The organism is Stutzerimonas stutzeri (assembly GCF_024448695.1).
GTDB lineage: Bacteria > Pseudomonadota > Gammaproteobacteria > Pseudomonadales > Pseudomonadaceae > Stutzerimonas > Stutzerimonas stutzeri_T.
Genome location: NZ_JAMOHY010000020.1, coordinates 1 through 55,554, shown reverse-complemented (window position 1 = coordinate 55,554; position 55,554 = coordinate 1). Strand labels below are relative to the sequence as shown.

50 protein-coding genes and 2 pseudogenes are annotated in these 55,554 nt (G+C 60.7%); 22 read left to right on the top strand and 30 right to left on the bottom strand.

What is annotated here, in order from left to right:
- Positions 1-191 precede the first annotated feature (191 nt).
- Together lptG and lptF are read right to left on the bottom strand one after the other, a co-directional pair.
- Entirely contained in the window at positions 192-1,253 is a 1,062-nt protein-coding gene (lptG, locus tag NAV32_RS13870; protein ID WP_256053381.1) for an LPS export ABC transporter permease LptG, read from the bottom strand.
- The gene (lptF, locus tag NAV32_RS13865; RefSeq protein ID WP_256053380.1) at positions 1,246-2,367 is read right to left on the bottom strand and encodes an LPS export ABC transporter permease LptF; all 1,122 of its coding nucleotides are present in this window, start codon (positions 2,365-2,367) and stop codon (positions 1,246-1,248) included. Before lptF ends, lptG begins: the two co-directional genes overlap by 8 nt.
- 185 nt (positions 2,368-2,552) lie before the next feature.
- On the opposite strand from lptF, the gene NAV32_RS13860 reads away from it, so the two are divergent.
- The 9 genes from NAV32_RS13860 to rlmF all read left to right on the top strand — a co-directional run bounded on the left by NAV32_RS13860 (position 2,553) and on the right by rlmF (position 14,146).
- Positions 2,553-4,040, top strand: coding sequence for a leucyl aminopeptidase (locus NAV32_RS13860; RefSeq protein ID WP_256053379.1), 1,488 nt, complete (start codon positions 2,553-2,555; stop codon positions 4,038-4,040).
- 30 nt (positions 4,041-4,070) lie between these two features.
- Positions 4,071-4,490, top strand: a complete 420-nt coding sequence (locus NAV32_RS13855) for a DNA polymerase III subunit chi (protein WP_256053378.1) — start codon at positions 4,071-4,073, stop codon at positions 4,488-4,490.
- Between the two features lie 68 nt (positions 4,491-4,558).
- Positions 4,559-4,930, top strand: coding sequence for a DNA polymerase III subunit chi (locus NAV32_RS13850; RefSeq protein ID WP_256053377.1), 372 nt, complete (start codon positions 4,559-4,561; stop codon positions 4,928-4,930).
- 113 nt (positions 4,931-5,043) lie between these two features.
- Positions 5,044-7,878: a valine--tRNA ligase gene (locus tag NAV32_RS13845; protein ID WP_256053376.1), complete on the top strand. Its 2,835-nt coding sequence runs from the start codon at positions 5,044-5,046 to the stop codon at positions 7,876-7,878.
- 375 nt (positions 7,879-8,253) lie between these two features.
- Entirely contained in the window at positions 8,254-9,636 is a 1,383-nt protein-coding gene (nhaD, locus tag NAV32_RS13840; protein WP_256053375.1) for a sodium:proton antiporter NhaD, read from the top strand.
- Between the two features lie 63 nt (positions 9,637-9,699).
- A complete protein-coding gene (locus NAV32_RS13835; protein WP_256053374.1) occupies positions 9,700-9,996 on the top strand; it encodes a winged helix-turn-helix domain-containing protein in 297 nt (98 codons plus the stop codon).
- A gap of 15 nt (positions 9,997-10,011) precedes the next feature.
- A complete protein-coding gene (locus tag NAV32_RS13830; RefSeq protein WP_256053373.1) occupies positions 10,012-11,841 on the top strand; it encodes an SLC13 family permease in 1,830 nt (609 codons plus the stop codon).
- Positions 11,842-11,933: 92 nt separating this feature from the next.
- Positions 11,934-13,103 carry a YbfB/YjiJ family MFS transporter gene (locus tag NAV32_RS13825; RefSeq protein ID WP_256053372.1) on the top strand — a complete coding sequence of 390 codons (1,170 nt, stop codon included), beginning with the start codon at positions 11,934-11,936 and terminating at the stop codon, positions 13,101-13,103.
- Positions 13,104-13,147: 44 nt separating this feature from the next.
- Entirely contained in the window at positions 13,148-14,146 is a 999-nt protein-coding gene (gene rlmF / locus NAV32_RS13820) for a 23S rRNA (adenine(1618)-N(6))-methyltransferase RlmF (RefSeq protein ID WP_256053371.1), read from the top strand.
- An 11-nt stretch (positions 14,147-14,157) separates the two neighbouring features.
- Here rlmF and NAV32_RS13815 read toward each other — a convergent pair whose 3' ends face one another.
- From NAV32_RS13815 to NAV32_RS13770, 10 genes are all read right to left on the bottom strand, one after another.
- Positions 14,158-14,349 (bottom strand): hypothetical protein, encoded by a 192-nt coding sequence (locus tag NAV32_RS13815; RefSeq protein ID WP_256053370.1) that lies wholly within the window; start codon positions 14,347-14,349, stop codon positions 14,158-14,160.
- 147 nt (positions 14,350-14,496) lie between these two features.
- Positions 14,497-14,622, bottom strand: coding sequence for a hypothetical protein (locus NAV32_RS13810; protein ID WP_256053384.1), 126 nt, complete (start codon positions 14,620-14,622; stop codon positions 14,497-14,499).
- Positions 14,619-15,824: an MFS transporter gene (locus tag NAV32_RS13805; protein WP_256053369.1), complete on the bottom strand. Its 1,206-nt coding sequence runs from the start codon at positions 15,822-15,824 to the stop codon at positions 14,619-14,621. Before NAV32_RS13805 ends, NAV32_RS13810 begins: the two co-directional genes overlap by 4 nt.
- Positions 15,825-15,932: 108 nt before the next feature.
- Positions 15,933-16,823 carry a prenyltransferase gene (locus tag NAV32_RS13800; RefSeq protein WP_256053368.1) on the bottom strand — a complete coding sequence of 297 codons (891 nt, stop codon included), beginning with the start codon at positions 16,821-16,823 and terminating at the stop codon, positions 15,933-15,935.
- A 363-nt stretch (positions 16,824-17,186) separates the two neighbouring features.
- Positions 17,187-17,477: a type II toxin-antitoxin system RelE/ParE family toxin gene (locus tag NAV32_RS13795; RefSeq protein ID WP_256053367.1), complete on the bottom strand. Its 291-nt coding sequence runs from the start codon at positions 17,475-17,477 to the stop codon at positions 17,187-17,189.
- Positions 17,474-17,746 carry a CopG family ribbon-helix-helix protein gene (locus NAV32_RS13790; protein WP_256053366.1) on the bottom strand — a complete coding sequence of 91 codons (273 nt, stop codon included), beginning with the start codon at positions 17,744-17,746 and terminating at the stop codon, positions 17,474-17,476. The genes NAV32_RS13795 and NAV32_RS13790 overlap by 4 nt, the downstream gene beginning before the upstream one ends.
- A gap of 187 nt (positions 17,747-17,933) precedes the next feature.
- A complete protein-coding gene (locus NAV32_RS13785) occupies positions 17,934-18,347 on the bottom strand; it encodes a hypothetical protein (protein WP_256053365.1) in 414 nt (137 codons plus the stop codon).
- A gap of 347 nt (positions 18,348-18,694) precedes the next feature.
- Positions 18,695-19,381 carry a hypothetical protein gene (locus NAV32_RS13780; RefSeq protein ID WP_256053364.1) on the bottom strand — a complete coding sequence of 229 codons (687 nt, stop codon included), beginning with the start codon at positions 19,379-19,381 and terminating at the stop codon, positions 18,695-18,697.
- Positions 19,382-19,483: 102 nt separating this feature from the next.
- Positions 19,484-19,978: a hypothetical protein gene (locus tag NAV32_RS13775; protein ID WP_256053363.1), complete on the bottom strand. Its 495-nt coding sequence runs from the start codon at positions 19,976-19,978 to the stop codon at positions 19,484-19,486.
- Between the two features lie 83 nt (positions 19,979-20,061).
- The gene (locus NAV32_RS13770; RefSeq protein ID WP_256053362.1) at positions 20,062-20,337 is read right to left on the bottom strand and encodes a hypothetical protein; all 276 of its coding nucleotides are present in this window, start codon (positions 20,335-20,337) and stop codon (positions 20,062-20,064) included.
- 570 nt (positions 20,338-20,907) lie between these two features.
- Here NAV32_RS13770 and NAV32_RS13765 point away from each other — a divergent pair.
- A pseudogene (locus NAV32_RS13765) lies at positions 20,908-21,194 on the top strand (nucleoid-associated protein); the annotation flags it as partial.
- Positions 21,195-21,250: 56 nt separating this feature from the next.
- On the opposite strand, the gene NAV32_RS13760 reads toward NAV32_RS13765, so the two are convergent.
- On the bottom strand, positions 21,251-22,111 hold the full coding sequence (locus tag NAV32_RS13760; protein WP_256053361.1) for a sensor domain-containing diguanylate cyclase: 861 nt from the start codon (positions 22,109-22,111) through the stop codon (positions 21,251-21,253).
- Between the two features lie 261 nt (positions 22,112-22,372).
- Here NAV32_RS13760 and yejK point away from each other — a divergent pair, with 261 nt between their 5' ends.
- Together yejK and NAV32_RS13750 are read left to right on the top strand one after the other, a co-directional pair.
- Positions 22,373-23,380 (top strand): nucleoid-associated protein YejK, encoded by a 1,008-nt coding sequence (gene yejK, locus NAV32_RS13755; RefSeq protein ID WP_256053360.1) that lies wholly within the window; start codon positions 22,373-22,375, stop codon positions 23,378-23,380.
- A gap of 184 nt (positions 23,381-23,564) precedes the next feature.
- Complete coding sequence (locus tag NAV32_RS13750; RefSeq protein WP_256053359.1) at positions 23,565-24,362, top strand: undecaprenyl-diphosphate phosphatase; 798 nt, start codon at positions 23,565-23,567, stop codon at positions 24,360-24,362.
- 55 nt (positions 24,363-24,417) lie between these two features.
- Here NAV32_RS13750 and NAV32_RS13745 read toward each other — a convergent pair whose 3' ends face one another.
- A complete protein-coding gene (locus tag NAV32_RS13745; protein WP_256053358.1) occupies positions 24,418-25,356 on the bottom strand; it encodes a glutathione S-transferase family protein in 939 nt (312 codons plus the stop codon).
- A gap of 59 nt (positions 25,357-25,415) precedes the next feature.
- Entirely contained in the window at positions 25,416-25,715 is a 300-nt protein-coding gene (locus tag NAV32_RS13740) for a GIY-YIG nuclease family protein (RefSeq protein ID WP_256053357.1), read from the bottom strand.
- 158 nt (positions 25,716-25,873) lie between these two features.
- Between NAV32_RS13740 and mltF the strand changes: the two genes are divergently transcribed.
- Complete coding sequence (mltF, locus tag NAV32_RS13735) at positions 25,874-27,334, top strand: membrane-bound lytic murein transglycosylase MltF (RefSeq protein ID WP_256053356.1); 1,461 nt, start codon at positions 25,874-25,876, stop codon at positions 27,332-27,334.
- A gap of 312 nt (positions 27,335-27,646) precedes the next feature.
- Here mltF and ybaK read toward each other — a convergent pair whose 3' ends face one another.
- The 4 genes and pseudogenes from ybaK to bglX all read right to left on the bottom strand — a co-directional run bounded on the left by ybaK (position 27,647) and on the right by bglX (position 34,532).
- The gene (gene ybaK / locus NAV32_RS13730; protein WP_256053355.1) at positions 27,647-28,117 is read right to left on the bottom strand and encodes a Cys-tRNA(Pro) deacylase; all 471 of its coding nucleotides are present in this window, start codon (positions 28,115-28,117) and stop codon (positions 27,647-27,649) included.
- A gap of 47 nt (positions 28,118-28,164) precedes the next feature.
- Positions 28,165-30,549, bottom strand: a pseudogene (mdoH, locus tag NAV32_RS13725) (glucans biosynthesis glucosyltransferase MdoH); the annotation flags it as partial.
- Positions 30,533-32,032 carry a glucan biosynthesis protein G gene (locus NAV32_RS13720; RefSeq protein ID WP_256053382.1) on the bottom strand — a complete coding sequence of 500 codons (1,500 nt, stop codon included), beginning with the start codon at positions 32,030-32,032 and terminating at the stop codon, positions 30,533-30,535. The pseudogene mdoH and the gene NAV32_RS13720, both read right to left, overlap by 17 nt.
- Before the next feature lie 208 nt (positions 32,033-32,240).
- Positions 32,241-34,532: a beta-glucosidase BglX gene (gene bglX / locus NAV32_RS13715; protein WP_256053354.1), complete on the bottom strand. Its 2,292-nt coding sequence runs from the start codon at positions 34,530-34,532 to the stop codon at positions 32,241-32,243.
- Here bglX and NAV32_RS13710 point away from each other — a divergent pair.
- Entirely contained in the window at positions 34,444-34,704 is a 261-nt protein-coding gene (locus tag NAV32_RS13710) for a hypothetical protein (RefSeq protein WP_256053383.1), read from the top strand. The genes bglX and NAV32_RS13710 overlap by 89 nt on opposite strands.
- A 42-nt stretch (positions 34,705-34,746) precedes the next feature.
- On the opposite strand, the gene NAV32_RS13705 is transcribed toward NAV32_RS13710, so the two are convergent.
- Positions 34,747-35,286: a DUF3087 domain-containing protein gene (locus NAV32_RS13705; protein WP_256053353.1), complete on the bottom strand. Its 540-nt coding sequence runs from the start codon at positions 35,284-35,286 to the stop codon at positions 34,747-34,749.
- 64 nt (positions 35,287-35,350) lie between these two features.
- Entirely contained in the window at positions 35,351-36,166 is an 816-nt protein-coding gene (gene tcdA / locus NAV32_RS13700) for a tRNA cyclic N6-threonylcarbamoyladenosine(37) synthase TcdA (RefSeq protein ID WP_256053352.1), read from the bottom strand.
- Between the two features lie 148 nt (positions 36,167-36,314).
- On the opposite strand from tcdA, the gene dapE reads away from it, so the two are divergent.
- From dapE to NAV32_RS13685, 3 genes are read left to right on the top strand one after another with little or no spacing between them, the layout of a single operon-like run.
- Complete coding sequence (dapE, locus tag NAV32_RS13695; RefSeq protein ID WP_256053351.1) at positions 36,315-37,463, top strand: succinyl-diaminopimelate desuccinylase; 1,149 nt, start codon at positions 36,315-36,317, stop codon at positions 37,461-37,463.
- Positions 37,457-38,263 carry a putative RNA methyltransferase gene (locus NAV32_RS13690; protein ID WP_256053350.1) on the top strand — a complete coding sequence of 269 codons (807 nt, stop codon included), beginning with the start codon at positions 37,457-37,459 and terminating at the stop codon, positions 38,261-38,263. Before dapE ends, NAV32_RS13690 begins: the two co-directional genes overlap by 7 nt.
- 24 nt (positions 38,264-38,287) lie before the next feature.
- Positions 38,288-38,659 carry a hypothetical protein gene (locus tag NAV32_RS13685; protein WP_256053349.1) on the top strand — a complete coding sequence of 124 codons (372 nt, stop codon included), beginning with the start codon at positions 38,288-38,290 and terminating at the stop codon, positions 38,657-38,659.
- A 216-nt stretch (positions 38,660-38,875) separates the two neighbouring features.
- Here NAV32_RS13685 and NAV32_RS13680 read toward each other — a convergent pair whose 3' ends face one another.
- The 6 genes from NAV32_RS13680 to NAV32_RS13655 all read right to left on the bottom strand — a co-directional run bounded on the left by NAV32_RS13680 (position 38,876) and on the right by NAV32_RS13655 (position 45,464).
- The gene (locus NAV32_RS13680) at positions 38,876-40,717 is read right to left on the bottom strand and encodes a GldG family protein (RefSeq protein ID WP_256053348.1); all 1,842 of its coding nucleotides are present in this window, start codon (positions 40,715-40,717) and stop codon (positions 38,876-38,878) included.
- 10 nt (positions 40,718-40,727) lie between these two features.
- On the bottom strand, positions 40,728-41,459 hold the full coding sequence (locus NAV32_RS13675; RefSeq protein ID WP_256053347.1) for an ABC transporter permease subunit: 732 nt from the start codon (positions 41,457-41,459) through the stop codon (positions 40,728-40,730).
- Entirely contained in the window at positions 41,456-42,379 is a 924-nt protein-coding gene (locus NAV32_RS13670; protein WP_256053346.1) for an ABC transporter ATP-binding protein, read from the bottom strand. Before NAV32_RS13670 ends, NAV32_RS13675 begins: the two co-directional genes overlap by 4 nt.
- Positions 42,380-42,848: 469 nt before the next feature.
- Positions 42,849-43,442 carry a DUF5610 domain-containing protein gene (locus NAV32_RS13665; protein WP_256053345.1) on the bottom strand — a complete coding sequence of 198 codons (594 nt, stop codon included), beginning with the start codon at positions 43,440-43,442 and terminating at the stop codon, positions 42,849-42,851.
- Positions 43,443-43,743: 301 nt separating this feature from the next.
- Positions 43,744-45,039, bottom strand: a complete 1,296-nt coding sequence (locus tag NAV32_RS13660; RefSeq protein ID WP_256053344.1) for a PQQ-dependent sugar dehydrogenase — start codon at positions 45,037-45,039, stop codon at positions 43,744-43,746.
- On the bottom strand, positions 45,036-45,464 hold the full coding sequence (locus NAV32_RS13655) for a DUF2231 domain-containing protein (protein WP_256053343.1): 429 nt from the start codon (positions 45,462-45,464) through the stop codon (positions 45,036-45,038). Before NAV32_RS13655 ends, NAV32_RS13660 begins: the two co-directional genes overlap by 4 nt.
- Before the next feature lie 479 nt (positions 45,465-45,943).
- Here NAV32_RS13655 and NAV32_RS13650 point away from each other — a divergent pair, with 479 nt between their 5' ends.
- Entirely contained in the window at positions 45,944-46,075 is a 132-nt protein-coding gene (locus tag NAV32_RS13650; protein WP_256053342.1) for a hypothetical protein, read from the top strand.
- A gap of 181 nt (positions 46,076-46,256) precedes the next feature.
- On the opposite strand, the gene NAV32_RS13645 is transcribed toward NAV32_RS13650, so the two are convergent.
- The 3 genes from NAV32_RS13645 to NAV32_RS13635 are packed head-to-tail and all read right to left on the bottom strand — an operon-like array spanning position 46,257 to position 50,791.
- Positions 46,257-47,411: an L-lactate dehydrogenase gene (locus NAV32_RS13645; RefSeq protein WP_256053341.1), complete on the bottom strand. Its 1,155-nt coding sequence runs from the start codon at positions 47,409-47,411 to the stop codon at positions 46,257-46,259.
- A 12-nt stretch (positions 47,412-47,423) separates the two neighbouring features.
- Positions 47,424-49,154 (bottom strand): thiamine pyrophosphate-binding protein, encoded by a 1,731-nt coding sequence (locus NAV32_RS13640; RefSeq protein WP_256053340.1) that lies wholly within the window; start codon positions 49,152-49,154, stop codon positions 47,424-47,426.
- The gene (locus NAV32_RS13635) at positions 49,151-50,791 is read right to left on the bottom strand and encodes an FAD-binding dehydrogenase (protein WP_256053339.1); all 1,641 of its coding nucleotides are present in this window, start codon (positions 50,789-50,791) and stop codon (positions 49,151-49,153) included. The genes NAV32_RS13640 and NAV32_RS13635 overlap by 4 nt, the downstream gene beginning before the upstream one ends.
- Before the next feature lie 230 nt (positions 50,792-51,021).
- On the opposite strand from NAV32_RS13635, the gene NAV32_RS13630 reads away from it, so the two are divergent.
- The 4 genes from NAV32_RS13630 to NAV32_RS13615 all read left to right on the top strand — a co-directional run bounded on the left by NAV32_RS13630 (position 51,022) and on the right by NAV32_RS13615 (position 55,459).
- Positions 51,022-52,044, top strand: coding sequence for an AraC family transcriptional regulator (locus NAV32_RS13630; protein ID WP_256053338.1), 1,023 nt, complete (start codon positions 51,022-51,024; stop codon positions 52,042-52,044).
- 31 nt (positions 52,045-52,075) lie between these two features.
- Positions 52,076-52,762: a DUF4197 domain-containing protein gene (locus NAV32_RS13625; protein ID WP_256053337.1), complete on the top strand. Its 687-nt coding sequence runs from the start codon at positions 52,076-52,078 to the stop codon at positions 52,760-52,762.
- Positions 52,763-52,776: 14 nt separating this feature from the next.
- On the top strand, positions 52,777-53,394 hold the full coding sequence (gene trhA, locus NAV32_RS13620; protein WP_256053336.1) for a PAQR family membrane homeostasis protein TrhA: 618 nt from the start codon (positions 52,777-52,779) through the stop codon (positions 53,392-53,394).
- 148 nt (positions 53,395-53,542) lie between these two features.
- Positions 53,543-55,459, top strand: coding sequence for a DNA topoisomerase III (locus NAV32_RS13615; RefSeq protein ID WP_256053335.1), 1,917 nt, complete (start codon positions 53,543-53,545; stop codon positions 55,457-55,459).
- Positions 55,460-55,554: the final 95 nt, after the last annotated feature.

Genomic DNA, 55,554 nt, shown 5'->3' with positions numbered 1-55,554 from the left:
TCTTTACATCCACTACACCCCGCCTGGTGGATCGATAAAGTGCAATCCCCGAACAGCCGCCAGCTTCGTAGGGTGGACATCGTTTTTTATGTCCACCGCACCCTGCTCGCTGGGTCGATGAAGCATGACCCACCCTACGAACTACGACCTGCCTTAGCGTCCAGCCTCAAGCGCTTTTATCGGTTTTATCACTACCCCGCCCTTCTCAGCAAAAACAGCCCCGCCAGCGCACAGATACCTGCCGGCACCAGCACCGCCAGCAGCGGCGAGAAGCCGAACACCTGGCTGGCTGGCCCGAGCAGATCCTGCATGATGCGGAAGACGAAGCCGACGATGACGCCGGTAAAGACTCGCTGCCCCAGGGTAACCGAGCGCAGCGGGCCGAAGATGAACGAGATGGCGAGCAGCACCAGCGCCACTGTCACCACAGGCTGCAGAACCTTGGTCCAGAACGCCAGCCAGTAGCGCCCGTTATTGAGACCCTGCTCGCCAAGATAATGGATATAGCGCCACAGCCCAGTGATCGATAGTGCGTCCGGCTCCATCACCACTGTCCCCAGCAGCTGCGGCGTCAGCTGTACATCCCAACGCTCTTCAGCCGTCTTGATCACCTCGGTATGGTCGCCACGAAAATGCGTCGTGGCGATACCGCTGAGCTGCCAGTGATCGTCCTGATAATGTGCGCGCCGGGCGAAGCTAGCCGACAGCAGTTGGCGCTGCTCGTCGAAGTTGTAGCGCGTCACACCCAACAGCACACCACCCGGCTGCACCGCGTTGACATGCACGAACTCCTCACCCTGCCGATGCCACAGACCGCGCTTGCTGCTCTGCGCCTCACCCGCACCCTGCGCTGTGGCGCGGCTGGCCTGGGCAACATTCTCGCTCCAGGGAGCCAGATATTCGCCAATCAGTACGCCGACCAGCATCAACACCAGCATCGGCTTCATCACCGCCAGGACAATACGCCCCAGGGAAACACCCGCGGCCCGCATGATCGTCAGTTCGCTGTTACTGGCCAGCATCCCCAAGCCGATAAGACAACCAATCAGCGCCGCCATTGGCAACATTTCATAGACACGCGACGGCGTCGTGTAGAGCACGTAAAGCGCGGCATCCAGCGTGCCGTAGGCGCCTTTCACATCACCCAGCTCGTCGATAAAGGCGAACAGCAGCGCAAGCCCGACAATAACGCCAAGGACGCTTAGAATGGCCAACAGGACATGGCTGCCGATATAGCGGTCGAGCTTACGCATGGGCCACCCCCGCCCCTGCACGACGCTTATCAAAGGCAAGCCTCAGCGGTTCCCAGTAGAGCATCAGCATCCCGATCAGAAAGAAAATCCCGTGAACCCACCAGAGCCCCAGCGCCGGCGGAATTCGCCCCTTGTCCAGCGCGCCTCGCGCGGCGACCAACAAAGCCAGATAAGTCATGTACAGCAGAACGGCTGGCAGCAGCTTGAGGAAGCGCCCCTGTCGCGGATTCACCTTTGACAGCGGCACCGCCAGCAGGGTGACGATGAACACCAGCAGTGGCAGCGAAAAGCGCCACTGCAGCTCGGACTGCAGACGGATGTCGTCACTGCCGAACAACTCCCGCGTAGGCAGCGCTTCGCGCTCGCTCAACTCGATGCTGACTTCCGGCTTGGGCAGCAGGACGCCATAGGTGTCGTACTGGATCGCCCGGTAGTTGGCCTGCCCAGGGTTGCCGTCGTAGCGATAACCGTTTTCCAGAATCAGATAACGACTACCGTCTGCCTGAACCTCCTGACGCCCGCTTTCGGCCACCAGCACCGACAAGCCGCGCTCCTCTCCCGTGGCACTGGACAGGTTGGTTTCGGAAATGAAGACACCGGCCAGCTGTGCGCGATCCTCCGTCAGTTCCCGGGTATAGGTGACACGCGTGCCGTTGCGCAGCGTCTGAAAGCGTCCGGGAACCAGAGTATCGAATTCGGTCAGCGAGTCCTGTTCATTGAGGATGCGGTCAACCTCGGCAACACCCTGCGGCGCAAGCCCCAGGCTCAGCCAGCCGACCAGCGCGGCGACCAGCGCGGCAGGTGCCAGACTGTAAGCCAGCAGGCGGCGCTGACTCATGCCCGTCGCGGACAACACGGTCATTTCGCTGTCCAGATACAGCCTACCGTAGGCCAGCAGGATGCCGAGAAAAAGCCCCAACGGCAGGATCAGTTGCAGGAAGCCGGGCAGGCGGAACCCCATGATCATCAGCAACACACCAGGATCGAGCAGCCCTTGTGCGGCCTGGGCCAGATATTTGATGAAGCGACCACTCATGATGATCACCAGCAGCACCGCACTCACGGCGCTCAGGGTGATCAGCAACTCACGGGACAGGTAACGAAAGACGATCAAACCAGACACTCCAGGGTTGTCAGGCTCCGGCGGCTACGCTCACACTAGCCGCCACGCAGCCGGCCCGCCCGCAACAGCCGCTGAAATCGATATACGGATTTTCAGACGACGCGCCAGACGAACCACCGAAAACAAGCCCGGCATTATCCTGCAAACCCGACTCTTTGTCTTGGGGACTCGACACCATGCAATTTGTTGTAAAAACCGCCAAAGCGCCCGCAACCAAAACTGCCACCCTGGTCCTCCCGGTTGGCGAAGACCTCATCCTTGGCAAGATCGCGCAAGACGTTGATGACGCCAGTTCCGGCGCCATCACCGCCATCCTCAAGCGCGGTGATGTGCAGGGCAAGCCGGGGCAAACCCTGCTGCTCCAGCAATTGCCCGGCATCAAGGCCGAGCGGGTATTGCTGGTGGGCACTGGCAAAGCCGATGAGCTCGATGCGCGCCAGTGGCGTAAGGTTGTTAACGCCATATCCAGCGTTCTGAAGAACCTTGGCGGCAGCGATGCAACGCTCGCCCTGCAGGATGTGCAGCTCAAGGATCGCGATAGCTACGCGCGCACCCGTCTGCTGGTGGAAACCCTCGCTGGCGGCCAGTACAGCTTCGATCAGTTCAAAAGCAAGAAGGCCGATGCCCGCCCGCTGAACCGGATCACGCTGCTCAGTGACAAAGCCGAGCAGGCGCAGACCGAACAGGCCGCCAGTCATGCCCAGGCCATTAACTCCGGCATGAACTTCGCCCGCGATCTGGGCAATCTGCCGCCGAACATCTGCCACCCAAGCTATGTAGCCGAGCAGGCCAAAAAACTGGCCAAGGCATTCAAGGGCGTGAAGGTCGAGGTGCTGGACGAAAAGAAACTGCGCGAACTGGGCGCAGGCTCCTTCCTCGCCGTGTCGCAGGGCAGTGACCAACCCGGCTGCATGGTCGTGATGCAGTACAACGGCGGCAAGAAAGGTGAGCAACCCTATGCGCTGGTGGGCAAGGGCATCACCTTCGACACCGGCGGCATCAGCCTCAAGCCCGGTCAGGGCATGGACGAAATGAAGTACGACATGTGCGGCGCGGCCAGCGTGCTCGGCACCTTCCGCACCGCCCTGGAGCTGCAACTGCCGCTCAATCTGGTGGCCGTGCTGGCATGCGCGGAAAACATGCCCAGCGGCGGCGCCACCCGCCCCGGCGACATCGTCACCACCATGAGTGGGCAGACCGTCGAAATCCTCAATACCGATGCCGAGGGTCGCCTGGTGCTGTGCGATGCACTGACCTATGTCGAGCGCTTCAAGCCGCGCGCGGTGATCGACGTGGCGACCCTCACCGGCGCCTGCATCGTCGCCCTGGGCAGCCAGACCTCCGGCCTGCTGAGCAACGACGACGCACTGGCCCGTCAGTTGCTGGATGCCGGTCGCAACGCCGACGACCGCGCCTGGCAATTGCCGCTGTTCGATGACTATCAGGAACAACTGGACAGTCCTTTTGCCGATATCGCCAACATCGGCGGCCCCAAGGCCGGCACCATTACCGCCGCCTGTTTCCTCTCGCGCTTCACCAAGGACTACTCCTGGGCACACCTGGACATCGCCGGCACCGCCTGGGTCAGCGGCGGCAAGGAAAAGGGCGCAACCGGACGACCGGTGCCGCTGCTCACCCAGTACCTGCTGGATCGGATCGAGTGAGATGAGCCGGACAGTTGACGGTACGCCTGCATGACGCGCATCGAGTTCTACGTTCTGCCGGACAGCACGGCGACCGGTCGTGCCAGAGCAGCCTGCCAACTGGCCGCAAAGGGCTGGCAGCACGGCCTGCCCGTGTTCATTCGCTGCCAGGATGAAGCGCAATGTGCCGAGATGGATGAACTGCTCTGGCACTTTCGCGCCGAGCGCTTCATCCCTCATGAATGCTATGAGCAGGACCCAAAAGCCCCGGTCGTGATCGGCCTGGAACAACCGCCAGCAATCGATCAGGGCCTGCTGATCAATCTCGCCCGAACGCTGTCACCGCATATCGATCACTTCGGTCGGATCATCGAGATCGTCAACCAGCAGCCGGAGCTGTTGAACGCCTGTCGCGAAAACTTTCGTCTGTATCGCCAGCAGGGCTATGATCCGAAGCGCGTCGAACTGTGAACCCTGTCGCAACTTGATAACCCGCCGCCAACCGCCAGGATGCGCTACTGCCCGGAACCCTCTTGATAATGACGTCAACACCCCCACCCAGACCTGCGCATCTGCTCGACGAACTGGAATCCATACGCGCCCTGCTCGGTGATGAGCATGATCCGCTGGTTGACCCTCTGGACCCTGGCAGCATCCCTGTGCTGTCGGAAATCGTCGAATCTGCCGCACCCGCTCAACAACCTGCCCAGTCACCGGATGAGCCACGTGAGCCCGCTGTACGCACGGCTTTTCGCACCCTCGCCGAACGTCACCTGGACCACGAACTGCGTACCGCGGCGCAGCTTATCCTGCAGGAAGTGATCGACGATTTCGTGCCACAGATCGAGGCCGAACTCAAACGCCGCCTGGAAAGTCGCGCCGAGCAATTGATTCGCTCGCCTCGCCCCTGAACACGCACTCAAGGCCACAGGCCAGCAATTAACGGCAGCAGATTCGGCCGCTTCGGCACTTTGCCTTTATACTCCACGGTTTTTCCGACCAGCCGTTCTAAGGGTCCCGCCGAATGGACAAGACCTACCAGCCGCACGCCATCGAGACTTCCTGGTACCAGACTTGGGAAGCCAACAATCACTTTGCGCCCCAGGGTTCAGGTGAGCCCTACACCATCATGATTCCGCCGCCGAACGTCACCGGCAGCCTGCACATGGGCCATGGCTTCAACAACGCCATCATGGATGCGCTGATCCGTTTCCGCCGCATGCAGGGCCGCAACACCCTGTGGCAGCCAGGCACCGACCACGCGGGTATCGCCACGCAGATGGTGGTCGAGCGCCAACTGGGCGCGCAAAACATCAGCCGCCACGACCTAGGCCGTGAGAAGTTCCTGGAGAAGGTCTGGGAATGGAAGCATGAGTCCGGCGGCAACATCACCCGCCAAATCCGTCGCCTGGGTTCGTCGGTAGACTGGTCGCGCGAGCGTTTCACCATGGATGAGGGCCTGTCCGAAGCGGTCAAGGAAGCGTTTGTGCGCCTGCACGAGGATGGTCTGATCTATCGCGGCAAGCGCCTGGTCAACTGGGACACCAAACTGCACACCGCCATTTCCGACCTGGAGGTGGAAAACCACGACGAGAAGGGTCACCTCTGGCACATGCGCTATCCACTGGCTGACGGCGCACGCACTGCCGATGGCAAGGATCATCTGGTGGTTGCCACCACCCGCCCGGAAACCATGCTCGGCGACGCTGCCGTTGCCGTGCATCCCGAGGACGAGCGCTACAAGGACCTGATCGGTCGCCACATCCTGCTGCCGCTGGTCAATCGTCTGATTCCCATCGTCGCCGATGATTATGTCGATCTCGAATTCGGCACCGGCTGCGTGAAGATCACCCCGGCCCACGACTTCAACGACTACGAAGTCGGCAAGCGTCACCATCTGCCACTGATCAACATCTTCGACGAAAACGCCTGTGTTCTCGCTCGCGCTCAGGTGTTCAACCTCGACGGCACGCCAAACGACCGGGTCGACGCGACCCTGCCAGACGGCTACGCACGCATGGACCGCTTCGATGCTCGCAAAGCCATCGTCGCCGAGTTCGAGGCCATGAGCCTGCTGGAAAAAATCGACGATCACGCCCTGAAAGTACCTCGCGGCGACCGCTCCGGCACCATCATCGAACCCTGGCTGACCGATCAGTGGTACGTCTCCACCAAGCCGCTGGCTGACAAAGCCATCGCGGCAGTGGAAAGCGGCGAGATCCAGTTCGTGCCCAAGCAGTACGAGAACATGTACTTCAGCTGGATGCGTGACATCCAGGACTGGTGCATCAGCCGCCAACTCTGGTGGGGACACCGCATTCCGGCCTGGTATGACGAAGCCGGCTACGTCTACGTTGGTCGCGACGAAATGGAAGTGCGCCGCAAGCACAACCTCGGCGCCGAAATAGAGCTGCGCCAGGATGAGGACGTGCTGGATACCTGGTTCAGCTCCGGCCTGTGGACCTTCTCCACCCTTGGCTGGCCAGAACAGACCGAGTACCTCAAGACCTTCCATCCGACTGACGTGCTGGTCACCGGTTTCGACATTATTTTCTTCTGGGTTGCCCGGATGATCATGCTGTCCACCCACCTGACCGGACAGATTCCGTTCAAGACCGTCTACGTGCACGGCCTGGTACGCGATGGCCAGGGGCAGAAAATGTCCAAGTCCAAGGGCAACGTGCTCGACCCACTGGACATCGTCGACGGCATCACCCTGGACGAGCTGCTGACCAAGCGCACCAGCGGCATGATGCAGCCCAAGCTGGCCGAGAAAATCGCCAAGCAAACGAAAGCGGAGTTCCCCGAAGGCATCGCCAGCTACGGCACCGACGCCCTGCGTTTCACCTTCTGCTCGCTGGCTTCCACCGGTCGCGACATCAAGTTCGACATGGGGCGCGTCGAGGGCTATCGCAACTTCTGCAACAAGCTGTGGAACGCCGCCAACTTCGTCTTCGAGAACACCGAGGGCAAGGACACCGGCGTCAATGGCGAGCCTGCGGAACTGTCCTCTGTGGATCGCTGGATCATCTCCTCGCTGCAACGCACCGAAGCCGAAGTGACCCGCCAGCTGGAAAACTTCCGTTTCGATCTGGCAGCGCAAGCCTTGTACGAGTTTGTCTGGGACGAGTACTGCGCCTGGTACCTGGAGCTGGTCAAGCCACTGCTGTGGGACGAGACTGCATCCGCCGAACGCCAGCGCGGCACCCGCCGTACCCTGGTGCGCGTGCTGGAGACGGCGCTGCGCCTGGCGCACCCGTTCATGCCGTTCATCACCGAAGAAATCTGGCAACGCGTTGCGCCGCTGGCCGGCAAGTCCGGACCTACGTTGATGCTGCAACCCTGGCCGGAATTCGATCCGTCGCGTTTCGATGAAGCGGCCGAAGGCGACATCGAGTGGGTCAAGGCCTTCATGCTCGGCATCCGCCAGATTCGCGGCGAAATGAACATTTCCATGGCCAAGCGCATCGACGTAGTGCTGGGCAATGCCTCGGCATCCGACCTGCGCCGCCTTGCGGAAAACGAGCCGCTACTGAAGAAACTGGCCAAGCTGGATAACGTTCGCAGCCTCACCGCTGGCGAAGAAGCGCCGCTGTCGGCCATTGCCCTGGTCGGTGACATGCAGGTACTGGTACCCATGGCCGGACTGATCGACAAGGATGCCGAACTGGCGCGTCTGGACAAGGAGATCGCCCGCCTCGATGGCGAAGTCAAACGCATTGGCGGCAAACTCGGCAACGCCGGCTTCGTCGACAAGGCGCCTGCCGACGTCATCGACAAGGAGCGTGCGAAACTGGCCGAAGCCGAACAGGCCAGAGCCCGCCTGCTGGAGCAACGCGAGCGCATTGCAACGCTCTGAACAGAGCGCTTCAACAGAAAAGGCCAGCCCGAAAGGTGCTGGCCTTTTTGCTTAAAGAGACCCTCTTGATTGATGACAAGTTATTACCGGAATCACTGATACACTATGCCGCACATGAAACACCCTTTTACAAACTGGCAGGCCGTTAAAGCCAAGACGAATCGCTCGAAGACGTGAAATGAGCCCTCAGCAGCGAAGCGCGGTGCCCTGATGCATCACGCCGAACGCGCAACCGTTTATCAGCAGCAGGCAACAGCCTCGCACGCGGTTCCCGACTTGTTTCACCTCCGATAGCCGATCATCACTCTGCCAGCCGCTGAGGCTGCGTCGCACGTCCGCATGCCCGGCAAGGTTCCTCAAGATGGAGTCCCTCCGATGTATGCACTCATGGCTGTAGTGTTCGTCTTGGGCTATCTATGCATAGCCTTTGAACATCCCCTGAAAATAGACAAGGCCGCCGCAGCGATTCTGACTGCGGTGCTGACCTGGACCATTCTGGTGCTGGGCGCTGACCAGATTCTTCCGCTGCTGCAACCCGGCACGCATGACCCGGCAGATTCCTCCGCCGTAGTGGTCGAAGCACTGCGCCATCACCTGGGCGAAGTGTCGGAGATCCTCTTCTTCCTGCTTGGTGCGATGACCATCGTCGAGCTGATCGACTCCCACGAAGGCTTCAAGGTCATCACCGACCGCATCCAGACACGCAAGCGTGTCCATCTGTTGTGGATCATCGGCTTTCTGACCTTCTTCCTCTCCGCCGCGCTGGACAACCTGACCACCACCATCGTCATGGTCTCTCTGCTGCGCAAGCTGATCCGCGGTCGTCCCGAGCGCTGGCTGTATGTCGGCGTGGTGGTCATCGCGGCCAACGCCGGTGGCGCCTGGTCGCCGATCGGTGACGTGACCACCACCATGCTCTGGATCGGCAATCAGATCACCGCGTCCGGGGTAATCGTCAACCTGTTCATTCCAAGCCTGGTCTGCCTGCTGGTGCCACTGACCATCCTCAGCTTCACCCTGCGCGGTGAGGCTCCGCGCCCGCGCGCTCGGGCTCACCTGGCTGAGAAGCACCCACCGGCCACCAGCACCTTCGAACGCAATCTGGTACTGGGCCTTGGCCTGGGCGCCCTGTTGTTCGTCCCGGTGTTCAAGACGGTGACCCACCTGCCCCCGTACATGGGCATCCTCTTCGGCCTTGGTGTTCTCTGGGTGGCGACCGAGTTCATCCATCGCAACAAGAATGACGAGGACAAGCACCCACTTTCAGTGGTCGGCGTTCTGCGCAGGGTCGACACCCCAAGCGTGCTGTTCTTCCTCGGCATCCTCCTGGCGGTTTCTGCACTGGCCACCGCTGGCCATCTGACCCAGGTGGCCACGGCGCTGCGCGAATCGCTGGGCCATATCTACGCGATCAACTACGCCATCGGCCTGTTGTCTGCTGTGGTCGATAACGTGCCGCTGGTAGCGGGTGCGATGAAGATGTATCCGTTGGTCAGCGAGAAGATGTTGGCCGCAACGGCCGCTGAAGAGTTCGGCTGGATGTCCCAGTTCGTCGTCGACGGCAACTTCTGGGAAATGCTTGCTTACTGCGCCGGCACCGGCGGCAGCACGCTGATCATCGGCTCGGCTGCGGGTGTCGCTGCCATGGGCATGGAAAAGATCAGCTTCACCTGGTACATCAAGCGCGTCAGCCTGCTGGCCTTCCTCGGTTACACTGCCGGCGCAGCGACCTACGTCGGCATGCTCGCCCTGCGCTGAGCCAATCGCCCTGTCAGGTCGTTGTTGCCCAAAGGCACCAGACGACCTGACCAGGGACCCCGCATGACCGTCAGCAAGACCAAAACCAGCTTCTACCGCCGACTCTACGTCGCCTGGCTGATCGACAGCGGCAACGCCACCAGCGTTCCCGCACTGATGGCCGCAACCGGCATGCCCCGGCGCACCGCCCAGGACACCCTGGCCGCACTTGCCGATCTGGATATCGACTGCCGCTTCGTCCAGGATGACGGCGAACGCCACAACGCCGGTCACTATCGCATCCATGACTGGGGCGCCATCGACCGCCAATGGATCGCGCAACACCTGCCGCGCCTGAAGACCGTCCTCGGCTACCCCTGATTTGCTGCCATCACCATGAATGTCGAACTGCTGTTGGTTCTCGCCCTGCTGGCTACCTGTGTCGGACTGTTCGTAGTCAACAAGCCGCGGATGGACGTGGTCGCTGTGCTGGCGATGGTTGCCCTGCCGCTCACAGGCGTCATCAGCATCAACGAAGCACTGGCCGGTTTCAGCGACCCCAGTGTAGTGCTGATCGCCGCGCTGTTCGTGATTGGCAACGGTCTGGTACGGACCGGCATCGCCTTCCGCCTCGGCAACTGGCTGGTACGCTCGGCAGGCAGCAGTGAAACCCGCCTGCTGATTCTGCTGATGCTCGCCGTGGCGGGCCTGGGCTCGGTGATGAGTTCCACCGGCGTGGTGGCGATCTTCATTCCCGTGGTACTGAGCATTGCCGCGCGCATGAAAGTTTCGCCGCGCCGGCTGATGATGCCCCTGGCCTTCGCCGGCCTGATCAGCGGCATGCTCACCCTGGTGGCGACACCGCCGAACATGGTGGTGCACAGCGAACTGCGGCGCGCCGGCCTGGACGGTTTTGCCTTCTTCGATTTCGCCCCCATCGGCCTGGCGGTTCTGGCGCTGGGCATCGGCTATATGCTGCTGGCCCGCCGCTGGCTGGGCAGCGATGTCGCGATAACCGCACCCGCCGAGCCACGCGATACCCTGAACATCCTCGCCCAGCGCTATCGACTGCCCGAGCGCGAGCGGCGCTTGCGCGTGCTGCCCGGCTCGATCCTGGCCAATCAGGCGCTGGATGAATTGAAACTGCGCAGCCAGTACGGCATCAACGTGATCGCCATCGAACGGCAGCACAAGTTTCGCCGACTGTTGCTGATCGCCACCGGCAATACCGAGCTGTTCGTCGGTGATGTGCTGCTGGTGGATCTGGCCAGCCCGGCCATCGGCCTGCTGGGCGCCTATCAGGAGCTCGGTGTGGAGTCGCTGCAGCTGGGCGACTCCTATTACGGCGACTATGCCAACGAACTGGGGCTGGCCGAAGTGGCGCTGCCACCTGACTCACGCCTGCCGGGCAAGACCATCCAGGCGCTGGGTTTTCGCAGCACCTACAAGCTCAATGTGGTGGGAGTGCGCCGTGACCACGAGGCGCTGCAGGGATTGCTGGTGGACGAGAAGCTGAAACCTGCCGACACCTTGCTGGTGGCCGGCAGCTGGAAGCACATTCACAGGCTGCAGGGCCTGAGCCGCGATTTCCTGGTGCTCAGCCTGCCCGCCGAGATCGACGACGTGGCGCCCGCGGCCAGCCGCGCACCCTTTGCGCTGCTGGGGCTGGCGGTGATGATCGGGCTGATGGTCAGTGGCCTGGTGCCGAATGTCATGGCCGCACTGATCGGTTGCCTGGTGATGGGCCTGTTCCGCTGCATCGACATGGACAGCGCCTACAAATCCATTCATTGGCAGAGCCTGGTGCTGATTGTCGGCATGCTGCCTTTCGCGCTGGCGCTGGAGAAAACCGGCGGAATTACCCTGGCGGTGTCCGGCCTGATCAGCCTGTTTGGCGATGCTGGCCCGCACGCCCTGCTCGCCTGCCTGTTCCTGCTCACGGCAATAATCGGCCTGTTCATTTCCAATACCGCCACTGCCGTGCTGATGGCGCCGGTCGCGGTATCCATCGCGACACAACTGGATGCCTCGCCCTATCCCTTTGCGATGATCGTTGCGCTGGCGGCCTCGGCAGCCTTCATGACGCCAATCTCGTCACCGGTGAATACCCTGGTGCTGGGGCCGGGCCAATACCGTTTCGCCGATTTCGTGCGGGTTGGCGTGCCCTTCACGCTACTCGTCATGCTGGTTTCTGTAGCCCTGGTACCCATGCTGTTTCCGCTGTAGCCCGGTGCCAGCGCGTAAAAACACCAATAAGTGGCATATCGCTTCATCGCAGCGGGCGCTAAGCTCGCCGCTTTTCCAGACCAGAACGCATCATGTCCCATCGCCCTGCCCTTTTCCCGACGCTGCTGGCCGGCGCAACCCTGTTGCTCGTGGTTCACGGCTTGGGTCGTTTCATCTACACGCCGCTACTTCCCTGGCTGGTGGAAGATGGCCTGCTGACTATCCAGCAAGGCGCCAGTGCCGCCACCTGGAATTACCTGGGCTACCTGATCGGCGCGCTGCTCGCCGTGCGCTGGCATCGGGTCGCGCAGATTCGCCGCAGCCTGCCCTGGGCGCTGGCCCTGCATGTGCTCAGCACCCTGGCGCAGACCCAGGCGGAATCATCCGATATGCTCTCTGCCCTGCGCCTGCTCAATGGCATCAGCAACGGCCTGGTGTTCGTGCAGGCCCCTTCGCTGATTCTCGAATGGCTGGCGCGCCATCGCCGGGTGTCGTCCAGCGGCCTTGTCTATCTGGGCGTCTGCGTGGGACTGATTCTCTCCAGCCTGCTGGTCAGCCTGAGCAATGGCGTGCTGCAGGGCGCTGATCGCTGGTGGCCGGCTGCATTGCTCTCCATTCCCCTGGCCTGGTGGGGCTGGCGACAACTGGCCCGCCTGGACATGCCCGACCAGGAGCCGGCCGACACCACAGTCGCCAGCCCAAGTGGCCGCCTGCTGGATCGCGCCAGCACACCGCTGTTTCTGTCGTACGCCGGCGCGGGGATGGGCTACATCCTGCCGATGACCTTCCTGCCCATGGTGGCGCACCTGCAGATGGAGCCGGGCAGCTTTATAGTCGGCAATAGCTGGCTGATCGTCGCACTCGCCACGCTGCCCTCGCCCTGGCTGTGGAACCGCCTGGGCGCCCGCCTCGGCGACATCACCGCATTACGCCTGAGCTACGTTGCGCAGCTGGTCGGCGTGCTGGCGATCCTGTGGATCCCGGGGGCAGTCGGCATCCTGCTCTGCGGGATTCTGGTGGGCGGAACCTTCCTCGGCACCGTCCTGCTCACCCAGCGCCTGGCGCGTGCCCTGCATCCCCATCAAGGCCCACGGCTGTCGGCCGCGTTGATCGCCCTGTACAGCCTGACCCAGCTGGCCGGCCCCTGGCTGACCGGTGTATGGCTGGACATGGGCGGCACCCTGCACAGCGCCTTCTGGCTCGGTGCAGGTGCGCTGGTCTGGGGCTTGCTATGGATGCTGCTGGTGCCGCGCCGGGGGTGAAAGCTGTGGGACAATGCGCGGGTTTTCCTGCCTCGTTGAAGATCATGCCTGCTCCGAAGAAACCCGCCCCAGCGTCCCCCAAGCCCGACAGTGCCAAAGGCGCGCTGCACCCACGCAATCGCCATACAGGCCGTTACGACTTCCCGGCGCTGATCGCCGGCAGTCCGGAGCTGGCGCAGTTCGTGATCCTCAATCCCTACGGCAAGCAGAGCATCGATTTTGCCAACCCGGACGCTGTGCGCAGCTTCAATCGCGCACTGCTCAAGCAGTTCTACGGCATTGCCCACTGGGACATTCCGTCGGGCTACCTGTGCCCGCCGATCCCCGGTCGCGCCGACTACCTGCATGGCCTGGCCGACCTGCTGGCCGAGGACAACGCCGGCAAGATTCCACGTGGCGTGCGTATCCACGCGCTGGACATCGGTACCGGCGCCAACTGCATCTACCCGCTGATCGGCCTGCGCGAATATGGCTGGCGCTTCACCGGCGCGGATATCGATACCGTGGCGCTGGCCTCGGCGCGCACCATCGTTGCGGCAAACCAGCTTGGCAAAGGCATCAGCCTGCGCCAGCAGACCGATCCACTGCATGTTTTCCAGGGGCTTGTTCAAAGCAGCGACCGGTTCGCCATCAGCCTGTGCAATCCGCCCTTTCATGCCTCTCAGGCAGAGGCCAGCAGCGGCAGCCAGCGCAAGTGGCGCAACCTCGGCAAGCTTGACCCCAAGCGCACGCTTCCGGCGCTCAACTTCGGCGGCCAGGCGGCGGAACTATGGTGTGAAGGCGGCGAAGCGGCATTCCTCGCCCGCATGGCCAATGAAAGTACCGGCGTGGCGCAGCAGATCTGCTGGTTCACCACCCTGGTATCCAAGGCCGGCAACGTTCAGCCACTGCAGGCCCGATTGAAAACGCTCGGTGCCAGACAAGTACGAATCAGGGATATGTCACAGGGCCAGAAGCGCAGCCGCTTCGTCGCCTGGACCTTTCTTGATGACGGGCAACGTGCGCAATGGCTTGCCACCCCAAAGAGCGACAAGCCGGAGTAGGACAAGCCGCGTCAGACCACCAGATCCCAGCGTTGCCGGTCCTTTAGGGCCAGCGTCTGGATATAGCGCGGCTCACCATTGATTTCTTCCAGCTCGGTCATCCCGGCCAGCTCGCCCACCACGCGGTAACGCTTGCCGACATACTTGTCCTGCAAGGGATAGAGCTGAGCGATTTGTTGGGCGAGTTCGGTAAGCGTGGACATCGTTTGGTACTCCAGGTGACTGCATGCCGCAGCTTTTTACAGGTCTTTGATTACGGTTCTGCGACAGCCCGTATTCGTCTGGCCTGTTGGAGCCATCAACGTCGAATTGATTCCGTAACCACCTGAAAAAATACCGAACTGCGACGATCAGCAGACACCCATGCCCAGCTGCAGGAGCGCCAGTCCGCTACGCTGCCAGCCCCACCAGGTCGCAGCCAGCACCAGAGCCAGCACAGCAACGCCTACCAGCCACAACCCTCTTCTGCCCATCACGCTGTCTCCAGGCGCATGCGCGCCACCGGCTGCTCGCGGATCGGCCAGTTCAAGGCTGCTGCCATGAAGCACAGGGCAATGGAGATCTGCCAGACCAGGTCATAGCTGCCGGTACGGTCATAGACCCAGCCACCCAGCCAGCCGCCACAGAACGAGCCGATCTGGTGGAACAGGAACACGATGCCCCCGAGCATCGACAGGTTGCGCACCCCGAACAGCGTCGCCACGGTACCGTTGGTCAGTGGCACCGTCGACAGCCACAAGAGTCCCATGGCAATGCCGAAGCCATAGGCGGTCCAGAGCGTCAGCGGCGCAAAGAAGAAGGTGCTGATGACCACCGCACGCATCAGGTAAAGCCCGGTCAGCAGTTTGGGTTTCGAGTACCTGCCGCCCAGCCAGCCTGCCGTGTAGGTGCCCGCGATATTGAACAGCCCGACCAGTGCCAGCACCGTGGTCCCTGCCGTCGCCGGCAAGCCGCGATCCACCAGATAGGCTGGCAGGTGGATGCCGATAAAGACCACCTGAAACCCGCAGACGAAGAAGCCCAGTGCCAGCAGGCGAAAGCCGGAATGCCCAACGGCCTCACGCAAGGCTTCGAGCAGTGACTGACGCGGACCTGTATCTGCCACCGCTGGCCCACCGCGCAACATCGCTGCCAGCGGCACGATCAGGGCCACCAGCAGCCCCAGCGCCAGCAAGGCCGAAGACCAGCCCAGCCAGCCGATCAGCCCGAGCGTGCCCGGCAGCATCGCAAACTGGCCGAACGAGCCTGCAGCCGCCGCAACGCCCATCGCCATGCTGCGCTTTTCCGGCGGCGCTGCCCTTCCCACTGCACCGAGAATCACCGAAAACGAAGTACCCGACAGACCGACACCAATCAGCAACCCGGCACTCAGCGAAAGCGATGTGGGCGTGTCAGCCAGTGCCATCAGCACCAGCCCGACCGCGTAGAGAACACCCCCGATCAGCACCACACGCGTCACACCAAAGCGGTCCGCCAACGCCCCGGTAAAAGGCTGCGCCAACCCCCAGATCAGATTCTGCAAGGCGATGGCGAAGGCGAACACCTCCCGCCCCCAGCCGAACTCCGCGCTCATCGGCGGCAGGAAAAGCCCAAAACCGTGCCGCACGCCCAGCGACACGGCGAGAATCAGCGAACTGCCGAGCAGGATCCACGTGCTGTTGCGCCAAGCAGAAGACATGGGAAATATCCCTTCCGGAAAAGGCAACAAGTCTACTCGGACCTGCGTCATTTTCGGCACCCCCGTTGCAACATCCCGAAGGCACGAATCGACATGGGAAAATGCGCGCTACAGAAACATCAACCCCAGCGCCATCAGCAACGGCGTCACCACGCTGATGGCTGCATTCAGTCCCAGGGCTGACAGCAATTGCTGCGGCTGGCTGCGCAACAACCAGGTGGCGCGCAGGGCCAACGGCAAGGTCAGCAACCCCAGGGCAGCTCCGCCAGGCTCGCGACTGAACAACGCCACCAGCAACACGCCGTAAGCCAGCAGCCACTGCGCCAGCAACACCCGGAGCGCCTTCTCAGCGCCAAGATGCATGGGCAGGGTCCGCCGCCCGGCTGCGCGGTCGGCCTCGATATCAGGGAACTGACTGAGCAACAGCAAATTGTTGCTGAACAGCAGAGGCGGCAGCGTCAACAGCAGGTCACGCCCCTCCAGCGGCCCCCCGAGCACAATACGCGTGCCCAGCACCATCAACGCGAAGCCCAGCCCTGGCGCGAACAGACACAGCCACGGGTGTCGGGTCAGCCAGGGCGTGTAGAGCAGCACCAGCGCCAATCCCGCCAGCCCTACTGGCGCCAGGCTGACCAGCAAATGCGGCGTGCGCAGCAGGAAAAACAGCCCGATCAGCGCGCACGCCAGCAGACTGCCAAGACCAAGCACCAGCGTGCGCCCAAGCAGATGCGGGCGCGCCACCAGCGTGCCGCTGCCTCCGCTGAAAGCCGTGCGATGGGTGTGTAAATCCAGACCACTGCGATAATCGCCCCACTCGTTGAGCGCATTGACCGCCACATGCGCCGCCAGCGCCCCGAGCAGCACCAGCAGCGCTTCGCCTGTTGCCACCGTTCCGCTCTGCCCGCTGGCAGCCAGCGCAACCCCGAGCGCCACACAGCTCAGCGTCAACAGCAGAAACCGCCCACGCACCACACCCAGCCAAGTCCAGATTTCGTTCATGCCACTCTCTGCAATGAAATGACGCCTAACGTTTGGTTAAGGGGCGGGCTTTAGCCCGTCCCAGTGAGCGAAGCGAACGGTTTAAACCTATTGTCAAACACCGACAGCCGCATTTTATGTTGTTGTTTCTTTCTTATCGGTGAGGCTCTTTCTCAATATTGATGAGAAATCGACAATTTGCCGACGCAGCTCCTTTCCTAAACTTCTTGAATCATAAGGAGTGCTGGCAATCAAGAATATTCGCAAGGAAGTATGTGATGCATCAAATAAAAAATGGACAGATTGAACTGAACCCATTTTTTACTTTTAGGTGCAGAAGAAAAGCCTTGCTCACTACTTGCGGGGAGAGCCCATATACAGTTGTTAGATGCTTTGTGTACGGTCTTCATTGTGGTGCCATATATGAAGAATCACGACAGTTTCTGTGTGGACTGAATACCGGATTATGTATTTTCCAGAAACTGCGTCGCGAATAGCTTTGGGGTTTGGAGCAAGCTCAACAGCGCGGCCCATTTGTGGAAATAGACAAAGATTCTCGATGCGGGAAAGGAGCGCTGCTGCAACGCGTGCAGCAGCAAGAGGATCTTTCTCTGCTATGAATTCGCGCAGACGAACGAGGTCTGCCAAAGCGTTTTCTGAGTAGACCAGTCTCATTGACCAGTCTTAGGGGGGGATAGCTCATTGTCGGTGCCCCAACTTTGAAGCCAGGCACCTACAGCTTCGCCGGATACGACTCGGCCCTGCGCCACTGACTCCATAGCTTGCAGTGTTTCTTGCCAGCGGGTCTGCTCAAGCTCCTGGCGCTCAAAGAACTCTCTAAGCGCCTGATTAATAAGCCAACTTTTACTCCTATTAAGCTTCTCGGCCATAGCACCAAGATTTTCTTCAAGCTCTGGTTGAAGCCGGACGGTTGTGACGCTCATAGGGATGCCCTCCATACTGTTGAATGCAATGTATTACACGGTATTCATGAGGGCAAGCGTGCGCGACGCGCGGTGGGGCTGCATCTAACGTTTGGTTAAGGGGCGGGCTTTAGCCCGCCCCAGCGAGCGAAGCGAACGGTTTGAACCAGTTGTTAGGGCTGTGCATTTGATCGGTTAATTAAGTTGGTTAAAGACATTGATCAAATCCAACGAGCCTCGACATGGCGAATGCTGCATTAATAGAGGGAAGTGATAGCTCTGAGGTGTTGTGCTCAATAAGCTCATTGATTGTGCTTTGTGTAATGGCCTGGATTTCTTTAAGGGCCGCGTGCTCATCCATGTGTTCAATTTCGACGAAAACTGCCAAGCCGTTTGTAATTAGAGGGTGTAAGCGATTTCTAGCGTCCGGCTGAATTTCTTTTACGTTACGAAACAGGTCGTATGTTATTTTGGCATTGACTGAAATTTTTATTAGGTCTTCACTGGTCAGTTCTGAGCAGTTTTCAATGTAGTTCTGTATTTCAGTAATGCAGATTTCATAAAAGTGCCGACTGCGCTTTTCTTGTTCGAGTTTTTTCTTGCTTTTGAATAAACCAAACACGCCTAACTCCTTATTTTGGCTTATATCCGCAGGTTCGGATATGAGTTGCGCTCTGCTTAGGCGCTTAGTGCAGCAATAATTATTATCATGAATGCGGAAATGCTAAGCATGGTTAAGCCGCGCCGAAATTCTTTCTTAGCAATTGCTATTAGTCCAATTATTCCTCCCCAGCCTGGGATTATTGCGCTGAGGATGATGTCGCCTGTTGTTGCCTTCTCCAATTTCACAAATATTTCCTTTTGTTGAATGATGATGATCTACAAGGTAGCCCTAACGTTTGGTTAAGGGGCGGGCTTTAGCCCGTCCCAGAGAGCGAAGCGAACGGTTTGAACCAGTTGTTATGTGACTTATGATAAATGGTGCTCTGCAAAATTTTGAACAAACAGCAGCATCATTTCGACTTGAGATTTTTCATATTCATCATACTGACCGTGTGCGGCTTTATTTCTTATATGCGCCCAGCTAGTTACTTGTTTCTGCACTAATTTTGAGTATACGTCGTGTTTTGCTAACTCAGCATTTAGTGGTTCAATTGTAAGCGGGGCACCATTAGGTTTTGTTGTATCTATGCCATTCTTCTTGCATAGCTCACGAAGTCCATCTTCTAGGACAGCTCCGATGGTGACCGCCGCCGCATCTTTGTATCCTTCTGAAAGCAAGTGCTCCCCAATTTCTAGGAAGTTGGCAAAAATCTCGGCTTGGAGTAAGCCCTTAATGCTACTCAATAGGTCATTTTCAATGTCATGTTTAACTGTTAGTGCGATACCTTGCAGTTGAGAGATATGGCCATACCATTGGCTGTGGATTACATAAAAACTTTCAGTCGAAGTGGCTTTGTTAAAATTCTTATAGTGCTGGCTACTTTCACCATATAACTTTATAAGCAGTTGCCCTAGCCGGGTGACCCAGGATGATACTTCTGCTAAGTCGTTCCCCTCAAAGCTGCTGCGAGCCACTGAGGCTTTTCGAAGAATTGTTGATCCAATTTCGATTAAGGACTCAGTTTCATTATTAATTTTTATATTTGTTTTCATATGAGTCCGGATGAAAGAAGAGAATGGGTAGTAACATAACGTTTGGTTAAGGGGCCGGCTTTAGCCGGTCCCAGTGAGCGAAGCGAACGGTTTGAACATTTGTTATGTTTCATTTTCAGCGCCGCCAGCTAAGCCTTTAAGTAAGGCTTCCATTGCATTGGCACCGTCAGTTAAAGCCCAGCCTTGATGTAGGCGTTTTACGCCGTCCTCTTGCTCGTTAATGAGAACGCCGCTAGAAATGGCAAATTCTTTGGCCATTGAATATGTGTCTGGCTGTTCTTCTTTGAATTTCTCTAACATAGCTAAGCTGGCTAGCATGAAGCCTCTTCTCTCGCCATCGTTTCCTCTGGAAGATTTTTTGAGAATTTTGGCAGCTTGATATTCAATGCTTTTCAACTCTGCTACTTGAGACTCCAATAGTTCATTTTTAGCCTCTACAGAGGCTGAGTCATAGATGAAGAACGATGTGATAAAGACAAGGATAAGTGCATAGGATACATGTATGAATTTTGATTTAACGCCGGCTACTTGCATGAGATAACTTATTATTGATGCTAGTCCGCCAATGATCCCTATGGTGATTGTCAGGTTTTCCAAAGGTACGGCTCCTTGAAACATAACGTTTGGTTAAGGGGCCGGCTTTAGCCGGTCCCAGTGAGCGAAGCGAACGATTTGAACCACTAGTTAGAGGCACGCACCACGTTCAGAACATTTTCAATGCGCTGAAGCAAGCCACGCTCTCCATAAAGCGCAGGTTGACCGTCTGCGCCCGGCTCAAAGTATTCCAACTGCTCCGTAAAATTGTTAATGGCTTTCCAAGCTGGAGTTTCTTGAGCCGTTTCTTGATCACTCAATTGCCAGTAAATGGTTTCAAACTCAACTATGCATGACGCAAGGTCAGAATCACGAGATATTGTCGATTCCAGTAGAGCTATTAGTGATTCTGGCACCTGCATAACTCGGGCCTCTAACAGTGATTAGACGGCGTTCTAGGTTAATCCGAAAGCAGAGAACGCCGTATAACTCCGCATCAGTTTTCCGCCCCCGGATAAAAACCCAAGCCAATCAATATCTTGTCTTATAGCCTCTGAGGCTTCCCAGTATTCGCTTGACCTCCGCATTTGCCCAAGCATTACCACTGTATAAAAACACAGAAAAGGAGATATATATGGATAGTTCAGCCTCCAAGCCCCGCCTGCGGGAGCAGGCCTGGGCAGTGATGCGTTCGCACCACTAAAGCATCCGTACCGAAAATACTATTGGTACTGGATTTGCCATTGCTTCGCCACCATACGTTAGGTCATCCATCAGGTCCGTCCACGACCCAGGTCAATGTTGGTGGCAATGAGTTCAGGGTGTACCGCCCTCACTCGAAGCCTGGCACTCGGTGCGCTAGTACTCTTTTTACATGGCCTAAACAGCCCACACGTTAGGGCTGACTTGCTCCACACCTTCCTCAGTGCAGAACCACAGCGAAACAACCGGTAGACTAAGCCACTTCACCATTACCACCGCGAATCCCTGGCATGCCCATCCGCCACTGCATTGTCCATCTGATCGAGAAAAAGCCCGACGGCACGCCCGCCGTGCTGCATGCCCGTGACAGCGAGCTGGGTGATTCCCAGGCTATGGAGAATCTGTTGGCCGATCTCAATGAGAGCTACAACGCCAAACAGGGCAAGGCCTGGAGTTTATTTTCATGAGGAGTCGGGGGCTTATCCGCTCAGTGGCTGGCTGAGCCAGTATTTGGACGGTAAGCAGGATTTTCACCACTTTCAGCCGCCAGGCGGTGGAGCATCTGCAGAAGCTGATTGGAAAACAAACCTGCCCCTTTTCCCTCAGAGACAGATGCGCTGATTAGCCGGCTTGTCAGCCAATGACCAAGCGATTTTTCTTTATCCGATACATCTCTCTATCCGCATGGCTCAGCAGGCTATCGGCATCTTCCCCATCTGCCGGATAACAGGCAACGCCAATGCTGCAGGACGGCATACGTATGTCGCCGAACTCAGGGCCCAACGGCTCAGCCATGACCGCAAGGATCTGGTCTATTTTTCTGGAAACAGCCCCTGAGCGGATCTCCGTCAACAGTACAGTGAACTCATCGCCACCCATACGGGCCGCCGTGTCGGTATCGCGCAAGCACCCCTCCAGCCGTCGCGCGACCACACAAAGTATGCGATCGCCCGCGGAATGGCCGTAGGCATCGTTGATTTCCTTGAAGTTATTGATATCCAGAAACAGCAAAGCCAGTGTGCCTTGATGGCGGCGTGCTGATCGCAGGGCCGATTCCAGCCGGTCATTGAAGAGCGACCGGTTCGTCAATTGTGTCAGCGGATCATGATGGGCAAGGAAACGCAATTTCTCCTCGGCCTGCCGCAGGGCCGTCACATCCCGCGCAACACCGAGCCGCCCATTCAGCTCCTCAGACCATCGCGCCGACCACAGGATGTATGCGATTCCCCCATCCTTGCGAATATAACGGTTGTGGTAATCAACATGGGGCTGAGCATTCATGACCCGGACAATAGAGGCCCGAGTGGCTTCGAGATCGTCAGGGTGCACATAGTCTGTTATCAATGTACCGATCAGTTCCTCCACGCTGTAACCAAGCAACTGCTCACAGGCGTTACTCACGAAAACTATCCGGTCGTCCCTATCAACCAGAAAAACCGTGTCCAGCATCAGATTGATCAGCTTGGGATAAAGCACTTTCAGGTCAATGGACATAGGCCTGCGATTCCAGTTACATATCTTGATGGCAAACCCGATGTCATTGAGCAATCACCCGATCAACGAATCGATGCTGTCAAGAAAACACGATTCTCGCAAGCTTCTGTGGACGTGTAGGTACCTCAGCCCCTTCGAGAAAACTAGCCCCGCCTCGCCATACAGAAGGCGTATTTGCTTGCCCCACCTCAAGCTGCAGAACCACAGCGAAACAATCGGTAGACTAAGCCGCCTCCCCCACTGCCACCGCGAATCCCTGCCATGCCCATCCGCCACTGCATCGTCCATCTGATCGAGAAAAAGCCCGACGGCACGCCCGCCGTGCTCCATGCCCGCGACAGCGAGCTGGGTGATTCCCAGGCCATGGAGAATCTGTTGGCCGATCTGAATGAGAGCTACAACGCCAAACAGGGCAAGGCCTGGGGTTATTTTCACGAGGAGTCGGGGGCGTACCCATTCAGTGGTTGGCTGAACCAGTACCTTGAAGGCAACCAGGATTTCACCGCCTTCAGCCGCCAGGCGGTGGAGCATCTGCAGAAGCTGATGGAGGAGTCCAACCTCTCCACTGGCGGCCACGTGCTGTTTGCCCATTACCAGCAGGGCATGACCGATTACCTGGCCATCGCGCTGCTACATCACAGCGAGGGCGTGACCGTCACCGAATCGCTGGACGTGGCGGCGGCGCGGCATCTGGACCTCGGTCAGTTGCATCTGGCGACGCGGATCAATATTTCCGAGTGGCAGAACAACAAGCAGTCCAAGCAATACATCTCCTTTATCAAGGGCAAGAACGGCAAAAAGGTCTCGGAGTATTTCCGTGACTTCATCGGCTGCCAGGAAGGCGTCGACGGGCCGGGCGAAACCCGTACCCTGCTCAAGGCGTTCAGTGATTTTGTCGAGAGCGAGGACCTTCCCGAGGAAAAGGCGCGGGAGAAAACCAGCGCACTGGTGGGCTACGCCAGCAGCCAGTCGAAGATCGGCGAGCCGGTGTCGCTGGAAGAGCTATCAGGGCTGATCGACGAGGAACGGCCCAAGGCCTTCTACGATCACATCCGCAACAAGGATTACGGCATGGCGCCGGAATTTCCGGCGGACAAGCGCACGCTCAATCAGTTTCGCCGCTTCACGGGGCGCGCCGAGGGCCTGTCGATCAGTTTCGAGTCGCACCTTTTAGGCTCGAAGATCGAATACGACGAAGCGCGCGACATGCTGATCATCCGCCAGCTGCCCACCCAGCTGACCGATCAGCTCAAGCGCCGCAAGGACTGAGCGTCCAGGACAACAGCACTTCGCCCGGCCAGCCGCTCGCCGTTAACTGTAGGCCCTGCTGGTGCTGGCCGTCCGAGTGAAACAAAATCCGCTCACGCGGAATGAAATTCCCGTTTGTCAGTCACATGGCTGCTCACTCATCGCAGCTGCAACTCCGCACGACCCGTTCTGGTAAGGACTCCCAATGGATTGGCTTCACCTGATTATTCTGTCCCTGGTGCAGGGCATCACCGAGTTTCTCCCGATATCCTCGTCGGCTCACCTGATTCTTCCTTCCCAGGTCCTCGGCTGGCCGGACCAGGGCCAGGCGTTCGACGTGGCGGTGCATGTGGGCACGCTGCTCGCTGTGCTGATTTGCTTCCGCCATGAAGTGATTGCCACGACCCGAGGTTGGCTGGCGCACGTCTTCCGTCAGCAAGTCAGCGCCGAAAGCCGCCTGGGTTGGGCGATCATCATCGGCACCCTGCCGGCGGCGATCATTGGTTTGGTGCTGAATGACTTCATCGAGCAGTACACCCGTTCGATGCTGTTAATCGCGGTCACCACCATTGTCTTCGGCTTGCTGCTGTGGCACGCGGATATCAAGGGCCGGCGGGTTGCCGAAATGGATCAGCTGACCTGGAAAAGCGCGCTGATTATCGGTTTCGCCCAGGCGCTGGCGCTGATTCCGGGCACGTCCCGTTCGGGTATCACCATGACTGCCGCACTGTTGCTCGGGTTTACCCGGCAGAGCGCAGCACGCTTCTCGTTTCTGCTGTCGATACCGCTGATTCTCGCCGCGGGTGGGCTCAAGGCAGTGGAACTGGTCCAGTCCGGGGAAAGCGCGCCGTGGAACGATATTTTCATCGGCGCCGCGCTGTCTTTCATCGCAGCCTTCCTCTGCATCAAGCTGTTCCTCAAGGCACTCGATGCGCTGGGCATGTTGCCGTTTGTGATCTATCGCCTGCTGCTGGGTGTCACGCTGCTGTTCATCGCCCTCTGAGGCGCGGCATGAACAGCCCGCCAACGGCGTTGCGCCGTTCTGCGGGCTGGAAGTGTCAGCGCGCCTCGATGCGATAACCCATGCGGGGAAAGTGCACATGCACGATGCCGGCACGCTTATCCTCGCGACGCAGAATCAGCTCCTCCGCACCGGCAAACAGCAGTTCGCCCTCGACCGGGTCGGTGCCGTAATCCACCGCGCAAATCGCCACCTGCTGCCCTGCCTGGAAGCCGTTCGGCTCGACGAACACTTCGTCCGGCAACGCGGCAGGCGTTGCTTGGCGGGCGATGGCCAGCGCATCTTCGGCGGACAGCTCGCTATGTGAGCCGTGCCCGACACCCAGCACCTTGCCCAGCCAGGCAGCCACCTCCGGATACGCCTCCACCAACGGCGCGGTAACCGGCGTTGCCTTGAGGAACCACAGACAATGGGCGACGGCAAAATCCGCAATGCAGGGCGTGCCGCCAAGCAAAAACTCTTCGTCCTCGCGCGCCAGTTGCTGCTGCAGCCGCGCCATCAGCACCGGCCAGTGGCTCCTGGCCTGTTCAAGTGGGATGGCTGCAACCGAACCGCTGCTGAACAGCTGAGCGCGGTCCTTGCTGAACACCTGGACAAACTCCTTGGGCGCCTGAGCAAAGCGCAGGGCCATGGATTCTGGCTGGAACACCAGGCTCACCGCGTGCAGGAACAGAACCGAATCGGCCCACTGCGCCAGGGTGGCAGCCACAAATTCACGGCCTTCGGGAAACAGCGCCGGCGTGGTTTTTTCCGCTTCCAGGCGACGTGCCATCAGTGCCGTGTCGCAATAGATGTCTGCCCCGATCTGCAGCACCGGCGTGCGTCGATAGCCGCCGGTAAGGGCCGTAAGATCGGGCTTGGGCATTACCGGAGGGATGGTCACCGAGCGCCAGGAGAGCTGCTTGAAGCCCAGCAGCAACCGCGCCTTTTCGGCAAAGGGTGAGGTGGGATAATGGTGCAGGATCAGGTCGTGCATGGCAGGCTCCGCCGATTCTTAGAGTAGAACGGCAGCTTACTCGGCCAGCATCATGCGGCCTACCCGTTCAGCTGATTGCCTGCATATTCACCGGGCTGCTGTGCAGCGATCAGCGCTTCCTTGGCCGGCTTTTTCAGTTGCTTGATTGCGCGCTCACGTCGCAGCGCATCGCCCTTGCTCGCGCAGGCTTCGACATACTCCAACGCCACCGCCGGGCTGGTATGAAAGAAGCGCGCGCCTCGACCGTTCCGATGAGCGGCGAAGCGTCGATTGGCATCGTCGCTGATGCCGCAGTACAGCGACCCATTGGCTGCCCGTACCAAATAGACGAACCAGGGTTTTGCAAGGGTGTCGCTCATGCGGGATCTCGCTGACAAAGGCCGCGGACGTCAGGGGCGCTGCAGGCAGGATGGAACGCGACGACCGAGGGGAGGCGATCTTTTCCAGAGGCCTGATAACAAAGTTCGTCAATCATGTCCATATATGGTGGCGGTTCGCCTTTGCGTATACTGCGCCGATGTTTGCCCAAACCCAACTCCGCAAGCGCTGCACCAACTGGTTGCTGGCGACCGGACTCCTCCTGATGCTCACCAGCTGTGCTGAACCCCCCAGCGCAGTCGAGCGGATCAAGGAGGAAGGCGTACTGCGCGTGATCACTCGCAACAGCCCCTCCACTTATTTCCAGGACCGTAACGGCGAAGCCGGCTTCGAATACGAGCTGGTCAAGCGCTTCGCCAGCCATCTTGGCGTCGAATTGCAGATCGAGACGGCAGAAAATATCGAAGAGATTTTTACCCGCATCAACCGTCCCGGCGGTCCGGCGCTGGCTGCTGCCGGGCTGGTTGCCAGCGAGGGTCGTCAGGATCTCGCACGCTTCACCGACTCCTATCTGGATGTGACGACCCAGGTGGTCTATCGCCGGGACCAGCGCCGCCCGACCCAACCGCAGGACATGGTCGGCAAGCGCATTCTGGTGCTCAAGGGCAGCAGCCAGGCCGAGAAGCTCAAGGCGCTGCAGGACGAACTGCCGGACCTGCGCTATGAGGAATCCGACGCGGTGGAAGTGGTCGACCTGCTACGCATGGTCGATGAGGGGCAGATTGACCTGACGCTGGTGGAATCAAACGAGCTGGCGCTCAACCAGGTGTATTTCACCAACGCGCGGGTGGCCTTCGATCTGGGCGAGCAGAACAGCCTGGCCTGGATTCTCGGCAAGGGCGAAGACAACAGCCTGCTCGACGCCGCCAATGCCTTTCTCATCGAGGCCAGGGAAAACGGCACCCTGCAGCGTCTGCGTGAACGTTACTACGGGCATGTCGATGTACTCGGCTACGTCGGCGCCTATGCCTTTGCCAAGCACCTGCAGGAACGCCTGCCACGTTACGAAAAGATCTTCCGCGAAACAGCCAAGGTCCATGGTGTGGACTGGCGTCTGCTGGCTGCAATCGGCTATCAGGAATCCCACTGGCAACCCGATGCCGTCTCTAAAACCGGCGTGCGCGGCCTGATGATGCTGACGCTGAACACTGCCAAGGCCATGGGCGTCACCAACCGGGTCGACCCGGCGCAGAGTATCCAGGGCGGCGGCAAGTACATTGCACTGGTGCATGCCAATTTGCCCGAAAGCATCCTGGAACCGGATCGCACCTGGTTCGCCCTCGCGGCCTACAACGTCGGCGGCGGCCATCTGGAGGATGCGCGCAAGCTGGCGGAAGCCGAAGGACTGGACCCGAACAAGTGGCTGGACGTGAAGCAGATTCTGCCGCGCCTGTCGCAGAAACAGTGGTACAGCAAGACCCGCTACGGTTATGCCCGCGGCGGCGAACCCGTACATTTCGTGGCCAACATCCGTCGCTATTACGACATCCTCACCTGGGTCACTCAGCCGCAACTGGAAGGCCAGCAACTGGTGCAAAGCGAGATGCACACCCCGGGAATCAACACCACCGATCTTGGCGAAAACCTGCCGCCGCTTTAATGCGGCCCGTTTAACCCTGCTTTACCCTAAGGCCGAGTTTATTCGGCCAAGAGTGGTTGTATAGACCGAACACGTTCGGCCCTACGGCACATACCCCACCCTCAGAATGCCGGATTACGCTTTCGGCTAATCCAACCTATAGCACTTGGCACAACACGCGCGCTTTTTTGTAGGAGCGGGCTTGCCCGCGAGCTTTTGCCGGTGGCCTCGCGCCGGACAGCAGAGCAAAGCTCGCGGACAAGTCCGCTCCCACCGCGCCTCAGGCTCAACGCTCGGGCCGGACACGAGCCAAGCAAGGCAGCCCTGACGCCCTTATGGACGTGCGATGGCAGCAAATTCGGCATTGGTCTGCTCGACCAGTACCTGCGCCGTCAGCTCTACTTCCAGACCACGCCGCCCGGCGCTGACGTAGACACTCGGCAAAGCCTGCGCGGAGCTGTCGATAAAGGTTCTCAGACGCTTCTTCTGCCCCAGCGGGCTGATTCCGCCAAGCAGATAACCCGTCGCCCGCTGGGCCGCCGCAGGGTCTGCCATATCGACCTTTTTCACTCCGGCCGCCTGGGCCAGTGCCTTCAGGTCGAGACTGCCGACCACCGGCACCACGGCGACCAGCAGTTCGCTCTTCTCGGTGCACACCAGCAGGGTCTTGAACACCCGAGCGGCGTCCAGCCCGAGCTTCTCGGCGGCTTCGAGCCCATAGGACGCTGACTTAGGGTCATGCTCATAAGCATGGACACGAAAGTCAGCCTTGGCCTTTTTCAGCAGATCGATGGCAGGTGTCATATCGGAACAACGCGAAAATTGAAGAGCCGGATATTAACAGGCAGCCCTCAGGAGGGCTGCCCCTCATAGGCTTCGCGCCAGACACGATAGCGCTCATCCTGCACAACCTGACGATGCAGCAGTGCCATGCCGTCCGGGTCATTGAGCAACCGCCAGCGGGTCGCCTCGGCGGGGCCATCGGGGCCGGCGGCGAGGATTTCCTGCAGACGTTGTTCGCGCAACACTTCGGCTGCCGGCACCACTTTGGCATGCCGCGCCCGCCCCATGGCGCAGACCATGGCGTTGTAGAGCGGGTCCACCGTGGCGGCAAGAAAGCCGTTGTGCAGTGCGTTGGCCCGGTTCTGCTGGTTGTAACGATCCGTGGCGGCCAGCTCGGCGGGCGGGTCGTATTCCTCGGGAATCAGGAACAGCTTGCGCCGGAATGCCGCCAGACCGGGGCCGGTGCGACTGGTCAGGACCGAGACCGGTGCCGAGAGGATCAGCGACACCACGATAGGCGCCAACCACCAGAGAAAGGCCGGATCGAGCCAGGCCACCAGTGCCGTCCAGAGCACGCCCAGCAGCATCTGCGAACCGTGGCGGCGCAGGGCCTCGCCCCAGGGCGTGGCGTTGTCGGCACGTTGCGGCGACTTCCATTGCACCGACCAGCCAAGGAACGCTGCAGTGACGAACACCGTGTGAAACAGCATGCGCACCGGCGCCAACAGCATCGAGAACAGCGTCTCCAGAATCATCGACAACACCAGCCGTACCCCGCCGCCGTACTCCTTCGCGCCCTGAATCAGGATCAGCAGCACGCTGAGCAGCTTGGGCAGAAACAGCAGCGTCAGCGTCGCGGAGAACAGCGCGATCGCCTCCTGCGGATGCCACTGCGGCCACAGCGGATACAGCTGGTTGGGCTGCAGGAAATACTCCGGAACCATCAGCGTATGAATCGCCAGCAGCCCGGTGGACAGCGCCAGGAAGGTGAACCACAACGGCGCTGACAGGTAAGACATCACCCCGGTCAGGAACACAAAGCGGTGCACGGTGTGCATGCCCTTGACCAGGAACAGGCGGAAATTCATCAGGTTGCCGTGGCACCAGCGGCGGTCGCGCTTGAGCTCGTCGAGCAGGTTCGGCGGCAGCTCTTCGTAGCTGCCCGGCAAGTCATAGGCGATCCACACGCCCCAGCCGGCGCGACGCATCAGGGCTGCTTCGACGAAATCGTGGGAAAGGATATCGCCAGCAAACGAACCCTTGCCCGGCAACGGCGCCAGTGCGCAATGCTCGATAAAGGGTTTGACCCGGATAATCGCGTTATGGCCCCAGTAATGCGATTCGCCCAGCTGCCAGAAATTCAGGCCCGCAGTGAACAACGGCCCGTAGACGCGGGTGGCGAACTGCTGCATCCGCGCATAGAGCGTGTCCATGCCGGACGCTTTCGGCCCGGTCTGGATGATGCCCGCACCGGGATTGGCCTCCATCAGCCGCACCAGCGATGTCAGGCATTCACCGCTCATCACGCTGTCGGCATCCAGCACCACCATGTAGCGATAGCTGCTGCCCCAGCGCCGGCAGAAGTCGTCGATATTGCCGCTCTTGCGCTTTACCCGGCGCCGACGGCGGCGGTAGTAGATATGGCCGAAGCCATCAACCTCGCGACACAGCTCCAGCCAGGCTTTCTGCTCAGCCACGCAGGTGTCGGGATCGTTGCTGTCGCTGAGCACAAAGATATCGAAGTGTTCGATCTCCCCGGTGGCCAGCAACGATTCGTAGGTCGCCCGCAGTCCGGCGAACACCCTGGGCACGTCCTCGTTGGCGATGGGCATCACCAGGGCCGTGCGTGCCTCGGCCGCGATTGGCTCATTGCCCGTTGTAGTGGCTGAAATGTTGTAGCGGTCGCGCCCCTTGAGCAGCTGGAAGAAGCCCATCAGCGCCGTCCAGAACCCCACCGATACCCAACAGAACAGCAATGCGAACAGCAACAGGATGCTGGTCTGCACCACATACGGCAGGATCTGCCGTGCCGACTCCTGCAAGGGTTGCCGGAAAACCTCTTGAAGGTCCACCAGCGCCCAGCCCTGGTAGGGCAGCACATCCTTCATGTGCCAGGTGGCGATGACGGTCTGCACCAGCATCAGGATCAGCAGTGCCGCGCGCCGGTAATGCGCGACCTTGCGCCAGGCGGAACCATCGATAGACGCCGGCAAACGGGGTTGTTCCACCGTGCGGTTCTTCTTGAACAGCAAACGCCACCAGCTCAACTGCAGCACGCTGGTGTGCCAGGGCTCGGGCACCATGCGGGTACGCACGATGGGCGGTGTGGACTGGATGCAGGTGCGACCCTGGTGATCCTGAACCAGCACCCCGCGCTGCTCGGCATCCTGGGAAAGCTCGGCGATATAGTCCCGAGCGGGCACTTTTTGCGCGTGTTCAGTCATGGACGGGAATCTGATAGCTCCAGGTTTCGGACAGCGTAGCCTCGCCATCCACCAGCGCAGCGCGCAACTCCACCGGGCGCTCAGGGTCCTTGACCCGCAGCCGCAAGGTCAGTCGCCAGCCCTTGCTGACCGGGTTATGGCGCAGGTTGTTTTCCACCAGCTCGACGTTGTCATCGACACTCACCTGCGTGCTGACTGGCGCATCCGCCGGCAGTTTGGCCAGGTTCGGCCCGACGAAATCGACGATCAGCGCTGTGCTGCCATCGGGCTGGCGAATCAGGTTGGACTGCTTCACATCGCCAGTCGACAGGCGCGTCTGCTCAACCCAGGCAAGCGCGGGGTCGTGCAGTGCCGGTTCGTCCATGCTGAAGTGCAGACGGTATTCAAATGCCAGCGATTCGCCTGCTGCCGGCACCTTTTCCGGCACCCAGAAGGCGACGATGTTGTCGTTGGTTTCATCCGGCGTCGGAATCTCGATCAGCTCCACACGACCCTTGCCCCAGTCACCAACCGGCTCGATCCAGCCGCTGGGACGCAACTCGTAACGGTCGTCCAGATCCTCGTAACGTGCAAAATCGCGAGTGCGCTGCAGCAGGCCGAAGCCCTTGGGGTTCTCCACGCTGTAGCTGCTGACGGCCAACCGCTTGGGGTTGTTCAGCGGACGCCAGATCCATTCGCCGTTACCGGCATGTATCGCCAGCCCCTCGGAATCGTGCAACTGCGGACGGTAATTGAGCTGCTCGCTCGGCTGATTGGCGCCGAACAGATACATGCTGGTAAGCGGTGCGATACCGAGCTTCTCCACCGGTTCGCGCAGGAAGACACGGGCCTTCACCTCCACGACACTGTCCTTGCCCGGGGTGATTTCCATGCGGTAGGCGCCGGTAGCACGCGGTGAATCCAGCAAGGCGTAGATCAGCAAACTGCCACGATCAGCCTGTGGCCGCTCGACCCAGAACTCGGTGAAACGCGGGAACTCTTCGCCGCTCGGCAGTGCCGTGTCGATCGCCAGCCCACGGGCGGAGAGGCCATACACCTGGTCCTTGCCGACCACACGAAAGTAGCTGGCGCCGAGCAGAGTGATCAGCTCGTCCTGCTTGTCCTTTTTATTCAGCGGATAGAGCACCTTGAAACCGGCGAAGCCCAGATCCTTCAGCGCAGCCGGATTGATGTCGACATTGCCGAACTCGAACAGCTCGGGGTCATAGCGGATTTCGCGAACACGGGTGGCGGTGACTTCGTTGATCTTCACCGGAACGTCGAAATGCATACCCTGATGATAGAAACGCAGCTCGAACGGCGTTTCGGCGTCGCGCCAGTAGCCTTTGTCTTCACGAAAGCGCAGCTGCTGGTAATCGGCAAAAGCCATCTGGCGAAAGACCGACGGCAGATTGCTCTGCGGCTGAACATAGGGAGAAGCGGCCAGTTTCTCGGCCTTGCTGGCGACATCGTCCAGACTGAACGCCCAACTGCTGCCAGCAACGAATGCCATGCACAGGCCCAGAAGATTGCCCAGCACCCAGCTTCTGGCGCGAGCGCTCGATCCTTGATTCAAAGTGGTAAACACGGTGCCTCCTGAACAGTACGAATTGCGCACAGGCCTGTGCCTGCTTGCGTTCCTTGGTCTACTACCCGCACAAATGATTCCGCGCTGATCGAAAACAGCAGGCCGACCTGAGCCGCCACCCTGCCCTGCTCGATCAGCGCAACTCGAAACGCTGCGCCTGGACGTTCTGTGAATCGAGGCCTACCTGTACTTCGAACATCCCGGCTTCGGCCACCTGTCGCAGTTGCGTATCGAAAAACTTCAGCTCGTCCTCACCGATGCTGAAACGCACCAACTGCTGGTCGCCCGCCTTGAGCCAGATTTTGCGGAAGCCTTTCAACTCCTTTACCGGGCGCACCAGCGAGGCGGCCAGGTCATGGATATACAACTGCACGACGGCCGCACCATCACGCGTGCCGGTGTTCTTCAACGTCACGCTCACCTCCAGGCTTTCGCCTGGTGAAAGCACATCAGTCGACAGGCGCGGTGGCGACAGGCTGAACTGCGTGTAGCTAAGACCGTAGCCGAACGGATACAGCGGACCGTTCGGCTCGTCAAAATACTGCGAGGTGTAGTTACCTGGATTGCCTTCGACGAAGGGCCGGCCCAGGCGCAGATGGTTGTAATAGGTGGGGATCTGCCCCACGGAACGCGGGAACGAGATGGGCAATTTGCCGGACGGGTTGTAGTCGCCGAACAGCACATCGGCGATGGCATGCCCGCCTTCGGTACCGCTGAACCAGGTTTCCAGCATCGCGTCGGCGTTGGCCTGCGCCCAGCCCAGGTTCAGCGGCCTGCCGTTCATCAACACCAGCACCAGGGGTTTGCCGGTCTCCTTCAAGGCACGCAGCAGCGCTTGCTGGCTGGCCGGAATCTGCAAGCGGGTGCGGCTGGAGGACTCATGGGACATGCCACGCGACTCGCCTACGGCGGCGACGATGATATCCGCCTGCCCGGCTGCAGCAACCGCTTCGGCGATCATCTCGTCAGCCGGACGCGGGTCCTGTACCACCTCGGGATTGTCCCAGTTGAGGAAGTTCAGATACTCGACCATCCGCGAGTCATCGGTGATGTTGGCGCCACGCGCATGGATCAGCCGGCCACGCTCACCGAGCGCAGCCTGCATGCCCTGACGCAGCGTGACCGTCTGCTTCGCCACACCCGCCGCCGACCAGCTGCCGAGCATGTCGATGTGCGAGTCGGCGAGCGGCCCGATCAGCGCAATGGTGGCGGCCTTGTCGAGCGGCAGCACGCTATTGTGGTTTTCCAGCAGCACCAGCGACTGGCGCGCCACTTCGCGTGCGGCCTGGCGGTGCAGGCGGCTTTCGGCATTGACCTCGGGCGGATCTTCGCTGGCCTTGCCGATACGACGATAGGGATCATGGAACAGACCCAGGTCGTACTTGGCACCCAGCACCTCGCGCACTGCCTGGTCGATGGCCTGTATCGGCACGTCGCCCGCCTGCACCAGTTCGGCAAGATGCTGGCCATAGAGCGAATCCGCCATGCTCATGTCGAGCCCGGCGTCGATCGCCAGCTTCGCCGCTTCACGGCCATCAGCGGCCACGCCATGCCGAAGCAGTTCGGTGATTGCTCCATGATCACTGATGGTCACGCCGGAGAATCCCCAGTCGTCGCGCAGCAGGTCGCGCAGCAACCAGCGGTTGGCACTGGCCGGCACACCATTAATGGTATTCAGCGCCACCATCACAGCACCTACCCCCGCCTCGACAGCAGCCCGATACGGCGGCAGATAATCCTGATGCATGCGCAACGGACTCATGTCCACCACGTTGTAATCCCGACCACCTTCCACCGCGCCATACAGCGCGAAATGCTTGACGCTGGCCATCAGGCTGTCGGTATTGCCCAGTGACTCGCCCTGGTAGGCCCTGACCATGGTGCGTGCGATCTCGGACACCAGGTATGGGTCTTCACCGAAGCCTTCCGATGTTCGCCCCCAGCGCGGATCACGGGTGATGTCGACCATGGGCGCAAAAGTCATGTCCAACCCGTCAGCACCTGCTTCGATGGCGGCAACACGCCCGGCCTTGGCGACCGCCGGCATATCCCAGGTCGAAGCCAGGCCGAGGCCAATGGGGAAGATCGTACGGTGCCCGTGCACGACGTCGTAGGCGAAAAAGATCGGAATTTGCAGTCGGCTGCGCAAGGCTGCTTCCTGCAGGGGACGGTTGTCGTGCCGGGTGACGGAGTTGAAGGTGCCGCCGACATTGCCTGCCGCCAGTTCCTCGGCCAGACGCTGCCTGGGCATGTCGCCACCGATACTGATCAAGCGCAGCTGGCCGACCTTTTCCTGCAGCGTCATGCGCTCAAGCAGTTGCCCGATAAATGCCGGCTTGTCGTCCAATGCAGCAGCTGAATTTCCCGCCAATGCAGGAAATGCCATCGAAGCGGCAATCAAGCCGAACAGACACAGCGTTTTCATTATCGATTCCCTGCTGGCACGTCTTTCCGAGCACACCGTGGCTTGGACCTTCGGATCGCTGAGTAGTGGCATTGCTGAATTATTCGCACCGAAGTACGACCCAGCAGCAGAACGCCGCTGGGTTGAAGAACTGGATTTGGAAAATTTGCCGCGTCTGGATACGCGCGGCTGATGCTAGATCATCGATGCTGTGAGGTGGCGATTATCACCGTGTTTATTTCACGGCGTCGATCTTTTTTACAGCTTCGATCCAGGTCGATTCGAGGCGCTGCTGATCGAGCTCCAGTCCCTGCGATTGCATACGTTCCTTATGGCCTTCGATCTCGGCCCTGAGTTCAAGAAGCGAGCTGCTGTTGGCGTCCAGCTGATGCATCTGGGTCAGCGCCAGATGGTAGAAACGCAGCAGCTTCATGGACGCTTCATCACCCAGCGCCACGCCCGCTTTCACGTGGTGCATCACATTGGTCACGCTCATCAGACTGCGCTTGAGACGCCAGCCGTACGCAGCCGAAGCCATCCACGGCTGCTGCCAGTAGACCATCCGCACCAGCGCAATGGTCAGCAGCAAACCGACCACGACACCGGCGATATTCAGCCGCAGATTATCTCCGCCCGGCTCTCCGAATATCGCCACAGCCAGGGTGGAAAGCCCCATGGCGAGTACCACGAAGGTCGCGGCCACCACCAGCGTGCTGCGCCTTGTCTGCTGCCGGTAGGTTTCGGGGTTCAGCGGCTTGATTTCGAATACGGACATCGGGGTTCCTTCGAGGGGGAGTTGCGTGCAGGCATTATCCACACAAAGCGTCTGGTTGAGTGACTCAAGCCTTGTCGACTTGGCCGCGCTCCGCGGGTCTTCGAGCACCGGCCACCAGCTTGTCCACGGCGCGCGCGGCAGCGACCATGCCAAAGCTCGCCGTCACCATCATCGACGCGCCGAAACCACCGGCGCAATCGAGCTTCACCCCTTCGCCAACAAAACTCTTGCTCTGGCACACGCCGCCATCGGGTTTGGGATAACGCAGCTGCTCGGTGGAAAACACACAGGGCACGCTGTAGGTGCGCCCCGGCGTGCGCGAGAAGTTGTATTCGCGGCGCAGCAAGGAGCGCACCTTGGCTGCCAGCGGATCGTTGAAGGTCTTGTTCAGGTCCGCAACCTGAATCTGTGCCGGGTCCACCTGCCCACCCGCGCCGCCGGTGGCGATGATCTGGATCTTGCGCCGTTTGCACCAGGCAATCAGCGCAGCCTTGGCCGGCACGCTGTCGATGCAGTCGATGACACAATCCAGCTGCTCGGTGATGTATTCAGCCATGGTTTCGCGGGTGACGAAATCGGCCACCGCATGGACCACACAGGCCGGATTAATCGCACGGATGCGCGCCGCCATTTCGTCCACCTTGGGCTTGCCCACTGCCCCTTCCAGCGCATGGATCTGCCGATTGGTATTGGTGATGCAAACATCATCCAGATCAAACAGGCTGATCTCACCGACCCCGCTTCGCGCCAGTGCCTCGGCAGCCCAGGAGCCAACGCCACCGATGCCGACCACCGCCACATGCGCCGCCGCCAGCCGTTCGAGGCCGCCCTGGCCATAGAGACGGGCAATACCGCCGAAACGCTGATCATCGATAGACATACTGCACCTCTGGAAAACGTCCGCCAATTATAGGTCCGGCGCCACCTGCGATCACAGTCAGCTGCGACCACCTTTTCCTTCCGATTCAACGCTCTTGCCGTCTGCTTTTAATTTACTATGGCGCCCTTTACCGCATCCCGGAGCCGTGATGACTGCCGCCGCCCTCTCCCCGACCCTTGAACTGGCCTGCGAGTTGATCAATCGCCCATCGGTAACCCCGCTGGATGAAGGCTGCCAGCAGCTGATGAGCCAGCGTCTCGCGGTCTGCGGCTTCGCCATCGAGCCGATGCATATCGAGGATGTGCAGAACTTCTGGGCGATTCGCGGCACGCAAGGTCCGGTGCTGTGCTTTGCCGGCCATACCGATGTGGTGCCCACCGGGCCGCTGCAGGCCTGGCAGAATCCCCCGTTCGCAGCGCGGGTCGACGAACGAGGCATGCTCCACGGGCGCGGTGCGGCGGACATGAAAGGCAGCCTGGCGGCGATGGTCATTGCCGTTGAGCGTTTCACCGCCGATTACCCGGATCATCAGGGGCAGATCGCCTTTCTTATCACCAGCGACGAAGAGGGCCCGGCCCATCACGGCACCAAGGCCGTGGTCGAGCGCCTGCGTGAACGTGGCCAGCGGCTGGACTGGTGCATCGTCGGCGAGCCTTCGAGCACCGCGCTGGTCGGTGACGTGGTCAAGAACGGCCGTCGCGGCTCGCTTGGCGGCACCCTCACCGTGCGCGGTCAGCAGGGTCATGTGGCTTACCCACACCTGGCGAAAAACCCGATTCATCTGTCGGCGCCTGCGCTGGCTGAACTCGCCGCCGAGCACTGGGACGACGGCAACGCCTTCTTCCCGCCGACCAGCTTCCAGATTTCCAACCTCAACTCCGGCACCGGCGCGACCAACGTCATTCCCGGCACGCTGGAAGCGGTGTTCAACTTCCGTTTCTCCACCGAATCCACGGTCGAAGGCCTGCAGCAACGCACCGCAGCGATCCTCGACAAGCACGGCCTGGACTGGCATGTCGACTGGGCGCTGTCCGGCCTGCCCTTTCTCACCGAGCCGGGTGAACTGCTCGACGGCGTCGCCGCCGCCATCCGCAAGGTGACCGGGCGCGAGACAACGCCCTCCACCAGCGGCGGCACGTCCGACGGTCGTTTCATCGCAACACTGGGTACCCAGGTGGTGGAGCTCGGCCCGGTCAACGCCACGATTCATCAGGTCGACGAACACATCCTCGCCAGCGATCTCGACCTGCTGACGGACATCTACTACCAGACTCTGGTCAACCTGCTCGCATGCTGATCTGCCCACTCTGCCGCGGCGACCTTAACGAGGTCGACAACGGCGTCGCCTGCCCCGCCAACCACCGCTTCGACCGTGCGCGCCAGGGTTATCTCAACCTGCTGCCGGTGCAGCACAAGAACAGCCGCGACCCTGGCGACAACCAGGCCATGGTCGAAGCCCGCCGTCGTTTTCTCGATGGCGGCCACTATGCACCGCTGGCAGTACGCCTGGCGCAACTGGCAGCAGAACGTGCACCGGCTCGCTGGCTGGATATCGGTTGCGGCGAGGGCTATTACACCGCGCAGCTCGCTCAGGCCCTGCCGGATGCTGAAGGCTATGCGCTGGATATTTCCCGCGAAGCGGTCAAGCGCGCCTGCAAGCGTGCGCCGCAACTGGAATGGCTGGTGGCGAGCATGGCGCGGGTTCCTCTGGCCGATGCCAGCTGCGATCTGCTGGCCAGCGTGTTCAGCCCGCTGGACTGGGCCGAAGCTCGGCGCCTGCTCGCCCCTGGCGGCGGCCTGCTGCGCATGGGCCCGACCCGCGAGCACCTGTGGGAACTGCGCGGCCTGCTGTATGACGAAATACGTGACTACGACGACGAAAAACACCTGTCGCTGATCCCGGATGGGATGAGCCTGGCCCACAGCGAAACCCTCAGCTACGAAATGCAGCTCGACGATGCTCAGGCTCGCACCGATCTGCTGGCCATGACGCCTCACGGCTGGCGTGCCAGTGCCGAGCGCCGTGCTGCAGTCATCGACGCCCCCCTGCGTGTACGCGTTGCGATACGCTATGACTGGATTCAGCGCGACCAGTAAATCCTTCACACAAGGCACCCGCCCATGCGTCAACCGGATATCGAAATCTACCTCAAGGACGCCAGCCAGCAGGCCGTCGCCGACTGGCTCACCCAGGCTATCGGCCCCTGTTCGCCCTGGCAGCAGAAAGGCAAGACCTTCAAGTGCGAGGCCGGCGACGTTCCGGTGACCTGGCTACCGAAGGCCGTCGGCAAGTGGCACAGCCTGTTACTGGAAAGCGATAACACGCCCTGGGAAGACGACCTCGCCTGTGCCCGCGCAGTCTACGCGGCGCTTGCCGTGGAGATCCGCTGCGCACCCGGCGGCTGGCAGGAAGAGGAATCGGTCGAGGACGCCGACCGCTGGATGAGCGTCAGCGAACGCGGCGAAGAGGAAATCCGCTGGCGCACGGATTGATCAGCGCTCCACCGGGCGGCAACTGTTTGCTAAAAGCCGCGCAGCACCCCCTTGCCGTGGGAACGGGTCATGCTCGTGAAGGTGACCATGCCGGGAGCAGACCATCTTCATCAGCATGCCCCCTCCTAGTAGGTGGATCACGCTTCACCGATCCACCGGGAAGAGGCCTGGTGGATGTAAAAAAGCGACATCCACCCTACGCACTGCCCTTGGAAACTACCCCGCCCCTGCTGCTTTCCGGCGCCAAAACCACAGCACCAGCACACCCAGCGTCAACAGCAGCGGAACCAGCGCAATATTGAGGAACTTCAGGGTCCGGCCCAGCGCCTCGATATCGGCATTGAGCTGATAACGCACCTCGCGCAGCTCCTTGCGGATGCGCAGCTTTTCCTGCATGTACCCCTGCAACGCGGCCTGCTGTTCGGCAGTCAGTTCCATAGCCTGTTCGGGATCGAGGCTCTGCAGTTCAGCCAGCTGTGCTTCGGTCTCGGCCAAACGGTTCTGTAACACCTCTTCCTTTTCACGGAAGCGGTTTTCGGCCTGACGTTGCAGGTCTTCCACCACCACGAACGGACGCGCGGAGCGACCACGCGAACGGACACTGATCAGCGCATCGCTGCCGGCCAGGTTATCCAGCGCGTTGACCACAAAACTGCCATTGTCCGCCCAGGGCTGCGGCAGGCGCTGACCGAAGAAGTCCTGCACCTGCACCCACATACGATCACTCAGCAGATCGGTATCGGCTACCACGATGACGTTGATATTGGCGCTTTCCTTCAAGCCATCCTTGCGCCCTTCGATACCTTCCGGATAGGCCGACTGTGCCGCCCCCTGGATGCGCGCCGCCAGCGTGTAACGCTCGCCAGTGGGTTCCAGGCCACGCAACAGCTCTTCGGGATTCTGCAGCGTATCCAGCCGTGCAGCCTCGACCGGCATAGCGAAACCCGAACTCTGGATCAGTGGCGTAAAGCGTGTGCGGGCATGTTCCAGCGGCTCAAGAAAGCCCGTGCTGGCCATGGTCAGGTTTTCCAGCGATGCCGTGGTGACATCCTGCGCATCCAGCGCGTGCTGCGGCAGGCTCAGCCAGCCGGGATGTCGTACTGCCCGGCGCTCCGTGCCCATACCTACGGACATCGCGAAGGAGGCGTCCGCCACCACCTGATCAGCCGCCATGCGCAGCCCCCAGGCCTTGAACAATGGCTCCAGCTCCGAGGCCTTCTCTTCGGCAAACCCGCCTGGGCCCATTACCGAACCCGGATCGGCTTCGCTGTACGGGTCGACAAACACCAGCAGCTTGCCGCCGCGCATCACGAACTGGTCAACGGCGTAGAGCGTCTGCTCCGGCAACTGCTTGGGATGCACCAGCATCAGCACCGACACATGGGTCGGGATCAGGTCGATATCCTGCTTGAGGCTCTCGATATGAAACAGCTGACGGATGTTCTCCAGCACCATCCACGGCGGCGTCGCCTGCTGAGTGCGCATGTCAAAGCCGCCATTGATCTGCAGCCCGGACAGCACACCTACCACCGGCATCTGCGCCGTGGCCAGGCTCTGTACCAGGCGACTGATCTCGTATTCGAGAAACTCTTCCTGATCCAGCGGGAAGAAGGGAATGGTCTGGATGTTGCCTTCAGCACTGGTGCCGGCCAGGCCGAAATAGACCTTGTCGCCGCCCCGATCCAGCGGCACTGCCTGCAGACCCAGCTCGGCAGCGCGGTCCTCCTCCTCGGAGAACGGCTGCGGATCGATCACCTTGAGCTTCAGCTTGCCACCTGCTGCCCGCTCGTACGCACGCAGCAGCTCCTCCACCCGCCGGGCATAGTTACGCAGCACCACCAGCTCCCTGACTGCCGCATCGGAATAGAAAAGCTCCAGTTCGATAGGCGCGTCCAGCTCGTCGAGAATGGTCCGCGTGCCCTCCGAAATGGTGTAGAGCTTCTGCTCGGTCAGGTCCAGCCGGGCGTTGGTGAACAACAAGCTGGAGAAGATGTTGAACGCCAGGAACGCCAGCGCAATCAGCAGCAGCCCGGCACCCGAATAAATCACTCGTTTCATGTGGGCTCCCTTATGCCGCTTTTTTCAGATCGATGACCACGGCAGTGGCCGCCAGCCAGGCAACGATCAGCGTGACGAAGTACAGCAGATCGCGCAGATCGATCACGCCCTTGCTGAGCGAGTCGAAACGGATCAGGAAGCTCAGCGAAGCCACCGCGTCCACCAGCCATTGCGGCGCCCAGGCAAAGGCATCGAGGACCATCGGCAGGCCGCTTACGATGAACAGGAAGCAGACACTGACCGCGAGGATAAAGGCGATCACCTGATTCTTCGCCAGCGCCGACATGCACGAGCCTATCGCCAGAAAAGCCCCCGCCAGCAACCAACTACCGAAGTAGCCCGCAACAATCGCGCCGTTGTCCGGCTCGCCCAGATAGTTGACGGTAATGACCATCGGGAAGGTCAGCAGCAGCGCGATACCAGCGAACACCCAGGCCGCCAGGAACTTGCCCGTCACGGCCTCGAACCGGGTAATGGGCAGCGTCATCAGCAGCTCGATGGAGCCGGACTTGCGCTCCTCCGCCCACAACCGCATGGCAATCGCAGGAATCAGGAACAGGTACAACCAGGTATGGAAACTGAAGAACGGCACCAGATCCGCCTGACCGCGCTCGTAAAAGCCACCCAGATAGAAGGTGAACACGCCCGACAGCACCAGAAAGATCAGGATGAACACATAGGCCAGCGGCGTGGCGAAATAGCTGCCCAGCTCGCGCTTGAAAATAACCGGCAACTGGCTCATAGCGCCTCTCCACGCGTCAGGTTACGAAACACTTCATCCAGCCGGCCACGCTCAACATCCAGCTCCTTTACGGACCAGCCGCGCTGACCAATCAGCGCATTGATCTGGGGGAAAATCACCCGCCCCGGCTGAGCCAGCACAGTGAAGCTGTGAGCGGCCTGATTGACTTCAACACCTGCCACGCCCGGCAGCGCAGCCAGCGCCAGATCATCCAGCGGCTCATCGCTGAGCAACGTCACGGCCTGGTGATACTTCGAGCGGCTCTCCAGCTCCAGCGGCGTACCGTCGGCCACCAGCCGCCCGCTGGCAATGATCACTGCACGGGTGCAGACCGCCGTGACCTCTTCGAGGATATGGGTCGAGATGATCACGATCTTGTCCTGGGCCAGCCCCTGAATCAGCTCGCGTACCTGATGTTTCTGATTGGGATCGAGGCCATCGGTTGGCTCATCAAGGATCAGCACACGCGGATCGTGCAGGATCGCCTGGGCCAGCCCGACCCGGCGCTTGAAGCCCTTGGAGAGGGTTTCAATGCTTTGTTCCAGCACCTGTTCCAACTCCACCTGCTCCACCGCTCGTTGCACACGCTGCTTTTTCTGCGCTCCGCGATAACCGCGCACTTCGGCGATAAATTCCAGAAAGCCGCGCACCGTCATGTCGCCATAACAGGGCGCACCCTCCGGCAGATAACCGATCTGCCGCTGCGCCTGCAGCCGCTGGGTCTGGATATCGCAACCAAAAATACTCGCCGTACCGGACGTCGGCGCCAGAAAACCGGTAAGCATCTTCATGGTAGTGGACTTGCCGGCACCATTGGGGCCGAGAAAACCCAGCACCTCGCCGGGCTGGACGCTGAATGACAGCGCGTCCACCGCCGTGTGCTGGGCGAATCGCTTGGTCAGATCTTTCAGTTCGATCATGGGTCTCTCATCCATACGATCAAGGCCCGGCGCGCCGCTCATCCCCACGCCCAAGCCTGCAAAAAATGCCGGCGGCACTATAGGAAGATGGACGCCGCGAATGCAACGGGCAGAGCAGCCGAGGCCCAGACATGAGCCAAATCGAGCATCCGCTCCGAGCGGTCAAGCGCACGCTCGACTACACCAGGGTGTGCTTTCGGGTACTGGCTGAAATGCGGCGCAGATAGGCGCGGTTGTTCGCTCTGCAAAACGCCTGAGTAGCGCGCCGGCATTTGCCAGTCACTGCAGGAGAGGCGCGCCTGTAGGTTCGAAATGGCTGATGCGAGAAGGTGGAGAAGGTGGAGGTGGAAGTAGCCAGAAAACCCGAGATGGGCGGGTCGTTTCTGATCGATTTCTCGCGCAAATCGGCGTGGAGCTGATGTCGTGATCCCTTCAGACCACGCTTATTCAGGTGCCGAAAGTCAGGGTTTTATTCCTGCAACGCCTGCAATCTGCTTTGCAGGAAGTCGTCGTAGCCTTTTTGTACCAACTCGAAGGTTTTGCCGATCCCGGCTGCGATGGGGCTCCCTTCTCCCATGACACCCAAGCCGCTGAGAATGTCAGCCGCTTCGGCGTAGCCTTTTTCAAAACCGCCACGGATGATGCCGACGAAGTCGCGCAGCATGTCTTCGGGGGCTTTGTTCGGGTGCTGACGCGCGTAGGAATCAAGGAATGCAGTTGATTGCGACAAGATACGTTCGGCGGTGGCTTCGGCACTGTTGTCTTGTTGCATCGCTGCCTGCAAGGCATTGGGGCCGAACTCAGGGGCCAGCTGTTCGTTGATGTTGTCGATCGCCGTACGGTAGAGCAGCGCCATCGACTTATCACCGGCACTGATCGAGACGTCCAATGCAGCCTGCAAAATTTGCGCGCCAAGCTGGGTGCGCTGACCTTGAGGAGTGGCCGCGGCAGTCTTGCGCGCCTCGTCCAGTGGCGAACTCTGCACAGCGGCTTGAGCGCCAGTCTTCGACACGCTGTTACCGCTGCCTGCCTGAGAAGGGGGAAGCGTGCTTGTTGTGGTCATGGTATGACTCCTGAAGCTTACCCAGCGGCGGGTAGAGAGTGGTCGCTACAGTCATATCGGCAGCCAAGGAGAATGATGAAGGCCTCGATGTGTACCTTGATAGTCGAGCAGGCATCGGGACCCCTGATCGCTATCCGCACAACGCTGTTCATTACCCCCCCATCAGGAAGATTGAGAGCTGGGCAATACACCCCGTACAGGTCACGAACAGTGTCGTTCACTTTTTCAGGAACGAATGAAAGGGAAAAGATCCCTGCGGCAACCCCGAAGCCGCAGCTGACGCCCTCACCGTCGTCAGCTGTCACTGATTACGGCTCACCCGCCACACCACATTCGCCAGATCATCGGCAACGATCAGTGCACCGCGCGGATCGACGGTTACGCCCACCGGCCGCCCACGGGTCTTGCCGTCTTCCGTGCGAAAGCCCGTCACGAAGTCTACTGGCTCGCCCGAGGGCCGACCGTTGCTGAAGGGGACGAAAATCACCTTGTAGCCGACCGGGTTCTTGCGGTTCCAGCTGCCGTGTTCGCCGATGAAGACGCCTTCAACAAACTGCTCGCCCATGACATCACTGGAGAAGTCCAGGCCGAGGGCGGCGACATGGGAGCCCAGGGCATAGTCCGGGGTGATCGAGGCAGCAACCTTGTCCGGGTCCTGCGGACGGACCCGCGGGTCGACGTTCTTGCCCCAGTAGCTATAGGGCCAGCCGTAGAAGCCGCCTTCCTGCACGGAGGTCAGATAGTCGGGCACGAGGTCTTCACCCAGCTCGTCCCGCTCGTTGACGACTGCCCACAACCGGCCTGAGCCTGGCTGGATCGCCAGTGCGGTGGGGTTGCGCAGGCCGGTTGCATAAGGTTTGTAGGCGCCCGTCTCGGCATTGATCTGCCAGACCATGGCGCGGTCCACTTCGGCCTCCATGCCGCGCTCGGTGATATTGCTGTTGGAGCCAATACCCACATACAGAAAGCGGCCATCGGGGCTGATGGTCAGCGCCTTGGTCCAGTGGTGGTTGATCTCCGAGGGCAGGTCAGCGACCTTGGTCGGCGGGCTACCGGCTTCGGTCTGGCCGTCCTGGTAATCGAAGCGCACCAGCGCGTCCTGATTGGCCACGTACAAATTGCCGTCGTGGAAGGCCAGACCGTAGGGCGCGTTGAGATCGTCGGCAAAGACAGTCTGGAGTTCGTAGGTGCCATCGCCGTCGGCATCGCGCAGCAAGGTCAGGCGGTTGCCGCTCTCGACCGAGGTATTGCCTTTCGCCTTGATATAGCCGGCGATCACATCCTTTGGTTTGAGCTTCGCGGCGTTGCCGCCCCGGCCTTCTGCCACGAGGATGTCGCCATTGGGCAGCACCAGCGTCTGGCGGGGGATCTTCAGGTCGGTTGCAATGGCCGTAACCGTGAAATTCTCCGGCACGGTGGGCAGCTGATCGCCCCAGGGTGTGGGTTCGGCGATTTTCATGCTGGGCAGCAAGCCCCGTTCAGGGTTGGGGAGCCTGGGTTCAGCGCCGTAATGCTGGGCGGTGTCCTGCTCTTCACCTCCGCATGCACTCAGTAATACTGCCAGGGCCAGGGCGGTCAGCGGGCTGGCATAGTTCATTTGGCACCTCCTGAACGCAGTTTGGTCAAACCAACCCAGCTCGCCACGCAGGCCAACAGGGTGACGATCACTGAAAGGCCCAGGCCCAATGGCATGGTGGCCCAGGCATCCTTGGCGTGTTCAAGGGCATTGATGAAGCCCAGCACCCAGGTTGCCAGCAGCAACAGGAAATAGATGAGGGGTCGCCCTGCTTTGCGGTTGGCCCGTATCAGGTTGACCAGTGCGAACAGCAGCGCCAGGCCGCAGAAAACCAGGCCGCCTGCAATCAGCCAGGAGGCGAAATTGCTCCACTGGATCTGATAGCTGCTGTAGTAAGCGATATCGCTCAGCAGAGCGCCAAGAAACAGGGGAACGGTTCCGGCGAGCAGGATCGCGTGCAACGGCTTCGGTGTGATTCGATAGGTACGGCGGGTGGTGGCGGTCACGGCGGGCTCCTCATCGCTGAGCGATCTGGCCTGCAAGGCGGATAGGCTGGCCTGCCAGGCTCGCTCTGACTGTGCATAGAAGAGGATCGTGTCGTCGGCGTATAAGTTCACTGCGGTCTACAGAATGCAGGCAATTACCGGATGCTTGTCAATTCCTTCGATCGCGCACAGGCGCGCGATCCGCCAAGCCACTTGCACGCGCTTGCCTTAATTAAAAATGTATATACAATGTGAATCTCTTTCGAAGCGAGATTCACTTTTTGCGCGAGTATCCGCAATGCCCGAGAAACCGAAGAAAGTGAAACTCAACAAGAAAGACAGCCAATTGCTGATCCGTATCAGCAGTTCTGAGCGCGAGCAGTTCGTGCAGTTATGCGAACAACTGGATACCAGTGCGGCTCGCGAAATAAGGCAGTTCATCCGCGGGTTCATCAAGAAACACAAACCCGCCGACGCGCCTATAAGCAAGGAGACATTTCATGTCCAAGAAAGCACAAGCCACCCAGAAATCCACCAAATCCCTCAAGCAGAAGATCAAGGCTCGCGAGGCCAAGATCAGCAAGCATGAGAAGAAAATCAAGTCGCTGAAGAAGGCGATGAAAAAAGCCTAATGCCAGGCTCAGGTCGCCACGGCGGCCTGCCGCACAACAGCCAGCGCAAATAGCGCTGGCTGTTTTGTTTTACAAGATCACAAGGCCCACTCAAGGTTTCCCTCGGCCCTGCTACTGCTTCTAGCGGTTGCAGTAACGGACCTGGCAGCCCCTCGAAACACAGCCAGTGAACCGCTCAACGTCAGTCCACCAGATTGTCATTGATCTTTTCCAGACTGTTCACCCCACTCAGTGCCATGGCCACCGCAAGCTCACGTTGCAGGCTGGCCAGCAGTCGCGCCACAGCCGCTTCGCCTCCGGCAGCCAGTGCCCAGGCCCATGGGCGACCGATCATGACACCCTGTGCCCCCAGGGCCAGCGCCTTGAGGATGTCCACGCCGCTGCGGATGCCGCCGTCGAGCAGGATCGGCAGGCGCTGATCGAGCGCCCTGGCCACCGCTGGCAATTGGCGGATGCTAGAGGCCACACCGTCCAGCTGCCGACCGCCGTGATTGGACAGCACGATGCCATCAGCCCCGCTATCCAGCGCCTGCAGTGCGTCATGCGGCTCCAGAATACCCTTGAGGATCAACTTGCCCTTCCACTGTTCGCGCAGCCAGCGGATATCGCGCCAAGTCACGCGGGGGTCGAATTGCGCATCCAGCCAGGCCTTGAAGGCGCGCAAGTCGTTGGGATTGGCGACTTGATCGGCAAGGTTGCCGAAGTGATGCGGCTTGCCGCGCATACCCACATCCAGCAGCCAGCCGGGGCGCTGTGCCAGTTGTGCGGCCTTGGCGAGCTTGCCGCGCCAGGAGCCGTCGAGCATACCGTTGCGGATGTCGCGCCGACGTATCCCGGCAACAGGCAAGTCGACGGTGAACAGCAGGGTGTCACAGCCGTTGGCACGGGCCTGCTGCAGCAAGCCCAGCACCGCCTCACGGTCGCGCAACATGTAGAGCTGGAACCAGCATGGTTGCGCACTGGCCGCATGCACCTCGGCCACCGGGCAGATACCGACAGTGGACAGAGCGAAGGGAACTCCGGCAGTCGCAGCCGCGCGCGCAGCCTGAACCTCGCCGCGCCACGCATAGAGTCCCGCCATACCCAGCGGCGCGAGGGCCAGGGGCATGCTCGCCGCCTGGCCGATCAGCTCGCAGCGCGTATCGGGTCCCTCCACATCGCACAGCACCCGCTGGCGCAAATGCAGGCGCTGGAAGTCCCGACAGTTGGCGACCAGCGTGTGCTCATCACCCGCCCCGCCGTCGATGTAATCGAACAGAAAGCGCGGCAGACGGCGCTCGGCCAGGTGTCGATAGTCCTCGCAGCTGGCAGCCATGCAATCGAAGGCGAGTTTCATAGGGCGGCATCCTCAACCGGTCACTCTGCGCCATAACGCCCGGCTCACTACCCGCACCTTGTCACGCGGCGTGAAGCGCTTGAGCGTGGCCTTGACCACACCCTCGGTGAAACGCGTGCGCTTGCTGTAGTCGATACGCACATCCACCAGCACCGGCCTGCCCTCGCCTGCCAGCGCCATCGCCCGTGCGATACCGTCCACACACTGGTCATTGTTTTCGATGGTGACGAAGGCAGCACCCGTGGCCTCGGCCAGTGCCGCCAGATTGAGCGGTTGCAGCACCGTACAGGTCTTGCGGTTGTAGGGAATTTCCTGCGCCTGAGCGATCTGCGAGAGCTCGCCGTCGTTGAATACGAACAGCACCAGATCCAGCCCCAGGCTGCTGGCGGTGATCAGTTCAAGACCCGTCATGCGTAGCGCGCCATCGCCCACCACACCCACCACCTGGCGCGAAGGGTTGGCCAGCTTGGCGCCGATCATCCCCGGCACGCAGTAGCCCATGGCATTGAAGTCGCTGGGCGAAATAAAGCCGCGCGGGCCATGGATCGGCAGCAGCTCGGCCAGCAGGAAGGTGTGGTTGCCGTCGTCGGCCACCACGATGGCCTCATCGTTCAGTTGCTCGCGCAGCGCCTGGCAGAAGACCGCCGGATTCACCCGCGTGCCGCTATCATGTTGCAGCCATTGTTTGAGATAGGCGGCCTTGTCGTCGGCAATTCGCCCTGCCAGCGGGCCGCTCGTCAATTCGCTGCGCAAGGCCCGGACTTCAGCCAGCAAGGCGGGAACCAGCTGCTCGGAGGGACCAGCTATCGCCACTCGCGTGGGATAGTTGGCATCAAACACCTGCGGATTGATGTCCAGGTGAATCAGGTTGTCCGGCACCGGCATGCTGTAGCTGCCCGTGGGAATCTCGGCGAAGCGCGTGCCGACTGCCAGCAGGCAATCGCAGCTGGCGAAGGCATTGGCCGCCGCCGGTACCGCGTACTCGCCGAAGCCCATACCGACATGCAGCGGATGCGTGGCGGGAAAGGCGCTGAGCCCCTGTAGCGTGGTGCAGACCGGCGCACCGAGCAGCTCGGCCAGCTGGATCAGTTCCGCCTGCGCACCCATTGCACCCCAGCCGAGGAACAAGCCAGGCTGGCGCGCATTGACCAGCAGACGCGCCGCTTCGCGCAATTGCGCAGGGTCATGGCTGGGGACCACAGGTTCGGCAACGAAGGCCGGCATCCCGGCAACCTCACCAAGGAAGTTGCCAATGTTGTAGGGCAGCTCGACGAACACCGGACCCGGCTCGCCGCCGGTAGCGATGCGGTAGGCCTGGTACAGCGTGGGGATCACCTCGGCATGGCTGAGGATGCGGAAAGTCGCCTTGGTGATGGGGGCCAGCAGCGCGTGCTGGTCGATATCATGCAGCTGGTAGCGCCGACCGCTTTCGCTGTGTATACCGCCGGAAATGATCAGCATGGGAATGCCGTCCAGCCCCGCCTCACCAATGCCGCTCGCCGCGTGGGTGACGCCGGCGGCCGGCACGATCACCAGAGTGCCGATGCTCGACCCGGTGCGACTGAAGGCATCAGCCATGAAGGCTGCACCGCACTCGTGGGTCACCAGCACCGGCTGGATGCTCTCCGAGGCATTAAGCTCGTCGTACAGCTCAGTGTTGTGTACCCCTGGAATGCCGAAGGTATGGCTGACGCCCAGTTGCTCCAGAGCAAAACGTGCCAGTGCGGCGCCGGTTTTCTTCATGGGTATGTTCCTTGTTCTTGTGAGTGGCTCGGTACGCCGGCGATAGCCTGTGCGGCGCGGCGCCCATTGAGGATGCAGTTGGACAAAAAGGTGCCTTCCAGCGAACGGATGCCACTGATCCCCCCGCCGCCGAAACCTGCAGCCTCACCTGCAGCATAGAGCCCCGGCACCGGTTGGCCTTGAGCATCCAGCACCCGCGAATCCAGGTCGGTGAGCATCCCGCCCATGCTCTTGCGGCTGATCAACCGGGTGCGGATGGCGATCAGCGGGCCAGCCCTGGGATCGAGAACAGGCTGTGGACGGCAGGTACGCAGACGGTCGCTGCGCCATTGGCGCAACTGCTGCAGGCGGCGCAACTGCTCGTCGTTGTACAGCGCCGGGCCGCGACGGATACCGGCGTCGTAGCGCTGCACCGCGGCGTCCAGCAGTTTCGGATCGAGCAGGTCATCGCCGGCCAGCGCCGCCATCTTGCCGGCCAGTTGTGGCAGCGTCTCGGCCGTCAGCACATCGGGGCAGCGCTCAGTCATCCAGCGCACCAGCTCGCGGTTGCCAGTGACGAGCTGCCACAGCAGGCGCAGCCACTTTCCGTCGCGAAAGTGCGGATTGCTGTCAGTACCGGAAATGGCCATTTCCTTGATCGCGATGCGCCAGTTCAACACCTGCCAGCCGTACTGGCCAGGCAGATGACCGATGCGCTTGCACTGATCATGGGTATCGAAACCGCCTACCAGAGGCTGCGGCCCGATCCGCTGTCCCGTGGCATCGAGCCACAGCGCCGAGCGTGACGGAATCAGACTCAGACCATGTTGCGGATACTGCGGCTCGGGATGAGCAATACCGGCGGCGTAGTTCCACATCCGCCCAAGCTTGACCACCTGGCCACCGGCTGTCTGAACCTGCTCATGCAGTGCGCCATTCGCACGCGGGTCGGTGCCGTTGAGGATGTTTTCAGGATACGGACCGTAGAGCGGGTCCCAGTGCTGGCGCACCTTGACCAAGTCACCATTGATGCCACCGCTGCACACCACCACATGCTCGGCTTCGATCTGAAAATCACCTGCGCTGCTGCGACCGTGGCAGCCCACCACCGCGCCGTTGCGCGTCTCCAGCCCCAGCACCCGGTGCTCAAACAGACAGCTCAATCGCCCTCGTCCGGCATGCTCGAACATCTGTCTGGCCAGGGTCTGGGCGATCCCGCGACCGCAGCCCCAGGCCACGTGGTAGCGCGGCAGCGAGTTGCCATCACCGAAATTGCCGCGCTCCACCCATTGCACCGCCGGGAAGAAACGCACTCCACGCTCGCGTAGCCAGTCGTAGACGTCCGCCTTGTTGCGCTGGGCATACATCTGCGCCCAGCGCAGCCCCCAGACGTCATCAGGCTCGAAGGCGGCCACGCGCAGCCAGTCTTCGAGCAGCAACTGCGGCGAATCCTGCACCTTGTTGCGCCGCTGCTCCGGCGTTCCACAAAACAGCATGCCGCCGAAGGCATCATTAGCCTGCCCACCACACTGACTACGCGGTGCGGCATCGAGCAGCAGCACATCGCGCCCCTGGTCGAGCAGTTCCAGCGCCGTGCTGATACCTGCCAGCCCGGCTCCAATCACCAGAGTTTCATAATGATGACGGGCAACGCTCATGCCGGGCCTCCTGGCGAATGCAACGATAGTGATGAGCAGATTAGGCAAGCATGTCGATTCAGGCCTGTCTTTTCACGAAGGAAAAGTTGACATATTACGAATGACAGGCACGAAATAAGGCGCGCTGCTGATGCCATCCCAGTCTTGTGGAAGGCGAATTCATTCGCGAGCTTTCGCGGCTAAAGCCACCTCCACAGCTGCCTACCACCCCTTTCACCCAGGCCATTTGCATGACCCAGATCGCCCGCAGTGCCGTATTCATCGGCTTCGACAGCCTCTGCCGCCGCTACGGTCTGAACGCTCATGAGCTATTGCGCCGCTGCGACCTCGATCCGCTGGTGTTGCGCCGCCCCGATCTGTATGTGCCTTACGCAAGCTTCGCCAGGGCACTCAACCTGGCTGCCGTTGAAGGCCCCGCGCCCAGCTTCGGCCTGCAATTAAGCGAATATCACGACTACCTGGTGCTCGGCCCATTCGGTCTGCTGCTGGCCCAGGCGGACAGCTTTGCCGAAGTGCTCAAGCTCACCCAGCAATACGTGCATCTGCATGCCCAGGGTATTTCCCTGCACGTGGAGGCCGCGGGTGAGCAGCTGCGTGTCGAATACCGCTTGCAACTGCAGGAACCTGTCGATCTGCGTCAGCTGCGCGAGCTTGGTCTCGCGGTCACCCAACGCACCATGGCAGGGCTGTTCGGTGCCGAATGGCAACCGCGCCAACTGCTGATCGGCCACGCGGCGCTGAGTGAGGCACAAGACTATTCACGCGTCTTTTCCTGTCCGGTGCTGTTCGAGCAGCCCTGCAGCGGCTTCGTGACGGGCGCCGATATCTTCACGCTGCGCCCGTTGGAACAGCGCAGCCAGCTCAAGTCACACCTGATTGAGCAATACCGTTTCAGCCAGCATCTGCCTGCCGATATCACCGAGCAGATCCGCTACGTCCTGCAATCGATTCTGTCCACCGGCGAGGCCCGGCTGGAGGTGGTTGCGCGTCTGCTAGGCCAGCATCCGCGCAGTCTGCAGATGGCGCTGCAAAAGCAGGGGCAGACCTTTCGCGGGTTGCTCGATGAGGTTCGCTATGCCGAGGCGCGCCAGCAGCTGCGCCTGTCCGCTCAATCGATCACCGACCTTGCGCTGAACCTCGGCTACGCCGACGAGACGGCCTTTTCCCGCGCCTTCAAGCGCTGGAGCGGCGTTGCACCGCAACACTGGCGCAAGGATTCTGCGCGGCAGACGCTGTCGGATGCTTCTTGCTAAGCTCGACGTCATCATCTCGGAGGATTGCCCCATGCTTCGCATCTCAACCGTTATCGCCGGCCTCATGCTGTCCGCCAGCGCCTTTGCGCTTTCGCTGTCCGATCTCAGCCAGGGCGACGCCAACGCCGGCCTCAAGGATGCCCTGAGCCAAGGCGCCAAAGTCGCCGTGCAGCAACTCGGAAAACCGGGCGGTTTCAGCAGTGATCCGCAGCGGCGCATCGAATTGCCGGGCAACATCGGCAAGGCCTCGCGCATGCTGAAAATGATGGGCATGGGCTCGCAGGTAGAAGCCCTGGAAGACGGCATGAACCGGGCTGCCGAAGCCGCCGTGCCCCAAGCTCAGGAGCTGTTGCTGGATGCCGTGAAAAAGATGACCGTAGCCGACGCCAAGGGCATTCTCGCCGGCGGTGACGATTCGGCGACGCAATACCTGAACAAGACCAGCCGCGACCAGATTCGCGAGCGGTTCATGCCCATCATCAAGCAGGCCACCGATCAGGTCGGCGTTGCCCAGCAGTACAACGCCATTGCCGCCAAGGCCTCGGGGCTCGGCGCGGTCGACTCCAGGTACGGCAGCATCGAAGGTTACGTGGCCGAACAGGCGCTGGACGGCCTGTTCGCGGTCATCGCCGAACAGGAAGCAAGCATTCGCCAGAATCCGGCACAAGCGGCCACCAGCATGGCCAAGAAGGTGTTCGGGGTTCTGACAGGAAACTGAGGATTTCGGCCGCGATGTATCACGGGGAAAAACTCAACGCCTGGACACACCTGACCGGCGGTGTGCTGGCCCTTATCGGCAGCGTCTGGCTGCTGGTGCTCGCTGCCATGAGCGGCGACCTGATGAAAACCGTCAGCGTGGCAATTTATGGCTTCACGCTGGTGCTGCTGTACAGCTCTTCGACGCTGTACCACAGCCTGCGTGGACGGACGAAGGTGATCATGCAGAAGCTCGATCACCTGTCGATCTACCTGCTGATCGCGGGCAGCTACACGCCCTTCTGCCTCGTCACCCTGCGCGGCAGCTGGGGCTGGTGGTTGTTCGGCATCGTCTGGAGTCTGACCATCATCGGCATGCTTCAAGAGATCAAGCCACGCTCCGAAGCACGGGTGCTGTCGTTGGTCATCTATGCCGTAATGGGCTGGATCGTGCTGGTGGCGGTCAAGCCGCTGATCGCGGCGCTTGGTGGAGCAGGCTTCGCTTGGCTTGCGGCCGGTGGCGTGCTCTACACGGTGGGCATCATCTTCTACGCCTACGACCAGCGTTTCCGCCACTGGCACGGCATCTGGCACCTGTTCGTAATCGCCGGCAGCCTGCTGCATTTCGTGGCGATTGCGGGGTATGTGGTCTAGCGCCTCAGGCCAAGGACCGGTTGACCGAACGCATTCAGCCCTAAGGGGCGTCAACAGCCATTAACTGTACATCCATCCAGATAAAGATTGCCTGAAGTCTCTCCGCTGCGCATCCTATGCTGCATTGCGATACAGGACTCTGACGGCGATGCGGCTGTTTCTCTGCGAAAAACCTTCCCAGGCCAAGGACATTGCCAAGGTGCTCGGCGCCAATCGGCGTGGCGACGGCTGCTGGCTCGGGCCTGGCGTGACGGTGACCTGGTGCATCGGCCATCTGCTGGAAACCGCGCCGCCCGATGCTTACGACACCCGCTACAAGCGCTGGGTGCTGGGCGATCTGCCAATCATCCCCGAGCGCTGGAAGATGCAGGTCAAGCCAAAGACTGCGTCCCAGTTCAAGGCGGTCAAGCGCCTGCTGAGTGAGGCCGGCGAACTGGTCATCGCCACCGATGCCGACCGTGAAGGCGAGATGATCGCCCGCGAGCTGGTCGAGCATTGCCGCTATCGCGGGCCGATCCAGCGGCTCTGGCTGTCGGCGCTGGACGACGCCTCGATCCACAAGGCGCTGACGGCGCTCAAGCCTGGTGCCGAAACCTTCAACCTTTATCATTCAGCGCTGGGTCGCTCGCGCGCAGACTGGCTGATCGGCATGAACATGAGCCGACTGTTCACCCTGCTCGGGCGTCAGTCAGGGTATCAGGGCGTACTGCCGGTGGGCCGTGTACAGACGCCGACGCTGCGATTGGTCGTAGACCGCGACCGCAGCATCGCCGACTTCGTGCCGGTGGCCTACTGGGCCATCGAGGTGCAGTTGCAGGCCGACGGTATGCCCTTCACCGCGCAGTGGCGCGCCCAGGACGACACGTGTGACGAGCAAGGTCGCTGCGTTCAGCAGGCACATGCCCAGCAAGCGCTGGAAGCCATCAGCCAGGCGAGCCATGCGGAGGTCATCAAGCTACGTACCGAACGCATGCGCGAGGCACCGCCGCTGCCCTTCGATCTGGGCACGTTGCAGGAAATCTGCTCGAAGAAGTTCGGCCTTGGCGCTCAGGAAACCCTGGATATCGCCCAGGCGCTGTACGAAACCCACAAGCTGATCACCTACCCGCGCAGCGATTGCGGCTACCTGCCGCTGAGCCAGCACAGCGAGGCGCCGTCGATCATCGCCGTCCTTGGCCGCAGCGACCCGAGCATTGCCCCATTGCTCGAACAGCTGCAGCCGCAGCGGCGCTCACGGGCCTGGAACGATGCGAAAGTCAGCGCCCACCACGGGATCATCCCCACCGCCGCCGCCACCGACCTGTCGCGATTGGTGGGCAAGCAACGGTCTGTCTATACGTTGATTCGCGCACGCTATCTGGCGCAGTTTCTGCCCAACCACGAATACGACCGCACCCAGGCGGATTTCGACTGCGCCGGACAAGCATTGAGAGCAGTAGGCAAGGTGATCGTCGAATCCGGCTGGCGGCGCGCCATGCCCGAAGCGCTGACGCCGGCAAAGGGCCGCGAACCCACGCCTGTGCAAGCATTGCCGACGCTCCATCAAGGCCAGCACTGCGCGGTGGCGGGCGTGACGCTGAAGGACCTCTGGACCCAGCCACCCAAGCCCTTCACCGAGGGCGACCTGATCAAGGCGATGAAGAACGTCGCCAAGCTGGTGGACGACCCGCGCCTGAAGCAGAAACTCAAAGACACCACCGGCATCGGCACCGAAGCGACACGCGCCGGCATCATCCAGGGGCTGCTGGACCGCGGTTATCTGAGCAAACAAGGCAAGGCGCTGGCGGCCAGCCCGGCGGCGTTCAGCCTGATCGATGCGGTACCACGGGCGATTGCCGACCCCGGCACCACGGCGATCTGGGAACAGGCGCTGGATATGGTGCAGAGCGGCGAGATGAGCCTGGAAGAGTTCGTTGCCAAGCAATCCGCCTGGATGCGCAAGCAGGTGGAGCGCTGCCGCGATCTGCGCCTGTCCATCACCGGCCCACCGAATCCAGCCAGCAAGGCCACGCCCTGGAAGAAAAAGCGCAAGGGCACATCCAAAAAGACTGCCAAGCGTACTTGAGCCGTAGGGTGGACAACGCGAAGCTTGTCCACCAGAGGGCAGGAGCCCCCAGAGCAAGACGACTCCCCATTGGTGGATGAAAAGAGCGTCATCCA

What these genes read in the sequence shown, in the direction of transcription:
- lptG (WP_256053381.1), bottom strand. Translation starts at nt 1,253, where the DNA reads ATGCGTAAGCTCGACCGCTATATCGGCAGCCATGTCCTGTTGGCCATT.
- NAV32_RS13860 (WP_256053379.1), top strand. Translation starts at nt 2,553, where the DNA reads ATGCAATTTGTTGTAAAAACCGCCAAAGCGCCCGCAACCAAAACTGCC.
- NAV32_RS13855 (WP_256053378.1), top strand. Translation starts at nt 4,071, where the DNA reads ATGACGCGCATCGAGTTCTACGTTCTGCCGGACAGCACGGCGACCGGT.
- NAV32_RS13850 (WP_256053377.1), top strand. Translation starts at nt 4,559, where the DNA reads ATGACGTCAACACCCCCACCCAGACCTGCGCATCTGCTCGACGAACTG.
- NAV32_RS13845 (WP_256053376.1), top strand. Translation starts at nt 5,044, where the DNA reads ATGGACAAGACCTACCAGCCGCACGCCATCGAGACTTCCTGGTACCAG.
- nhaD (WP_256053375.1), top strand. Translation starts at nt 8,254, where the DNA reads ATGTATGCACTCATGGCTGTAGTGTTCGTCTTGGGCTATCTATGCATA.
- NAV32_RS13835 (WP_256053374.1), top strand. Translation starts at nt 9,700, where the DNA reads ATGACCGTCAGCAAGACCAAAACCAGCTTCTACCGCCGACTCTACGTC.
- NAV32_RS13830 (WP_256053373.1), top strand. Translation starts at nt 10,012, where the DNA reads ATGAATGTCGAACTGCTGTTGGTTCTCGCCCTGCTGGCTACCTGTGTC.
- NAV32_RS13825 (WP_256053372.1), top strand. Translation starts at nt 11,934, where the DNA reads ATGTCCCATCGCCCTGCCCTTTTCCCGACGCTGCTGGCCGGCGCAACC.
- rlmF (WP_256053371.1), top strand. Translation starts at nt 13,148, where the DNA reads ATGCCTGCTCCGAAGAAACCCGCCCCAGCGTCCCCCAAGCCCGACAGT.
- NAV32_RS13815 (WP_256053370.1), bottom strand. Translation starts at nt 14,349, where the DNA reads ATGTCCACGCTTACCGAACTCGCCCAACAAATCGCTCAGCTCTATCCC.
- NAV32_RS13805 (WP_256053369.1), bottom strand. Translation starts at nt 15,824, where the DNA reads ATGTCTTCTGCTTGGCGCAACAGCACGTGGATCCTGCTCGGCAGTTCG.
- NAV32_RS13800 (WP_256053368.1), bottom strand. Translation starts at nt 16,823, where the DNA reads ATGAACGAAATCTGGACTTGGCTGGGTGTGGTGCGTGGGCGGTTTCTG.
- NAV32_RS13795 (WP_256053367.1), bottom strand. Translation starts at nt 17,477, where the DNA reads ATGAGACTGGTCTACTCAGAAAACGCTTTGGCAGACCTCGTTCGTCTG.
- NAV32_RS13790 (WP_256053366.1), bottom strand. Translation starts at nt 17,746, where the DNA reads ATGAGCGTCACAACCGTCCGGCTTCAACCAGAGCTTGAAGAAAATCTT.
- NAV32_RS13780 (WP_256053364.1), bottom strand. Translation starts at nt 19,381, where the DNA reads ATGAAAACAAATATAAAAATTAATAATGAAACTGAGTCCTTAATCGAA.
- NAV32_RS13770 (WP_256053362.1), bottom strand. Translation starts at nt 20,337, where the DNA reads ATGCAGGTGCCAGAATCACTAATAGCTCTACTGGAATCGACAATATCT.
- NAV32_RS13760 (WP_256053361.1), bottom strand. Translation starts at nt 22,111, where the DNA reads ATGTCCATTGACCTGAAAGTGCTTTATCCCAAGCTGATCAATCTGATG.
- yejK (WP_256053360.1), top strand. Translation starts at nt 22,373, where the DNA reads ATGCCCATCCGCCACTGCATCGTCCATCTGATCGAGAAAAAGCCCGAC.
- NAV32_RS13750 (WP_256053359.1), top strand. Translation starts at nt 23,565, where the DNA reads ATGGATTGGCTTCACCTGATTATTCTGTCCCTGGTGCAGGGCATCACC.
- NAV32_RS13745 (WP_256053358.1), bottom strand. Translation starts at nt 25,356, where the DNA reads ATGCACGACCTGATCCTGCACCATTATCCCACCTCACCCTTTGCCGAA.
- NAV32_RS13740 (WP_256053357.1), bottom strand. Translation starts at nt 25,715, where the DNA reads ATGAGCGACACCCTTGCAAAACCCTGGTTCGTCTATTTGGTACGGGCA.
- mltF (WP_256053356.1), top strand. Translation starts at nt 25,874, where the DNA reads ATGTTTGCCCAAACCCAACTCCGCAAGCGCTGCACCAACTGGTTGCTG.
- ybaK (WP_256053355.1), bottom strand. Translation starts at nt 28,117, where the DNA reads ATGACACCTGCCATCGATCTGCTGAAAAAGGCCAAGGCTGACTTTCGT.
- NAV32_RS13720 (WP_256053382.1), bottom strand. Translation starts at nt 32,032, where the DNA reads ATGGCATTCGTTGCTGGCAGCAGTTGGGCGTTCAGTCTGGACGATGTC.
- bglX (WP_256053354.1), bottom strand. Translation starts at nt 34,532, where the DNA reads ATGAAAACGCTGTGTCTGTTCGGCTTGATTGCCGCTTCGATGGCATTT.
- NAV32_RS13705 (WP_256053353.1), bottom strand. Translation starts at nt 35,286, where the DNA reads ATGTCCGTATTCGAAATCAAGCCGCTGAACCCCGAAACCTACCGGCAG.
- tcdA (WP_256053352.1), bottom strand. Translation starts at nt 36,166, where the DNA reads ATGTCTATCGATGATCAGCGTTTCGGCGGTATTGCCCGTCTCTATGGC.
- dapE (WP_256053351.1), top strand. Translation starts at nt 36,315, where the DNA reads ATGACTGCCGCCGCCCTCTCCCCGACCCTTGAACTGGCCTGCGAGTTG.
- NAV32_RS13690 (WP_256053350.1), top strand. Translation starts at nt 37,457, where the DNA reads ATGCTGATCTGCCCACTCTGCCGCGGCGACCTTAACGAGGTCGACAAC.
- NAV32_RS13685 (WP_256053349.1), top strand. Translation starts at nt 38,288, where the DNA reads ATGCGTCAACCGGATATCGAAATCTACCTCAAGGACGCCAGCCAGCAG.
- NAV32_RS13680 (WP_256053348.1), bottom strand. Translation starts at nt 40,717, where the DNA reads ATGAAACGAGTGATTTATTCGGGTGCCGGGCTGCTGCTGATTGCGCTG.
- NAV32_RS13675 (WP_256053347.1), bottom strand. Translation starts at nt 41,459, where the DNA reads ATGAGCCAGTTGCCGGTTATTTTCAAGCGCGAGCTGGGCAGCTATTTC.
- NAV32_RS13670 (WP_256053346.1), bottom strand. Translation starts at nt 42,379, where the DNA reads ATGATCGAACTGAAAGATCTGACCAAGCGATTCGCCCAGCACACGGCG.
- NAV32_RS13665 (WP_256053345.1), bottom strand. Translation starts at nt 43,442, where the DNA reads ATGACCACAACAAGCACGCTTCCCCCTTCTCAGGCAGGCAGCGGTAAC.
- NAV32_RS13660 (WP_256053344.1), bottom strand. Translation starts at nt 45,039, where the DNA reads ATGAACTATGCCAGCCCGCTGACCGCCCTGGCCCTGGCAGTATTACTG.
- NAV32_RS13650 (WP_256053342.1), top strand. Translation starts at nt 45,944, where the DNA reads ATGTCCAAGAAAGCACAAGCCACCCAGAAATCCACCAAATCCCTCAAG.
- NAV32_RS13645 (WP_256053341.1), bottom strand. Translation starts at nt 47,411, where the DNA reads ATGAAACTCGCCTTCGATTGCATGGCTGCCAGCTGCGAGGACTATCGA.
- NAV32_RS13640 (WP_256053340.1), bottom strand. Translation starts at nt 49,154, where the DNA reads ATGAAGAAAACCGGCGCCGCACTGGCACGTTTTGCTCTGGAGCAACTG.
- NAV32_RS13635 (WP_256053339.1), bottom strand. Translation starts at nt 50,791, where the DNA reads ATGAGCGTTGCCCGTCATCATTATGAAACTCTGGTGATTGGAGCCGGG.
- NAV32_RS13630 (WP_256053338.1), top strand. Translation starts at nt 51,022, where the DNA reads ATGACCCAGATCGCCCGCAGTGCCGTATTCATCGGCTTCGACAGCCTC.
- NAV32_RS13625 (WP_256053337.1), top strand. Translation starts at nt 52,076, where the DNA reads ATGCTTCGCATCTCAACCGTTATCGCCGGCCTCATGCTGTCCGCCAGC.
- trhA (WP_256053336.1), top strand. Translation starts at nt 52,777, where the DNA reads ATGTATCACGGGGAAAAACTCAACGCCTGGACACACCTGACCGGCGGT.
- NAV32_RS13615 (WP_256053335.1), top strand. Translation starts at nt 53,543, where the DNA reads ATGCGGCTGTTTCTCTGCGAAAAACCTTCCCAGGCCAAGGACATTGCC.